The following is a 41,781-nucleotide window of genomic DNA, read 5'->3' on the forward strand; positions in this document are numbered from 1 at the left end:
ACCGGGATGCCAGGGCCGTTGTCGCGCACACGCAGCCAGATGCGTGGCGAGCGTCGGCGGTCGCCTGGCGTCATCGGCGCGAGGCCGGTGGACACGGTGAGGCGGCGGCCGTGGTCGCGCAGGCCCAGCGCCTGCTGCGCGTTGACGATGAGGTTGAGCACGATCTGGCCCACCTGGTCGGCGTCGGCCTTCACGGGGGGCAGGCCAGGCAGCAGGTCCAGCGTGACGTTGATGCCGTGGCTGCGCAGCACATAGGCCAGCATGTCGATGGCGGCGGTGGCCAGGTCGTTCAGCGCCACCTCGCTGCGGTTGGCCGGGCGGCTGCGCGCCATGTTCAGGAAGGTGCGCACGATGCGGCCGCAGCGCTCGGCAGCCTCGTGGATGCGCTGAGCGTCGGTGGCCAACGGGCTGCCGCTCATCTTCTCGGCCAGCAGCGCCGCGCGCCCCATGACGATGGACAGCGGGTTGTTCAGCTCATGGGCGACGCCAGCCAGCAGGCTGCCCATCGCGGTCAGCTTCTCGCTCTGGCGCAGCGCCTCGCGCTGGCGCTCGATCTCGTTGCGCGAGGTCTCGCGCTCCGACAGGTCGAACAGCGACGCGGTGTAGAAGGTCTGCGTGCCGACACCCGTGCGCCACAACACCATCTCGACCGGGAACTCGCTACCGTCGGCGCGCAGCGCGGGCATCTCCACGCGCCGGCCCATGACGCGCTGTTCGCCGCCGCGCGACACGCGCGCCATGCCGGCGTCGTGCGCGCCGCGCAGGCGTTCGGGGATCATGACCTCGGCCACCGAGCGACCCAGCGCCTGCTCGCGCGCAAGGCCAAACATCGTGGCAGCCGCCGGGTTGAACTCGACGATGTGGCCGGTCTCGTCGGTGGACACCAGCGCCGCCATCGCGTTGTCGAAGATGGACGACTTCAGCGCCTCGGTGGCTTCGAGCTCAGCGACCTTGGCTGAAAGCTCGGCCTCCCGCAGCTTCAGCTCGGTCAGGTCCAGGCTCATGACGATGGTCGCCTGCGGCACGCCGTCCTTCATCTCCACTGGCACCAGGTGCTCACGCATGTAGCGCCGGCCCATGCCGGCGAGGTCCGTCCATCCCTCCCAGGCCACGGTCTGCCCGCCGCGCATGCGCTCGCGCACGCCGGCGTAGGCCGCATAGGCGACGTCGCCCACGATGCGGCCTATGGGCTGCTGCAGCACCTGCCTGGGATGCAGGCCGGTGAACTTGAAGAACTCATGGTTGGCCCAGACCAGCTTCTCGCCCACGTCCAGCACCACCACGCGGGCGGGCACGGCGTCCAGCACGCGGGTCAGCAGCGGCAGCGTGGCCTGCAGCACGGCGCTGAGTTCCCCGACGCCGGCCTCCGGCGCGGGATGGATCTGGAATGCTTCTGTCATCGGGCCCTCTCCCTGCAAGCGCGGCCGATGATAAGGAGACTCAGGCGGCCATCGCGGGCTGCGCGGCGCCTTGCTGCATCGTGCGGACCACGTGGCCGTACATCGTGGTCCAGGCCTCGCGCACCACGGGCGTGAAGCTGGCGCCCAGGCCGGCGGCCAGCGTGTCCAGCAGCGCGGCGCCCACGGCGTCGTAGTGGGTGTCGACGACGCCATAGCCCACATGGCGCTGGCCCAGGCGTAGCAGTACCGGGTTCAGCGCGGCCGGGCGATCGAGCAGGTCGATGGCGGCGGCCAGCATCTGCATCAGGCGGCCGCCCTGTTCGGCCATGTCGCCGCCACGGAAGAGCGCGCGCAGCGCCGGGTCGCGGGCGAACAGCTGGGCGTAGAAGGCCTCAGCCACGGCGGCGGCGAGGGGCTTGAGCGGCTCGAAGCTGTCGCGGATGAGGGCGATCTGGTGCGGGGTCATGGCAGGCTCCTTAGAAGCGCAGGTAGGCGTCGGCCACGGGGGCGAAGATGCACAGCAGCGGCACGATCGCGACCAGGCGTTCGAGCGGATGCCAGCCGACGTTCGGCGTGGTGGGGAAGTCATCGTCGAGGTCTTCGGCGAAGGCCTCGCTGCGGTAGGTGACGGCCATGGTTTCCGGCCAGTCGGTGAAGGGGTTGTCGCTGCGGTAGTTCATGGCGGCTCCTTGTCGGTGTCGCCACTGTCGGCGCCGCGTGTTTCAGCCGGGCTTCATCTGGGCCGGGCTTGTGTTGCGTTTGTTTCAGCTCCGCGCCGGACCGACCGGCCCTGCCTATCATTCGTCGCCATGCCAGACACCACCCCGCCCACCGTGCTGCTCGTCGATGACGAGCCCGAACTGCGCGCCCTGTTGGCCGAGTATTTCGGCCGCAATGGCTTCGAGGTCATGCAGGCCCAGGATGCGGCAGCGGCCCGCGAGCTGGTGGCGCAGCGCGTGCCGGATGTGGCCGTGCTTGACATCAACATGCCGGGAGAGAACGGCCTGTCGCTGGCCCGGGCGCTCCGCGAGGCCCATCCGCGGCTGGGTGTGCTGATGCTGACGACGGCCGGCGAAGCCATCGACCGCATCGTCGGCCTTGAGGTGGGGGCGGACGACTATGTCGCCAAGCCCTTCGAGCTGCGCGAGCTGCTGGCCCGTGTGCGCGCGGTGTTGCGCCGCCTGCAGGTGACCGCCTCTGTGCCCGCTGCCGAGGAGGAGGCCGCGGGGCATGTGCCGTTCGGCCCTTGCCGGCTGGACCTGTCGCAACGCAAGCTGTTCGGCGCCGGTGGCGACGAGATCGACATCACCGCCGCCGAGTTCGACCTGCTGGCCCTGTTCGCCCGCCACCCCAACCGGCCGCTGAACCGCGACCAGATCATGGAACAGGCCCATAACCGCGGCTGGGACGTGTTCGACCGCAGCATCGACCTGCGCGTGATGCGCTTGCGCCGCAAAGTGGAGCGCAACCCCGACAAGCCGGAGGTCATCAAGACCGTGCGCAACGTCGGCTACGTCTACGTGCCAGCGCCGAATTGATGTTGTTTCGTCGCGGCCGTAGTGCCTGACTGCGGGCCGAGCGCTGGGCCGCTCCCAAGCCGGCCCGTCTGGCGATGTGCGAGCGGGGCACGCCCCGCGAGCATCGCCGTCCCCTCGGGGGAACGGCCAGACCGCCCGCGTTCAGCGCGGCGTTCTGGACGAGGGGTTCAGTGTTCCGGCAACTTCAGCCAGCGCTGCAGCCGCGTGCGCAGCGCTACGAAGTCCAGCGGCTTGGTCAGGTGCTCGTCCATGCCGGCCTCCATGCTGGCGGCCACGTCGGCGTCCAGCGCGTGTGCGGTCAGCGCGAGGATGGGGAAGTCGGGCAGCTGGCCGTCGCGCTGCTGCGCGCGGATGCGTCGGGCGCATTCCAGGCCGTCCATGCCGGGCATCTGGATGTCCATCAACACCAGGTCGGGCGCGGCGTCGGCGCAGGCGGCCAGCGCTTCGATGCCGTTCTTGGCCAGGCGTGCCTGCACGCCCATCAGGCTCAGGAACTCCATCGCGACGACCTGGTTGATGTGGTTGTCCTCGACCAGCAGCACCTGCGGTTGGCTGGGCGCCGCGATCACGTCGTCGACCCCCGGCTGCGGCGCATCCTCGCCCACACCGCCAGCGGCGGCACCGAGCCAGATCGGATACGTGGGCACTTCAAACAACAGCCTGGTCTTGTCCATCCCATTCCTCGTCGATTTGTTTTTATGCCCCCGGTAAGGGGTGAGGCCATTGTTGCCTCAGCCGGCGTTGTAGCGCAACCGCTCCCCCCAGTTCCAGGCTTTTCCGGCTTTGCAAGGCTCGATTCCTGCTTTCGGCTGGCAGCAGGTGCTGACAGTTTTGGTCACTTGGCCTCCCTACACTGCTTGCCTTCGTTGTTTTAGCCCCTGCCATGTCGTCCGATTCCGAAGGTCTGATCCGTATCCGAGGTGCCCGCCAGCACAACCTGAAGAACCTCGATATCGACCTGCGCACGGCCGAGTTGACCGTTGTGACGGGCCCCAGCGGCTCGGGCAAGTCCAGCCTGGTGTTCGACACGCTGTACGCCGAAGGCCAGCGACGCTACGTCGAGACCTTCTCCGCCTACGCGCGCCAGTTCCTGGACCGCATGGACCGCCCCGCGGTGGACAAGGTGGACGGCGTGCCGCCGGCCATCGCCATCGACCAGACCAACCCGGTGCGCACCAGCCGCTCCACGGTGGGCACCATGACGGAGCTGAACGACCACCTGAAGCTGCTTTATGCGCGCGCCGCGGAGTTGTTCGACCGCAAGACCGCGCTGCCGGTCAGGCATGACACGGCGCAGAGCATCTATGCGGAGCTGATGGCCCGCACGGCCTCAGATGACCCGCGGCTGGTGCTGAGCTTCCCGGTCGAACTGCCGGGAGGCACCACGACGGAGCAGGCCGAGCAGTGGCTGTCGGCCAGCGGCTTCACGCGCATCCAGTCGCAGCGCGAGGTGGACGGCCCGAGTGGCGACGGGCCGTCCCGAGCCGCGAGCGCCCCCTCGGGGGGCAGCGCCGCCGCGCCAGCGGCAAGCGTGGGGGTGCGTCGAACGGTGCTGGACGTGGTGGCTGACCGCTTCCGCATCCAGGGCGCCGACAAGCAGCGCGCAATGGAGGCCATCGAGCTGGGTTTGAAGCGCGGCGGCGGCCGGGTGAATGTTCACGTCGGTGACGACGGCGCAACACTCTGGCGTTTTTCGACCGGCCTTCACTGTCCCGAGAGCGACATCCGCTACGCCGACCCGCAGCCGGCGCTGTTCTCGTTCAACTCGGCCTTCGGCGCCTGCGAGGCCTGCCGCGGCTTTGGCCGTGTCATCGGTGTGGACCTGGGTCTGGTCATCCCCGACGAGCGCAAGACGCTGCGCAACGGCGCGATCAAGACCTTGGCCACGCCGGCCTGGAAGGACAGCCAGGACGACCTGCTGAAGTACGCCGGCGAGGCCGGCATCCCGCGCGACACGCCGTGGAAGGACTTGTCGCCGGCGCACCGCGAATGGGTCATCAATGGCACGCCCAACTGGAACGGCAACTGGAACAAGCAGTGGTACGGGGTCAAGCGCTTCTTCGACTACCTGGAGAGCAAGGCCTACAAGATGCACATCCGCGTGCTCTTGTCCAAGTACCGCAGCTACACCGAATGCCCCAGCTGCCGCGGCGCGCGGCTGAAGACCGAGGCGCTGCTGTGGCGTGTGGGGGCCAAGGCGCTGGCCGATGCGGCGCTGCCGGCCGAGCAGCGTTTCCTGCCAGTCGGTGTCGACTGGAGCCGTGAGCAACTCGAAGCGCTGCCGGGCCTGAGCCTGCACGACCTGATGCAGCTGCCGATCAGCAAGCTGCGCGACTTCGTCGACGGCCTGCAACTGCCCAGCTCCATGCTGGACGAGGCGCTGAAGCTGCTGCTGGACGAGATCCGCCACCGCAGCCGCTACCTGTGCGACGTGGGCCTGGGCTATCTGACGCTGGACCGGCAGAGCCGCACGCTCTCCGGCGGCGAGGTGCAGCGCATCAACCTGACCACGGCGCTGGGCACTTCGCTGGTCAACACGCTGTTCGTGCTGGACGAGCCCAGCATCGGCCTGCACCCGCGCGACATGGGCCGCATCAACCAGGCCATGCTGCGGCTGCGCGATGCGGGCAACACGCTGGTCGTCGTCGAGCACGACCCGGCCGTCATGCTGGCGGCGGACCGATTGATCGACATGGGTCCCGGCCCCGGTGAGCGCGGCGGGCAGATCGTGTTCGACGGCACGCCCGACGAGATCCGCGCGGCCGACACGCTGACCGGCGCGTACCTGGGTGCTCGCAAGCATGTGGGCATGGGGCTGAAGCGCGCGGTCGATGGGTCGACCCCGAAGCTGCTGCTGGAAGGCGTGCGCGAGCACAACCTGAAGGGCGTGTCCGTCGAGTTCCCGCTGCAGCGGCTGGTGGTCGTCACGGGCGTGTCGGGATCCGGCAAGAGCACGCTGATGCAGGACGTGCTCTACCCGGCGCTGGCCCGCCAGTTCGGCAAGGCCACCGAGGCGCCCGGCGCGCATGAGCAGTTGCTGGGCGCGGACCATCTGGCCGATGCGGTGTTCGTCGACCAGAGCCCCATCGGCAAGACCGCGCGCTCCAACCCGGCGTCCTACGTCGGGGCCTTCGACGAGATCCGCAAGCTGTTCGCCGACGCGCCGCTGGCCGTCGAGCGCAGCTACAGCGCCGGCATGTTCAGCTTCAACGCCGGCGACGGCCGCTGCCCCACCTGCGGTGGGTCGGGCTTCGAGCATGTCGAGATGCAGTTCCTCAGCGACGTCTACCTGCGCTGCCCGGACTGCGACGGCAAGCGCTTCCGCGCCGAGATGCTGGACGTGAAGCTGGCGCTGAAGGACAGGGACTTGAGCGTGTCCGACGTGCTGGAGCTGACGGTCGCCGAGGCGGTGCATCTGTTCGGCGAACACCGCGCGGTGGTGCAGAAGCTGCAGCCCATCGTCGACGTGGGCCTGGAGTACGTGCGGCTGGGCCAGCCGGTGCCCACTCTGTCCGGCGGCGAGGCGCAGCGGCTGAAGCTCGCCGGTTTCCTCGCCGAGGCCGCCAGCAGTCCTCGCTTCGGCGTCGCGAAGAAGGGCACGCTGTTCCTGTTCGACGAACCCACCACCGGCCTGCACTTCGACGACATCGCCAAGCTGATGCGGGCGCTGCGCAAGCTGCTTTCCGCCGGCCATTCGCTGATCCTCATCGAGCACAACCTCGATGTGATCCGCGCGGCGGATTGGCTGATCGACCTGGGCCCCGAGGGCGGCGCGGAGGGCGGTGAGCTGGTCTGCGTCGGCACGCCGGAGGCGGTGGCCGATCACCCGACCTCGCACACCGCCGCCGCGCTGCGCGACTACGCGCTGCACATGGACCGTCCCGCCACCGTCGTGGAGGAAGGCCGGCCGCTGCAGCAGCTCATCAAGGCGCGCCGCCAGGCCGACGAGGCGATCAAGATCGTCAACGCGCGCGAGCACAACCTGAAGGGCGTCAACGTCGAGATCCCACGCGGCAAGTTCAATGTCGTGACCGGCGTGTCGGGTTCAGGCAAGTCCACGCTGGCGTTCGACATCCTGTTCAACGAAGGCCAGCGCCGCTATCTCGAATCGCTGAACGCCTATGCGCGCTCCATCGTGCAGCCGGCCGGTCGGCCCGAGGTGGATGCGGTGTGGGGCATCCCGCCCACGGTCGCCATCGAGCAGCGCCTGTCGCGTGGTGGCCGCAAGAGCACGGTCGCGACGACCACCGAGGTCTGGCATTTCCTGCGCCTGCTGTATGTGAAGCTGGGCGTGCAGCACTGCGTCAACGACGGCGCGCCGGTCAGGCCGCAGAGCGTCGAATCCATCGCGGCGCAGTTGATGCGTGACTACAAGGGCCAGCACATCGGCCTGCTGGCACCGCTGGTGGTCAATCGCAAAGGCGTCTACACCGACCTCGCCAAATGGGCCAAGGGCCGCGGCCACACGCATCTGCGCGTGGACGGCGAGTTCCTGCCCACGTCGCCGTGGCCGCGCATCGACCGCTTCAAGGAGCACACGCTGGAGCTGCCGGTGGGCGACCTGGTCGTGTCGGTCGACCGGGAGGCCGAACTGCGGGAGATGCTGGCCAAGGCGCTGGACCTCGGCAAGGGCGTGCTGCATGTGCTGAGCCCGCTGGACGGGCTGAGCCTGGAGGATGGCGGCACCGGCGCGGGCGTGGGCGCGGTCAAGGTGTTCTCCACCAAGCGCGCCTGCCCGGTTTGCGGCACCAGCTATCCCGAGCTGGATCCGCGGCTGTTCTCGTACAACTCCAAGCACGGCTGGTGCGGCAGCTGCGTGGGCACCGGCTTGCAGCTGACGCGCGAGCAGCGCAAGGCGCTGGACGACAGCGCGCCGGCCGATGACAACCGCGGCCGCGAGCAGAGCTTCCCGTCGGAGGAGGCCGAGGTCGAAGGCCTGACCGATGCGCCATGCCCCGACTGCCACGGCACGCGCCTGAACCCGACCGCGCGCTCGGTCGAGTTCGAGGACAAGAGCATCGGCGACGTGGCCTCTTGGAGCGTGGGCCAGGCGCGTGAGTGGGTGCAGGGCCTGCACCTGGAAGGCCGCGACGCCGACATCGCGCGCGACGTGGTCAGCGAGATCCTGGGCCGGTTGCAGTTCCTCGAGGAAGTGGGCCTGGGCTATCTGACGCTGGACCGCGCCGCGCCCACGCTGTCGGGTGGCGAAGCGCAGCGCATCCGGCTGGCGGCGCAGCTGGGCAGCAACCTGCAGGGCGTCTGCTATGTGCTGGACGAGCCCACCATCGGCCTGCATCCGCGCGACAACCAGATCCTGCTGAAGGCGCTGGGCACGCTGGGCGACAAGGGCAACACGTTGGTGGTGGTGGAGCACGACGAGGACACCATCCGCCGCGCCGATCACATCATCGACATCGGCCCCGGCGCCGGCAAGCGCGGTGGCCGCGTCGTCGCGCAGGGCACGGCGGCGGAGCTGGCCGCGGTGGCGGATTCGACGACCGGCCGCATGCTGGCCAAGCCGCTGATCCACCCGCTGCAGGACCGCCGCGCGATCGACCCCGAAGCGCCCAAGCTGAAGGTGCTGAACGCGTCGCTGCACAACCTGCAGCGCGTCACGGTGGACGTGCCGCTGCACCGGCTGGTGGCCGTGACCGGCGTGTCCGGCTCCGGCAAGTCCACGCTGGCGCGCGACGTGCTGCTGGCCAACATGGCGGTCGCGGTGCCGCTGCGCAAGGCGCCGGCGCGCTGGACCGGCTGTGACGGCATCGAAGGCCATGCGCAGGTGGACCGCGTGCTGGAGGTCGACCAGACCCCAATCGGCAAGACGCCGCGCTCCTGCCCGGCCACCTACATCGGCTTCTGGGACGCCATCCGCAAGCTGTTCGCCGAGACGCTGGAGTCCAAGGCGCGTGGCTACACGCCGGCGCGCTTCAGCTTCAACACCGGCGCGGGCCGCTGCCCGGGCTGCGAAGGGCAGGGCATGAAGACCATAGAGATGAGCTTCCTGCCCGACGTGAAGGTGCCCTGCGACCAGTGCCACGGCCAGCGCTTCAACCCCGAGACGCTGGGTGTCAGCTGGCGCGGCAAGAGCATTGGCGACGTGCTGGCCATGGAGGTGGACGAGGCGGTCGAGTTCTTCGCTTCCATGCCGTCCATCGCGCATCCACTGCAACTGCTGAAGGACGTGGGCCTGGGCTATCTGACGCTGGGCCAGCCGTCGCCGACGCTGTCGGGCGGCGAGGCACAACGCATCAAGCTGGTCAGCGAGCTGGTCAAGGTGCGCGACGACGTGACCCGCCGCGGCCAGAAGGCGCCGCACACGCTGTATGTGCTGGACGAGCCCACCGTGGGCCTGCACATGGCCGACGTCGAGAAGCTGATCCGCGTGCTGCACCGGCTGGTGGCGGGCGGGCATTCGGTCGTCGTCATCGAGCACGACCTGGATGTCATCGCCGAGGCCGACTGGGTGCTGGACCTGGGGCCCGAGGGCGGCACGGCCGGCGGCCGTGTCGTCATCGAAGGCACGCCGGAGGCGGTGGTGGCCAGCGGCAGCCACACCGGTGTGGCGCTGGCGCCGGTGCTCAACCGGTCCTGATCACCAGTGCCCCAGCACGCCCAGCCGGCGTGCGCGGCGCTCCAGCGTGCGGAACAGCAGCACGCCGGCCGCCAGCCAGGCGGCCGAGTTGGCGGCGATCAACGCGTAGGTGAAGCCGTCGATCACCGCGCCGCCGGCCGCCGCCTTGGCCGCGGCGGCACCCAGCGCATAGGGCAGCAGCGCGAAGCCGTTGGCGGGGAAGGCCGGCAGCGCCACCAGACTGACCAGCGCGAAGTACATCAGCCCATGCGTCAGCTCGGCGCGCTTGGCCAGCAGCAGCACGCCGGCGACCGCATAGCCCACGCCCGCCAGCGACGGCGCGGCCAGCAGCGCTGCCGCGAGCAGCGGGCCCAGGTCGGACTGCAGCCGGCCGTCCAGCAGCCATTGCAGCGCGGCCACCGCCACGCACAGCGTCATCGCGCTCGCCAGCAGGTGCAGCAGCGCGCGCAGGCCCAGCAGGCGGGCCAGGCTCAGGGGCACGATGTAGAGCTGCTCGACGGTGCGCTGGCGCGTCTCCTCGGCGATGTCGTTGGAGGCGCTGGCATAGCTGGCCGCGGCGAAGTGCCACAGCACCGCGCCGACGATCAGCGTGTCCAGCGCGCCGCTGTCCAGCGGCTTGCCGCCCACGGTCACCACCGCGTACACCAGCGCCGCGCCCAGGCCCAGCAGGAACACGAGGCCCAGCACGGTCTCGTACCAGTAGCGCCGCTTCAGGTAGAGCATCAGCCGCAGCTCGTTGAACAGGTGGGGCAGGGCGCGCTTCATGCTGTCTCTTGTGCGTTACCGACCAGCGCCTGGTATTTCTCGCGCAGCGTGACCCGCTCCACCTGCAGGCCCTCGGCCGCGGGCAGTGCGGGCATCAGCACGGCCAGCACCCGGCACAATTCCGCGTGATCGCGCAGCGCCAGCCGCAGCGGGCCGTCGGCGGGCGCCTGCCACTGCAGGCCGGCGGGCAGCGGCGGCGGCGGGCCATCGCGCACGGCCAGGCTCAGCGCATAGGCGTGCTCCACGCGCAGGAAGTCCTGCTTGGCGCCGTCGAACACCTTGCGGCCCTGGCGGATGCAGGCGATGCGCTGCGCCAGCCGCTCGACGAAATGCAGGTCGTGCGAGCTGATCATCACCGCGCAGCCCTCGGCCGCGATGTAGCGCACCAGGGCGTCGAGCTTGCGCACGCCGAACAGGTCCAGGCCGATGGTGGGCTCGTCCAGCAGCGCCACGTCGGGGCGGTGGATCAGGCTCAGCAGCAGGCCGCTCTTGAGCTTGTTGCCGGTGGACAGCAGCCGCACCGGTGCGCGCGGGTCGGGCAGCTCCAGCAGCTCGGCCATCGCGTTGAAGTGGGCGCGGTCGAAAGCCGCCTCGCGCAACCCGCAGAAGTAGCGCGCGTTCTCCCAGGTCGACAGCCGCTCGTTCAGCGCGCCGCGCCCCTCCAGCAGCACGCCCAGCCGGCCCAGGTAGCGCTTGTCGCGCACCGGCGCGCCGCGCCACAGCAGCAGGCCCGCGTCGGGCTCGCACAGCTGCGTGATGACCTTGATCGCGGTGGTCTTGCCGGCGCCGTTGGGGCCCAGCAGCCCCAGCACCTCGCCGCCGTGCAGCGCCAGCGAGTAATCGCTCAAGGCCTGCACCTGGTTGCTGCCGCGCCGGTATTGCTTGTCCACGCGCTGCAGTTCCAGCAGCGGCTCCGCCATCGTCATGACGCCTCCCCGTCGTTGTGGTTGCGGCGCGGTATCTCGGGCGGTTCGGGCGGGTCTCAAGCCCCATGTTTGCAGTGACGCCCTCGCGGCGTTGGCGTGACGGATCGCACGCACATCGCGGTTAATGCGGGTTAACCCTTGATTGGCGCCAATGGTCGGTAACAATCTGCGCCATTCCTGGCACACCCGCTTGAAAGACGGGGTCGCAAAGCCTCCGGTCTACCGCCCGACACCTGCCGTCGGGCCACGATAGCGGGGTTGCCAACCCTCCCGGGTTGTTCGTCCCGGCGCTTTTCACGCCGGGCGAGGCGATGTCTTTCGCGAACGGTGCCGCCAAAGCCCCGATTCGAATCCCCGAAAGACCCACCCCATGTTGAACACCATCAAGAGCCGGCTGATCGCGATCTGCATGCTGATCGTCGTCGCCGCCGTCGGCGTCGCCACGCTGGCCAGCTACCTGGCCGTCAGCCGCCATGCCCGCAGCCAGGTCCATGCCGAACTCGTCGCGCTGGGCGACGCCCAGGCCGGCGCGATGGGCGCCTGGGTGCGCAAGCAGCAGGACATCGTGTCGGCGCTGGCGCCGGCCGCGGCGCTGGACGATCCCAGCGCGCCGCTGGAGCAGGCCTTGAAGTCGGGCCGGCTGGACCTGGCCTACATCGGCAGCGCCGACAAGCGCATGGTGTCCTTCCCCGACCGCCAGCGCGCCGCCGACTACGACCCCACGGCTCGCCCCTGGTACAAGCTGGCCGCCGCGACGCCCGAGGCCGCCGTCATCACGGCGCCCTACATCGCGGCGTCCACGCAGAAGCTGGTCGTCACCTTCGCGCGCGCCGTGGTCGCCGGCGGCGATCTGAAGGCCGTGGCCGGCAGCGACGTGGCGCTGGACGATGTCATCGCGACGCTGAACCGCATCAAACCCACGTCGTCGGGCCTGGCCTTCCTCGTGGACAAGGGCGGCCGCGTCATTGCCCACCCCAACGCGGCGCTGAGCCTGAAGCCGGTGGCCGACTGGGCGCCGGCCCTTGACGCTGCGCTGCTGGCCCTTGCGGCGCAGCCCGAGGCGGCATTGGCCGAGGCCCGCGTCGGCGAACAAGACCTCTTCCTGCGCTCCAGCGCCGTGCCCGGCACGGACTGGACGCTGGTGCTGGCCGCCGACCGCGGCGAGGCGCTGGCCGCCTTGTCGGCCGTGCTGGGCAATGCGGGCGTGGCGCTGGTGCTGATCGCCGGCGTGGCGGCGCTGCTGTCGGCGCTGGCCGTTGGCGTGCTGCTGAAGGGCCTGGCCCGCGTGCGCGATGCGATGGACCAGATCGGCTCCGGCACCGGCGACCTGACGCAGCGCCTGCCCGACCAGGGCCGGGACGAGATCGCCGACATCGCGCGCTCGTTCAACCAGTTCGTCGCCAAGATCGAGACGGTGCTGATCGACGTGCGCGCCACCAGCCAGTCCATCGCCGTGGCCTCGCGCGAGATCGCCGCGGGCAGCCAGGACCTGAGCCAGCGCACCGAGGAAAGCGCCAGCAGCCTGCAGCAGACGGCCAGTTCCATGGAGCAGCTGACCAGCACCGTGGGCCACAGCGCCGACGCGGCTGCCGGAGCCAACCAGCTGGCCGGCGGTGCCGCCGACGCGGCGCGCCAGGGCGGCGACATCATCGGCCAGGTGGTCACGACGATGGAGCGCATCAACGAGGCCAGCCGGCGCATCGCCGACATCATCGGCACCATCGACGGCATCGCGTTCCAGACCAACATCCTGGCGTTGAATGCCGCCGTCGAGGCGGCGCGCGCCGGCGAGCAGGGCCGTGGCTTCGCGGTCGTCGCCAGCGAGGTGCGGGCCTTGGCGCAGCGGAGCGCGCAGGCGGCCAAGGAGATCAAGAGCCTGATCAACGCCAGCGTCGAGCGCGTCGACGCGGGCAGCTCGCTGGTGGGCACCGCCGGCACCAGCATGGGCGAGATCGTCGCCAGCGTGCAGCGCGTGACGGACATCATGGCCGAGCTGAGCGCCAGCGCGCGCGAGCAGAGCCAGGGCATCCAGGAGGTCAACCAGGCGGTGGGCCAACTGGACCAGGTGACGCAGCAGAACGCCGCGCTGGTGGAGGAATCGGCCGCCGCGGCCGAGAGCCTGAAGGAGCAGGCCCAGCGCCTGGCCGACATCGTGGGCGTGTTCCGCTTGAGCGGCCCCGCGGTCGTCTGAGCGCGCCAGCTTCGGATTTTTCGAAGCCTGGCTGCCACCCAAGCAGGTATTTCCTGCCATCGCCAGCGACCACACTGCAGGGCATCAAGCCTTGCTGGAGATCGTGACGTGATGTTTGTTGCCGTGTGGGCCATTGCCCTGGCCTTGCTGGCCTGCTGGTCCGGCTTCGTGTGGGCCGCGCATGCGCTGCTGGAGGCGGTGCTGGCGCACGCGGGCAAGCTCGGCACCGGCGACTGGACCCTGCCCGAGCCGCTGGCCGGATGGCTGCCGACCTTCGTGGCCGAATGGCTGGCCGGCACGCTGGAGACCTGGGCGCCGCAGCTGCAGTCGCTGATTGGCTGGCTGCCATCGCTGTCGGGGGGCGTCACGGTGCTGGCCTGGGTGACGTGGACGCTGGGCGCGTTGCCGCTGCTGCTGGTGGGCGTGGCCTGTCATGTGGCTGCAGCGGCCTACCTCAGATCGCGCCGGCCGGCCGGCGCGTTGACAGCGGGCTGAACCGATGGATGGCCTGACCGCGTTCCTTCAGGCCGACTTCCTCGGCACGGCCGTCTGGCTGTGGGTGGCGTTCCTGACCATCGTCGCGGCGCTGCTGGCCTTCGACCTGGGCGTGCTGCACAAGGACGACCACGAGATCGGCGTGCGTGAGAGCCTGCTGCTGTCGGCCGGCTACATCAGCGCGGCGCTGCTGTTCGGCGCCTGGGTGTGGTGGCGGCTGGGCAGCGACAGCGGCATGGACTTCTACACCGGCTTCCTGATCGAGCAGTCGCTGTCCATCGACAACGTGTTCGTCATCGCGCTGATCCTGGGCATGTTCAACATCCCCAGGCAGTACCAGCACCGCGTGCTGTTCTGGGGCGTGCTGGGCGTCATCGTGCTGCGCGCGATCATGATCGGGCTGGGCGTCACGCTGGTCACGAAGTTCAGCTGGGTGCTGTACCTGTTCGGCATTTTCCTCGTCATCACCGGCATCAAGATGTGGTTCGCGGCGGAGAGCACGCCGGACATCGCCAACAGCAGGATGCTGAAGTGGGTGAAGCGCCATGTGCGCGTGACCGAGGGCCTGCGTGGCCATGCCTTCCTGGTGCGCGAGCCCGAGGCCGGCACGGGCCGCGTGGTGTGGCACGCGACGCCGCTGCTGCTGGCGCTGATGGTCATCGAGTTCGTCGACCTGATCTTCGCGGTGGACTCGGTGCCGGCCATCTTCGCGATCACGACCGACCCCTTCATCGTCTACACCAGCAACATCTTCGCCATCCTGGGCCTGCGCGCGCTGTACTTCGCGCTGGCCGCCATGATCCACCGCTTCAAGTACCTGAAGTACGCGCTGGCGCTGGTGCTGGTGTTCATCGGCAGCAAGATCTTCCTCGTGGGCATCATCGGCAAGGTGCCGGCGGTGGTGTCGCTCAGCGTGACCTTCACGCTGCTGGCCGGCGGCGTGGGGCTGTCGTTGTGGAAAACCCGTGGCGACCGGCCGTGACGAATGGTGGGCACAAGCCGATTTCCTAGAATTCGCCGCCCCTAACCCTAGGGGGCGTGTTCAGGAGACCCCTTGAAGCCCGTGCTTTTTGCTGCCGCCGGCAGCCTCGTCCTGGCCTTGATGGCCGCACCGCCGCTGCAGGCGCAGACCACCACTGCCGCCAGCCTCGAACAGATCTTCCGCGCCGAGCCCTACCGCGGCGAGAACGCCAAGGACGCCGCCTTCAGCCGCAGCGGCCGCTACCTGGCCTATCTGTGGAGCCCGTTCGGCGAACCCGGCTCCGATCTGTGGGTGCACGACACCAAGACCGGCAGGACGCAGCGCCTGACGTCGCCGCAGCTGATGGCCGCGTTCGAGTCGCCGGAAGACCTGGAGCGCTTCGACAAGAAGCTGAAGCAGCGCAACGACGAATGGGCCGAGCGCCAGGCCAAGGAAGTCGCGCAGCAGGCTTATCTGCGTGGCGACAAGGTGGACCTGTCGCAATGGGAGACCGCGCAGCTGGCGGTCCTGAAGAAGGAACTGGCCGACAAGAAGGCCAAGGACGATGCGCAGAAGGCGGCCGACAAGGTCGACGCCGATGCCGAGAAGTACGCGATGGCGGTGCTGGCCGCCAAGCGCGCCGGCAAGCCCGCGCCGGCCGCGCCCGCCGCCGCCTCGGCGCCCGAGAAGAAGGCCGAGGACAAGGACAAGGAACTCTGGGAACTGCGCGACGAGCTGAAGAAGAAGCTGGCCCGCGACAAGCTCAAGCCCGCCGACCTCTACCCCGGCGCGGCCCAGTTCGCGTGGGCGCGCAAGGCCGACGAGCTGGTGTTCCAGTACCGCGGCGGCTTGTACCGCTGGAAGGCCCACGACAAGGCGCCCACGCAGCTGATCGCCACCCAGCGCGAGCTGCGCCTGGTGGGCTACACGGCCGACGACGGCGGCGTGCTCTACACCGACGAGACCCGCGTGCTGCGCACCGGCTTCAAGCAGGCCGGCGTGCAGGTCGTCAACCGTGAGCTGGTGCACCCGGACGACGAGCAGAAGAAGTACAAGATCGCAGACACCGCCGTCAGCGAGGACGGCCGCTGGATGTCGCTGCTGGCCAAGGCGCCGCTGCGCACGGCCGACGACAAGCCCGCGCCGCCGCCCAAGCAGGTCGAGATCATGAACTACGGCGAGCGCTGGGCCACGGCCAAGAAGGTCAACCGCGAGGTGTCCGACGACAAGCGCAACATCCAGGCCATGGCGCTGTACATCCGCCAGCTGCCGGTGGCCGGCGAGGCCCCGCGCAAGCAGCCCGCGCCGGTGTTCACGAACAACGGCGGCGACGTCTGGTTCGAGATGAGCGACGTGGCCTGGGCCAAGGACGGCAGCCGCTATGCGTTCTCGACCTGGGAACGCGAGAAGGAGTTGCTGCGCGTCTACATCGGCGCGGCCGACGAGACGGCAAAACCGGAGGTCGTGCTGGAGCGCCGCGGCGACGTGGGCCACGAGGTCGTCAACGTCATCAAGCCGCGCTTCACGCCGGACGGCAAGACGCTGGTGCTCGCGCTGGACGAGGCCGGCTGGCGCCAGCCCTATGCCATCGACGTGGCCACCAAGGCGCTGCGCTCGCTGGTGGGCGGCGATTTCGAGGCACACCAGGTCGTCGGCTTCACGGCCGACAGCAAGGCCATGTTCGTGCTGGCCAACAAGGGCGACACGGCGGCGATGAACGTCTTCCGCGTTGACATGGCCACCGGCGCGCTGCAGGCGCTGGGTGCGGCGGGCGAGTACCACCGCGCGGCCGCCGCGTCGGAGGACGGCCGCTGGGTGGCCGCCAACGCCGGCAACTGGGCCCAACGCCCGGAGCTGAAGCTGCTGGCCACCGACGGCAAGACCGCCACACGCACGCTGACCGAAAGCACCGACAAGGCCTGGGCCGACCTGAAGCTGCTGCAGCCCGAGCGCTTCGCCTACCCCAACCGCCACGGCGACCGCATCGAGGCCTATGTGTTCAAGCCCGCCGGCTGGAAGGCGACGGACAAGCGCCCGGCCATCGTCTACGTGTACGGCGGCCCGCTGAACGACCGCCACATCGTCGAGGTCGACAGCTTCCAGAACACCGCCTACCTGTTCGGCCAGTACATGGCCGCCAAGCACGGCTACGTCACCATCGCCGTCGACCCGCGCGGCCACAGCAACTATGGCCGCAAGTTCTCCAACGCGAACTGGGAGCGCGTCGGCGAGCCGCAGTCCGAGGACCTGGAAGACCTGGTCAAGCTGTTGCCGGCGCAGTTCGGCGTGGACGCGGCGCGCGTGGGCCTGAACGGCTGGAGCTTCGGCGGCTTCCAGACGCAGTACACGATGTTCACCAAGCCCGACCTGTTCGCCGCTGGCATTGCCGGCGCGGGCCCGACGGAATGGGAGAACTACAACAGCTGGTACAGCGGCCGCACCATCGGCAAGGTGGACCGGACCAAGCCCGTGCTGCGCAAGTACTCGCTGCTGCCGCTGGCGCGCGGCCTGAAGAAGCCGCTGCTGCTGGTGCACGGCATGCAGGATCCCAACGTGCTGTACCAGGACACGGTCAACGTCTACCGTGCGCTGCTGGAGTCGGGCAAGGAGTCGCTGGTCGAGCTGTTCCTGGACCCGGACGGCGAGCACGCGATGGGCGGCGCGGTGAAGCCCGCCGGCTGGCATCGCAAATATGAAGCCTTCTGGGTACGCAATCTGGGGCGTGCAACGCCTTGAAATGAAAAAGGGCGCCGGTGACGGCGCCCTTTTTGCTGGTGGCGCGGCTCAGGCTTTCCTGCGACGCGCCATCCAGCCGACCAGGCCAAGGCCGCCCAGCAGCATCGCGTAGGTGCTGGGTTCCGGCACCGGAGCCAGCGCGAACAGCGCGGTGCCCGCGCCCACGCCGTCGGCGCCCTCGGCCGACACGGCCAGGTAGTGCACGCCGTCCATCGTGAAGCCCTTCAGGCCTTCGGGCGCGATCTGGCCGCCCATGGTCAGCATGCGCACGAAGCTGGTCTTGCTGGGGTCCAGCACGTCGATCTCGAACACCGCCACGGCGCCGGTGGTCGTGCGTTCCAGGCCGATGAAGGCGAAGGTCTTGCCGCCAATCTCCATCAGCTCCACGCCTTCGGGCTCCACGCCCTTGTCGCGGCTGCGGCCGTCGTTGTAGATGCCTGCTGCTGCGGCCTGCACGTCCAGGATGTTGCCGCTGTCGTAGACCAGGTTGCCATCCGCATCGCGGATGGAGAACGAGCGTGCGCCGGCCGCGTACAGGTTGCCGGCGGACGAGTCGGTGTTGGAGATGCGCAGATTGGCCAGCAGCGGGTCCGAGCCGCCGGCGGCCGAGCGGTCGGCGTCGTCCTCGCGGAAGTCGCCCTCGTTGGCCATCACGACATAGGTCTTGGCGCCGCCGGTGAAGCTGGCCATGCCGTCGGGCATGTAGAGGCCCTTGACCGCGACGGACTGGAAGCTGACCGTGCCGTTGTTCAGCGTGTCGATGGCGTTGCCCGCCTGCGAGAAGTCCTTGGCGCCCAGGCCCACGACCTTGGTGAACTTGCCGCTCTGCAGGTCCAGCACGCCCATCGCATTGGCTTCCTGCAGGCTCACATAGGCCTGCGTGCCGGCCTTGTTGACGGCGATGTACTCGGGCTCGAAGTCCATGCCCGTGTTGGTGCGGATGTGGCTGCCGGTCTGCGCCACGCCGGCCAGCGTGGCGGTGGACACGACCGAGCGGCTGGCCACGTCGATGATGCTGACGCTGCCCACCGGGTCGTTGGCGCCCACGCCGTAGTTGCGCGGTGTCGTCGTGCCGATGCGGGTGCCGTAGTCGCCGGCATTGGGCGTGCCTTCGTTGGCCACCAGCAGGCGGCTGCCGTCCGGCGTGAAGGTCAGCATGTCGGGCAGCGAGCCCACCGCGATGGTGCTGGTGCCGGCCAGCAGGCTGCGGCTGGTGGTGTCGTACAGCTGCACGACGCCTGGCAGCTTGCGGTCATTGGCCTCGATGGCGAAGGCCGCCACGCCGTTGTGGATGGCCACGCTATTGATTGAGCCCCAGGCGCTGGTGTCGATGAATCCCAGCGACGCGCCGGTCTTGGCGTCCAGCACGTTGACCCCCTTAACGCCCGACACCCAAAGCGTCTTGGTGGCCGCATCGAAGCTGACGATCTCGGACAGGAAGCCGCTTGGCGTGCCCGTGTGCGTGCTGCTCCAGGCCTGGCTGGCGCCGTCCAGCAGGCCGGCATGGGCGCTGCTGGCGAGGGCGAGGGATGCGGTGAGGGCCTGGATCAGACGGGTGGTTTTCATGGCGGGGGGCGGGGTGGACCAAAACCGCGCATGCTCCGCAAGCGGTGTGACAGACCCGTGACGGGCGTGCTCGCCTGACCCCCCTGATCCCGGGGCTAAGCTTGCGACCATGGTGATTCCCGCCTTGCCACCCGATGAAGACCAGCGCCTGGCCCGCCTGAGCGCGCTTCAGGTCATGGACACCGAGCCCGAGCCGCTGTTCGACCACCTGGCCGCGCTGGCCGCGCAGATCTGCGGCACGCCCGTGGCGCTGCTGGGCCTCATCGACGAGAAGCGCCAGTGGTTCAAGGCCGCCGTGGGCTTTGGCCGCAGCGAGACGCCGCGCGCCCAGACCTTCTGCGCGCACACGCTGCTGGCCGATGGGCTGTTCGAGGTCTGCGACGCGCAGCTGGACGAGCGTTTCGCGACCCACCCCGACGTGCTGGCCAACCCGCCGCTGCGCTTCTACGCCGGCGTGCCGATACGCCTGGACGATGGCAGCCACCCCGGCACGTTGTGCGTGGTGGACTTCCAGCCGCGCGAGCTGACCGAGGCGCAGCGCGAGGCCTTGACGCGGCTGGCCGGCAGCGCGGCCGAGGCGCTGATGATGCGAGAGCGCGTGCAGGCCCGGCAGGCCGCGGTGGACGAACCGTTCCGGCTGCTGGCCGAGATCGCGCCGCTGGGCGTGTTCAGCGCCGACGCCGCCGGCCGGTTCAGCTACACGAACGCCCACTGGCAGCGCATCTCCGGCCTGAGTGCGCAGGCGGCGCTGGGTGCGGGCTGGGCGGCCACGCTGGCGGCCGAGGACGCCGCCTCCGTGGTGGGCCATTGGCAGCGCTGCGTCGTGCGCCGACAGCCCTTCGAGATGCGCTACCGGCTGCGGCACCCCGGCCACGAGCTGCCGCGGCAGGTCTGGGTGCGGGCGCGGCCGCTGTTGACGCCAGACGGCCAGCTGGCCGGCTATGTGGGTATTGCCGAGGACGTGACCGACCGCATCAGCGCCGAACGCGAGCTGAGGGACAGCAAGGCCTTGCTGGACCGCACCGGCCGTGTCGCCGGCATCGGCGGCTGGAGCCTGGACCTGCAGACCGAGGAGATCGTGTGGAGCGACCAGACCTGCCGCATCCACGACTTGGCGCCCGGTCACCGGCCCACGCTGGACGAGGCCATCCGCTATTACAAGCCGGAGGCACGGCCGGTCATCGAGGCGGCGGTGCAGCGTGGCATCAGCTACGGCGAGCCCTGGAGCCTGGAGCTGCCGTTGGTCACGGCCACCGGCCGCGACATCTGGGTGCTGGCCCAGGGCCAGGTGGACTGGCAGGACGGCGTGCCGGTGCGGCTGGTGGGCGCCTTCCAGGACGTCACCGAGCACCATCGCGCCGCGGTGGAGCTGGAGCGCAGCCGACAGCGGTTGCGCGCGTTGTACGAGTCCACGCCCGCGCTGATGCATTCGGTGGATGCCGAGGGGCGTGTGCTCAGCGTGTCGGACCGCTGGTTGGAGCGGCTGGGCTACCGCCGCGAGGAGGTGCTGGGCCGCAGCATCGACGACTTCCTGGAGCCGCAGTCCTGCTTGCAGGTGCGCGATGTCTTTCGCCCCGCGCTGTGGCGCGATGGCCATGTGGACGATTGCCCTGTGCAGCTGATCCGCGCCGACGGCCAGTTGCGCGACGCGCTGGTGTCGGCCGTTGCCGAATACGACGCCGAGGGCCGGCCGCTGCGCGCGCTGGCGCTGGTGGACGACATCACCGAGGAGCTGGAGCGCCGCGCCGAGCTGGCGCGCGAGCAGCAGATGCGCCGCCAGACCGAGCACCATGTGCATGAGCTGGACCGGCTGCTGCATGAGCGCTCCGAGATGCTGGACGTGCTGGCCCACGAGGTGCGCCAGCCGCTGAACAATGCCAGCGCCGCGCTGCAGAGCGCCGCCGCCAGCCTGGCCGGCCGCGGCGAGCAGCAGGCGCAGCAGCGTCTCACGCGCGCGCAGGCCGTGCTGGGCCAGGTGCTGGCCGGCGTGGACAACACGCTGGCCGCCGCCAGCCTGCTGGCCGGCGCCGCCAGCATCGCGCGGGTGGACACCGACATCGACACGCTGGTCGCCGTCACCGTCGCCGACCTGCCGCGCGATCAGCGCGACCGCATCGTCGTGCACCGCCACACGGCCACCCGCACCGCGCTGATGGACATGAGCCTGCTGCGGCTGGCGCTGCGCAACCTGCTGTCCAACGCGCTGAAGTACGCGCCGGGCATCAGCCCGGTCACGCTGCATGTGATGGACTTCGACGAACCCGCCGCGCTGCAGTTCGAGGTGGCCGACGCCGGCCCTGGCATTCCCCGCGAGCTGCTGCCGCGGCTGTTCACCCGTGGCGCCCGTGGCCATGGCGGCACCGAATCGACTCACGGCCTGGGCCTCTACATCGTGCGCCGCGTGATGGATTTGCACGGCGGCAGCGCCGAATTGCTGCGGACTGGGCCCTTGGGCACCGTCATGAGGCTTACGCTGCCGCAGGCCGGTTGACGGCCTAGACTCGTTTTTGCCCGCTCCCCCCGACTCCGATGATCGACACCCAAGACGCTTCCCCCACGTCTCCGTCGCCTTCACCCGCATCTGCGCCTGGGCGCCGGCTGCCCACCTTGCGCAGCCAGCTCAGCCTGTGGGTGGGTGGCCTGTCGCTGGCCGTGCTGACGCTGGTGGGCGGCTATCTGGGCAAGCTCGCAACCGACGAACTGTTCACCGCCCAGCAGGCCGCCGTGCGCGCGACCGCGCAGGCCGCCGCGGAACTGCTGGCCACTCAGCTGCGTGACCGCGAGCGTCAGATCGAGCTGCTCAGCGTGGCGCCTCATCTGGTCAACGGGCGGTTGGACTCGCAGGAGGTGCGCGACTCGCTCGACCGGCGCCAGGCGCTGCACGACGAGTTCGCCTGGCTGGGCGTCGTCGCGCCCGACGGCACCGTGCTGCAGGCCACCGGCGGCATGCTGACGGGTCGCTCGGTCGCGCAGCGCGACTGGTTCATCGCCGCGCGCGAGCGCGTCTTCGTGGGCGATGTGCACGAGGCCAAGCTGCTCGCCACGATGTTGCCGGCGCTTCCCAATGGCGAACCCACCCGCTTCATCGACTTCGCCGCGCCGATCCGGGACTCCGACGGTCGGTTGCTGGGCGTTGTCGGCGCGCATGCGCACTGGCGCTGGGTGACCGGCCTGGTCGATGGCGTCGTGCGCCGTCAATTGCCCGGCAGCGGCATCGACGCGCTGATCCTGGACCGCCAGGGCCGCCTGCTCTATCCCGAGGCGCTGAAAGCCGCCCAGGCCTCCGGTGCCGCCGTGCTGCCCAAGCCCGAGAACGGCCGCTTCGACGGCGAGCTGGTGTTCGACGGCAAGCCCTACCTGGCCAGCGAGGCGACGCTGCAGTTGCGCACCAACGCCGAGCTGGGCTGGCGCATCGTGGCCCGCCAGCCCATGGAGCAGGCCATGCGCCCGGTCTCCGCGCTGCGCCGCGAGCTGGTGCTGCTGGGCGTGCTGGCCGCCACGGCGCTGGCGCTGACCGCCTTGCTGCTGGCCCGGCGCTTCAGCCGCCCGGTCGAGCAGTTGGCCCGCATCGCCGCGCGCGTGGAGACCGAGCGCCGCGTGCCCGACTTCCCCGAGCAGCCCGGTGTGCGCGAACTGGACGGCCTCAGCCGGGCCATGCAGTCCATGGCCCGCTCGCTGCTGCAGACCGAGAAGGACCTGCAGGCGGCCAATGCGACGCTAGAGACGCAGGTGCAGCAGCGCACGGCGGAGCTGCAGGCGGCCAACGCCAAGCTGGAGCACCTGGCCACGCGCGACCCGCTGACCGGCTTGCACAACCGCCGCAGCCTGGATGCCCGGCTGGCCGAGGCGCAGGCGCTGGATCGCCGCTACGGCCGCCAGAACGGCCGCGTGCACGGCCTGCTGTTGGTGGATGTGGACCACTTCAAGCGTATCAACGACAGCTTCGGCCACCCGACCGGCGACGCCGTGCTGCGCCAGCTGGCCGAATTGCTGCAGTCCTGCGTGCGCGTCACCGACGTGGCCGCGCGCTTTGGCGGCGAGGAATTCGCCGTGCTGCTGCCCGAGCTGGCCGGCCCGCTGGAGGCCGTCATGGCGGCCGAGAAGATACGCACGGCCGTGGAGGCTGCGACCTTCCCGCAGGTGGGCAAGATCACCGTCAGCGTCGGCGTCAGCCTGGCGTCGCCGGATGACCTGGAACTGGCGCCGCTGATCGCCCGCAGCGATGCGGCGCTCTACGTGGCCAAGCGCGGTGGCCGGAATGCTGTGGTCTTGAAGGAGGCAGGGGCCGCCTAGAGCAGCTGCAGCGGCGCGCGGAACACGTAACCCACGCGCGACTTGCTCTGCAGCGGCACCAGCGTGGGCGTGGCGCGCTCGATGCGGCGGCGCAGCCGGTAGATGGTGGCGGACAGGCCGTCGTCGCTCTCGCCCTCGGCCACCTCGCGGCCCAGCTTGTTCAGCAGCGCCTCACGCGTGACGGGCTCGCCACCGGCCTGGGCGAAGCATTCCAGCAACTGGCGGTCGGCCTCGCTGAGCTGGATGCGGGTGCCGTCCGGCACGATGAGCTCGCCGCTGGCACGATCCAGCTTCCAGACGGCATCGGCCGACGAGGGCTTGGCCACGCGCCGCTGCACGGCGGCAATGGCCAGTGCGACCTGTTCGAACTGCACCGGCTTGACCAGGTACATGTCGGCTCCGGCCGTGATGACCTCGCGGAACACCTCGGGGCCTAGCCGGCCCGACACGACCACCACGCCGGCGTCGGTGCGGCGGCGCAGGATCTTGATCAGCTCCACGCCGTTGACGCCGGGCAGCATCAGGTCCACCAGGTAGAAGTCGAAGGAGAACGCGTCGGGCGACGCCAGCAGTGCATTGCTGTCGTCGAAGCGGCTGACCGCGATGCCCTGCTGCTCCTGCAGGAACTGGGTCAGGAACTCCGAGTACTCGGCGTCGTCGTCGATCAGGGCGAGAGTCTTGGGCTGCATGGCGGCAGTGGGCGTCAGAGCAACCGCGGAGTTTGCCGCATGACTGAGGCGTCAGGTCGCGGAAATGGGGGCTCAAAGCGTGCGGTATTGCGCAAGCCAGCCGACAGCAAGGCTTGACACTGGAGATGCACAGTGCCAAATCACAACTATCACGGCCCGAGGAGACAGACGATGGCCGATGCCACCGACGACGAAGGCGGCGACGACACGCTGGATTGGCTGCTGCCCGGTCACCGCGCCGCACCCGCGGAGGCGCTGGTGCGCATCCAGCGCCTGTGCGCGGCCTGGCCCGATCTCCATGCCGCGATGTTCATCGTACTGGCCACCCACCAGGATCTGCCGCGCGACATGCTGGCTGCGGCGATCAAGCAGTTCCGTCCCGATCTCGACCCCTTCACGCGCGAGGACGTCGTCAGCCTGCTGACATCGATCTGGAACGGCGGCAAGAGCGGGTTCGACGCGGTGCTGCGCACGCGGGCGAACTCACCGAAAAAGGGGGGCGGTGGTTTCTCCTGGGTTAAGGAGTAGCAGGGCTACTTTTTCAGCCCCAGGGCCGCCCAGCCCTCGTGCCCCAGCTTGTCCAGCGTCTCGAGGTTGTTCTCGTAGATGGACGCCGTGTCCGGCATGGACTCCACGGCGCGCTCGATGCTGTCCTCGCGCAGGATGTGCAGCGTGGGGTAGGGCGAGCGGTTGCTGTAGTTGGCGATGTCGTCCGGCTCGCTGTCGGCGAACTGGTAGGCGGGGTGGAAGTCGGCAATCTGCAGGATGCCGTCCAGCTTCAGGTCTTCGATGAGCGCGTCGGCGGCGTCCAGGAAGTCGTTGAAGTCCAGGAAGTCGGTCAACACGTGGGGGTGGATCACCAGCGTCGTGTCCACTTCGTCCGGGTCGGCACGGTTCAGCGCCAGCAGCTCGCGGGCCAGATCCTTCAGCAGCGCCTCGGGGTCGGTCGCGTCGCTGACGACGTAGCGGATGCGCTCGTTGACGTGCACGGCCTTCGCGAACGGGCACAGGTTCAGGCCGATGACGGCCTTGACGACCCAGTCGCGGGTGTCGGCGATGACTTGGTTCTCGTTCATTTCTTCGGCGTGTTCAGCCACTGTTCGGCCATCTGCACCCACATCGATCCGCCCAGCGGAATCAGCTCATCGTTGAAGTCGTAGCTGGGGTTGTGCAGTGTGCACGGGCCCATGCCGTGGCCGCCGGTGCGGTGCTCGCCGTCGCCGTTGCCGATCAGGAAGTAGCAGCCGGGCTTGTCCAGCAGGTAGTAGCTGAAGTCCTCGGCGCCCATCGTCGGCTCGAACTCCTGCACGTTGTCGGCGCCCACCATGTCGGTCAGCACGCGGCGCACGAAGTCGGTCTCGGCGGGGTGGTTGATGGTGGGCGGGTAGTTGCGGCGGAACTCGAACTCGGCCGTCAGCTCGAAGGCGCCGGCCAGCTGCTCGGTCATGTCCTTCATGCGGCGCTCCAGCAGGTCCAGCAGCTCCAGCGTGAAGGTGCGCACCGTGCCTTCCATGACGACCGAGTCGGGCACGACGTTGGTGGCCTCGCCGGCATGGATCATCGTCACGGAGATCACGCCGGGGTCGATGGGCCGCTTGTTGCGGCTGATGATGGTCTGGAAGGCCGACACCAGCTGGCAGGCCGCCGGCACCGGGTCGACGCCCAGGTGCGGCATGGCCGCGTGCGAGCCCTTGCCGCGCAGCGTGATCTTGAACTCGTTGCTGCTGGCGAACACCGGGCCGGTCTTCACGGCGAACTGGCCGGCCTTCATGCCGGGCCAGTTGTGCGCGCCGAACATGGCCTCCATCGGGAATTTCTCGAACAGGCCGTCCTTGATCATCTCGCGCGCGCCACCGCCGCCTTCCTCGGCGGGCTGGAACACCAGATAGACCGTGCCGTCGAAGTTGCGGTTCGTCGCCAGGTGCTTGGCTGCGGCCAGCAGCATGGCGGTGTGGCCGTCGTGGCCGCAGGCGTGCATGCGGCCGAGATACGAGCTGGCGTGCGGGAACTGGTTGCGCTCCGTCATGGGCAGCGCGTCGATGTCGGCGCGCAGGCCCACAGCGCGGTCCGACGTGCCGTTCTTGACGATGCCCACCACGCCGGTGGTGCCGAGGCCGCGATGGATCGGGATGCCCCAGTCGGTCAGCGCCTTGGCGATGACGTCGGCGGTGCGCTGCTCGTGGAAGCAGAGTTCGGGGTGCTTGTGCAGATCGCGGCGGATGGCCGTGATCTCGGCCGCGTCGGCCAGGATGGTGTCGATGAGCTTCATGAGCGGGTGACTTCAGGCTCTGTAAGCCCCGGAGTTTAGGATTACGCTCGTGAACTTCCGTCGCGTCGCTCGCGGCTGGCTTTTCTGGCTGGCCCTGATCCTGCCCATCGCTCAGGCGATGGCGGGCGTGCACGCGTTGTCGCACGTGGGAGATGGGTCCGACGAGGCCATCGTCCACCTGGTCGATTGCGACCTCTGCCTGACCGCCGCCCACCTGGCCGGCGTTGCACCGGCCGCCGCGCCCAAGCCGTTGCTGGCCAGCCCGGCCGTCCATGCGGCGCCCGAGGCGGCGCCAGCCGCAACGCCCGGCGTCACCCGCCTGGGCCTGCCCCCGGCGCGCGCGCCGCCCGTTTCCGTCTGAACCCCAAGCCTCTTCGCGACCGCCATCCCGGCGGTGCGCGCGCTTTGCGTTTTCAGATTCGGAAGTCTTCACCATGCGTTCCCTCGTCCTGGCGCCCATCGCGGCTGGTTGTTTCACCCTGGCCGCCCAGGCCAACCCCGCCCCCACCGAGTCGCTGGACAAGGTCGTCGTCACCGGCAACCCGCTGAAAAGCCAGGTGCTGGCCCAGCCCAGCGATTCGCTGTCCGGCGACCAGCTCGTGCTGACCCGCGCCGCCAACCTTGGCGACACGCTGCAAGGCCTGCCGGGCGTGGCGGCCACCAACTTCGGCCCCAACGCCAGCCGGCCGGTCATCCGCGGCCTGGACGGCGACCGCGTGCGCATCCTGAACAACTCCGGCGCGTCGGTGGATGCGTCCAACCTCAGCTTCGACCACGGCGTGGCGATCGACCCGCTGGTCATCGACAAGGTCGAGGTGTTGCGCGGCGCCGCGGCGCTGCTGTACGGCGGCAACGCGGTGGGCGGCGTCGTCAACACGCTGGACAACCGCATCCCGCGCAGTTTCATCAAGGGCCTGAGCGGCGCGGCGGAAGTGCGCCTGGGTGGCGCCACGCGCGACCGCAGCGGCGCCGTCGTGCTGGACGGTGGCAGCGGCCAGGCCAACTCGGGCTTCGGCTGGCATGTGGACCTGGCCGGCCGGCGCGCCGACGACCAGCGCGCGCCCCGCTTCGACAGCGAGGGCGAGACGCGCGACAGCGTGCGCAACTCGGCGGCGAAGAGCCACGGCGGCGCGGTGGGCGGCTCGGTGTTCTTCCCGGGCGGCTATGCCGGCGTGTCGCTGGACGACTACGACACCGACTACGGCGTCACGTCCGAGGAGGACGTGACCATCCGCATGCAGCGCCAGCGCGTCGCGACGGCGGGCGAGTGGGCCACGGCCATGGGGCCGGTGCGCCGCGTCAGCTGGCTGTTGAGCCGCAACCGCTACGAACACGTGGAGATGGAGGGCGCGGATGTCGGCACCACCTTCAGGAGCCGCGGCACCGACGGCCGGCTGGAGCTGGAGCACGCACCCATCGGCGCGCTGAAGGGTGTCTTCGGCGTGCAGACCGAGTCCATGGACTTCTCGGCGCTGGGCGAGGAGGCCTTCGTGCCCGGCACGCGCACGCGCAACACCGGCGTTTTCCTGCTGGAGCAGGCCAGGCTGGGCGGCGTGGATTGGTCGGCCGGCGTGCGCACCGAACGCGTGACGGTGGACTCCGACGGCGGCGAGCGCTTCGGCGCGGCGCAATCGCGCAAGTTCAGCCCGGTCAGCGTCGCGTTGTCCGCCGTGCTGCCGCTGGACCGGGCCTGGAGCCTGAGCGCCAACCTGAACCGCACGCAGCGTGCACCGGCCTATTACGAGCTGTTTGCCGACGGCCTGCACGTCGCCACCGCGGCCTATGAGCTCGGCAATGCCAACCTGGGCCTGGAGCGTTCGCGCGGCGTGGACCTGGGCCTGAAGTGGGAAGGCGGTGACAGCCATGTGCACGTCAACGCCTACGAGACGCGCTTCTCCAACTACATCGCGCTGAACGCCACTGGCGACACGGTGGAGGACGAGGGCGAGGAGCTGCCGGTCTACGCCTTCCAGGCGGTGCCGGCGCGGCTGCGCGGCGTGGAGCTGGAGGCGCGCTGGCAGGCGCACCGTGCGTTCGCGCTGCTGGGCCAGCTCGACGCCGTACGCGGCGAGAACACCCAGACCGGCGAGCCGCTGCCGCGGCTGGCGCCGCTGCGCGCGATGCTGGGCGTGGAGGCCCGCCAGGGCGAATGGTCGGGCCGGCTGGAATGGCGCGGCGCGGCCCGCCAGGACCGGGTCGCCCAGTTCGATACGCCCACGGCCGGCTACGGCACGGTCAGGCTCAGCCTGGCGCGCCAGTTCAACTGGGGCCAGGGTGATGCGCTGTGGTACCTGAAGCTGGACAACCTGGGCAACAAGCTCGCCTACAGCGCCACGACGGTGGCCACGCTGCGCGGTCTGGCGCCTCAGCCGGGACGTTCCGTCAGCACCGGATTGCAACTGCGTTTTTGAATATGCGATGAATGGTCACCGGGGCCCGGTATAAATCCGGTGCCTCGGCGCCTTTGTGGCGGGCGCGCCGCACTGCAACGGTGCTGGCGCGCACCAGGATTCGCCGCCCATGTGGGCGCGGAACTTGCGTCGCGGCTCGAGGAGAGGAGCAAGCGATGCAGACCGCCTTTGACGAGATGAATACCGCGGCCGGGGCAGAGGCCCCCCGCGCCCATTACGCGGCCTACGCGCGATGGCTGGCAGACCAGCCCGAATCGCTGATGCGCGAGCGGCGCGAACAGGCGGAGCTGATCTTTCGCCGCGTCGGCATCACCTTTGCCGTCTATGGCGACAAGGACAGCGGCGAGGGCACCGAGCGGCTGATCCCGTTCGATCTGATCCCGCGCGTGATCCCGGCGGCCGAGTGGACTTCCATGCAGGCCGGCCTGGCCCAGCGCGTGACGGCGCTGAACCGCTTCATCCACGACGTCTATCACGACCAGGAGATCCTGAAGGCCGGCATCGTGCCCGCCGACGAGATCCTGAACAACGCGCAGTTCCGCAAGGAGATGATGGGCGTGGACGTGCCGGGCGGCGTCTACAGCCACATCGCCGGCGTCGACATCGTGCGCGCCGGCCACCCCGACGGCAGCGGCCACTACTACGTGCTGGAAGACAACCTGCGCGTGCCCAGCGGCGTCAGCTACATGCTGGAGAACCGCAAGATGATGATGCGGCTCTTCCCCGAGCTGTTCGTCAACCACCGCATCGCGCCGGTGGCCCACTACCCCGATCTGCTGCTGGACACGCTGCGCAGCGTGGCGCCGCCGGGAGTGTCAGACCCCACCGTCGTTGTCATGACGCCGGGTATGTACAACTCGGCCTACTTCGAGCACGCCTTCCTCGCGCAGCAGATGGGCGTGGAGCTGGTCGAGGGTCAGGACCTGTTCGTCGACGGCGGCTTCGTCTACATGCGCACGACGCGCGGCCCCAAGCGCGTGGACGTCATCTACCGCCGCATCGACGACGACTTCCTGGACCCGCAGGTGTTCCGCGCCGACTCGCAGCTGGGCTGCGCCGGCCTGGTGGACGCCTACAAGGCCGGCCGTGTGACGCTGTCCAACGCTATCGGCACGGGCATTGCGGACGACAAGTCCATCTACCCCTATGTGCCGAAGATGATCGAGTTCTACCTCGGCGAGAAACCCATTCTGCAGAACGTGCCCACCTACGTCTGCCGCGAGAAGGACGACCTGGCCTACACGCTGGCCCATCTGCCGGAGCTGGTGGTCAAGGAGGTGCATGGCGCCGGCGGCTACGGCATGCTGGTCGGCCCGGCCGCCACCAAGGACGAGATTGCGTCCTTCCGCGAGCGGCTGCTGGCCAACCCGGGCAACTACATCGCGCAGCCCACGCTGTCGCTGTCCACCTGCCCGACGTTCGTCGAGAGCGGCATCGCGCCGCGTCACATCGATCTGCGACCCTTCGTGCTGTCGGGCTCGTCGGTGCGCATGGTGCCCGGCGGGCTGACGCGCGTGGCCTTGAAGGAGGGCTCCCTGGTGGTGAACAGCAGCCAGGGCGGGGGCACCAAGGACACCTGGGTTCTGGAGGACTGAACATGTTGTCAAGAACCGCAGATCACCTGTACTGGATGGCGCGCTACATCGAGCGCGCAGAGAACACGGCCCGGCTGCTGGACATCGCGTACCAGACCACGCTGCAGCCTCAGTCCGCCGTCGAGGCCGAGCAGACATGGCGCAGCCTGCTGTCCATCTCCGAGCTGAACGCGCTGCATGCCAGCGGCTACACGGACGTGGACGCGCGCAGCGTCATGAAGTTCTTCGTCGCCGACGAGAACAACCTGTCCTCCGTCTTCAACTGCCTGCGCGCGTCGCGCGAGAACGCCCGCGCGGTGCGCGGCTCGCTGACCACCGAGGTCTGGGAGACCACCAACCAGACCTGGCTTGAGTTCCGCAAGCTGCTGAAGGCCGACTGGCTGCGCGACCCCGGCGCGCTGTTCGAGTGGATCAAGTACCGCAGCCACCTGTCGCGCGGCGTGACCGTGGGCACCATGCTGCAGGACGAGGCCTTCCACTTCATCCGCATCGGCTCCTTCCTGGAGCGCGCCGACAACACCGCGCGGCTGCTGGACGTGAAGTTCTACGACGAGGGCCACGCCCCCGCCGAGCGCGAGGCGGCGCGCGACTTCTACTACTGGTCGGCCGTGCTGCGCTCGGTGTCGGGCTTCGAGATCTACCGCAAGGTCTACAGCAACGTCATCCAGCCCGACAAGGTGGCCGAGCTGCTGATCCTGCGCCAGGACATGCCGCGCTCGCTGGCGCACTGCATGTCGCGCCTGGTTGGCAACCTGAAGCGCGTGGCCAACCCGCAGTCCACCGAGACGCTGCGCCGCGCCGGCCGACTGGAGGCGGCGCTGAACTTCGGGCGCATCGACGAGATCCTCGCGACGGGACTGCACACCTATCTCGACGACTTCCTGGCCAAGGTCGCCGACCTCGGCAACGACATCAGCAACGACTTCCTGGTCTGACGCATGAGCATTCACGTCGCCCTCAAGCACGTCACGCGCTACAAGTACGACCGCCCGGTCAACCTGGGTCCGCAGGTCGTGCGCCTGCGCCCGGCGCCGCATTGCCGCACGCCGGTGCTGAGCTACTCGCTGCGCATCGAGCCGGAAAACCACTTCATCAACTGGCAGCAGGACCCGTTCGCGAATTACCTGGCGCGGCTGGTGTTCCCCGAGAAGACGACCGAGTTCACCGTCACGGTGGACCTGGTCGCCGAGATGGCGGTCTACAACCCGTTCGACTTCTTCCTGGAGCCGCACGCGCAGACCATTCCCTTCAAGTACGACGAGGCGCAGCAGGTCGAGCTGGCACCCTATCTGCAGGCCGGCCCGGCCACGCCGCTGCTGGCGGCCTACCTGAAGGACATCCCGCGCGCCGAGCGGCCGACGATCGACTTCCTCGTCGACCTGAACCAGCGCGTGCAGAACAGCGTGTCCTACCTTATCCGCATGGAGCCCGGCGTGCAGACGCCGGAGGAGACGCTGCAGAAGGCCTCGGGCTCCTGCCGCGACTCGGGCTGGCTGCTGGTGGAGCTGATGCGCCATCTGGGCCTGGCTGCCCGCTTCGTGTCGGGCTACCTGATCCAGCTGAGCCCGGACGAGAAGGCGCTGGACGGTCCCAGCGGCACCGAGGTCGATTTCACCGACCTGCACGCGTGGTGCGAGGTCTACCTGCCGGGCGCCGGCTGGATAGGCCTGGATCCCACGTCCGGCCTGCTGGCCGGCGAGGGCCACATCCCGCTGGCCGCCACGCCCACGCCGGGCAGCGCGGCGCCCATCAGCGGTGGCGTGGACAAGAGCGAGGTCGAGTTCGACCACGAGATGAGCGTCACGCGCATCTACGAGTCGCCGCGCGTGACCAAGCCCTACACCGAGGCCCAGTGGGCCGACGTGCTGAAGCTGGGCGAACAGGTCGACGCTGAGCTGCAAGCCGGCGACGTGCGCCTGACCATGGGCGGCGAGCCCACCTTCGTGTCCATCGACGACCGCGATGCGCCCGAATGGAACACCGAGGCGTTGGGCCCCACCAAGCGCCTGTACGCGCAGCAGCTGACGCACCGGCTGCGCGACGAGTACGGCCAGGGCGGTTTCCTGCATTTCGGCCAGGGCAAGTGGTACCCGGGCGAGCAGCTGCCGCGCTGGGCGCTGAACATCTACTGGCGTACCGACGGCCAGCCCTGCTGGCGCAACCCCGACTGGTTCGCCGACGAGCGCGAGGGCCACACCTACACCAGCGCCGACGCCAAGACCTTCATGGGCGCGCTGACAGCCCGCCTGGGCCTGCCGGACACGCATGTGCGGCCCGGCTATGAAGACACCTTCTACTACCTGTGGCGCGAGCGTCGCCTGCCGGTCAACGTCGACCCGTTCGACTCGCGCGTGGACGACGAGATGGAGCGCGTGCGCCTGCGCCGCGTGTTCGACCAGGGGCTGTCCCACGTCGTCGGCTATGTGCTGCCGCTGCGGCACGCGGGGGACGAGCCCGCGCTGGCCGGCGCGCGCTGGCAGACGGGGCCCTGGTTCCTGCGCGACGAGCGGCTGTACCTGCACCCCGGCGACTCGCCCATGGGCTGGCGGCTGCCGCTGGATTCGCTGCCCTGGGTCAGCAAGGGCGACTACCCCTACCTGATAGCCCAAGACCCGTTCGCGCCACGCGGCATGCTGCCGGCGGCGGCCACGCTCAAGGCGCAGGTGCAGGGCGTCACGTCGTCCGGGCCCACGCCCGGGCTGCGGCGTGGCGACAGCTTTGCCGTGGGCAACGGCTTTGCGCCGGGCGACTCGCCGTGGAGCGCGTCGGCCGACCCCGCCGCGCCGGTGCGCTTCGAGAGCGCCCACTGGATCACGCGCACGGCGTTGTGCGTGGAGGCCCGTGACCCGCGCCGCGCCAATGGCCCGGCGGCCGAGGCCAAGGGCCGGGCCAGCGGCGTGCTGTACGTCTTCATGCCGCCGCTGGAAAAGCTGGAGCATTACCTGGAACTGCTGACGGCCGTCGAGGCCGCCTGCGAGGACACTGGCTTCAAGATCGTGCTGGAGGGCTACCCGCCGCCGCGCGACCCGCGCCTGAAGCTGCTGGCCGTGACGCCCGACCCCGGTGTCATCGAGGTCAACATCCACCCGGCGCACAACTGGGGCGAGCTGGTCCAGCACACCGAGTTCCTGTACGAGGCCGCGCGCCTCACGCGGCTGTCCAGCGAGAAGTTCATGATCGACGGCCGCCACAGCGGCACCGGCGGCGGCAACCACTTCGTGCTGGGCGGCGCCACGCCGGCCGACTCGCCCTTCCTGCGCCGCCCTTCGCTGTTGGCCTCGCTGCTGGCCTTCTGGCACAACCATCCGTCGCTCAGCTACCTGTTCAGCGGCCTGTTCATCGGCCCCACCAGCCAGGCCCCGCGCGTGGACGAGGCGCGCAACGACCAGCTGCGCGAGCTGGAGATCGCGCTTGACGAGATCCACAAGCTGGGTGACAACACGCAACCCTGGCTCATCGACCGCACGCTGCGCAACGTGCTTGTGGACGTGACCGGCAACACGCATCGCAGCGAGTTCTGCATCGACAAGCTGTACTCGCCCGACTCGGCCACCGGCCGGCTGGGCCTGCTGGAGCTGCGCGCGTTCGAGATGCCGCCGCATGCGCGCATGAGCGTCGTGCAGCAGCTGCTGCTGCGCGCGCTGATCGCCCGCTTCTGGAAGACGCCCTACCGCGTGCCGCTGGTGCGCTGGGGCACCGAGCTGCACGATCGCTGGCTGCTGCCGCACTTCATCCGCGACGATTTCGCCGACGTCATGCAGGACATGGGCGAGGCCGGCTACGCGCTGGACGCCGCCTGGTTCGCGCCGCACTTCGAGTTCCGCTTCCCCAAGGTCGGCGAGTTCGCCGCGCGCGGCGTGCACGTGACGCTGCGCGGCGCGCTGGAGCCCTGGCATGTGATGGGCGAGGAGGGCTCGTCCGGCGGCACGGTGCGCTATGTGGACGCGTCGCTGGAGCGGCTGGAGGTGCATGTCTCGGGCCTCGTGGACCCACGCCACCGCATCACCGTCAACGGCCAGCCACTGCCGCTGCAGCCCACCGGCCGCGTCGGCGAATTCGTCTGCGGCGTGCGCTACCGTGCCTGGCTGCCCGCCTCGGCGCTGCACCCGACCATAGGCATCCATGCGCCGCTGACGCTGGACCTGGTGGACACCTGGCAGCAGAAATCGCTGGGCGGCTGCCGCTACTTCGTCGCCCACCCGGGCGGCCGCAACTACGCGACGCTGCCGGTCAACGCCTACGAGGCCGAGAGCCGCCGGCTGGCGCGCTTCGAGACACAAGGGCACACGCCGGGCACCGTCGAGGTGGGTGAGCCCAAGCGCAGCCTGGAGTTCCCATTCACGCTGGATCTGCGCAAGGCGAGTTGAGGCAAACTTGCCGCATGAGTATCGACCTCGCTGAACTCCGCAAGCTCTCGGTCGCCGAGCGCATCCAGCTCGCCGAGGACTTGTGGGACAGCATTGCGCTGGAGCCCACTGATGTGCCCGGCTTGACGGATGCGCAGCGCCAGGAGCTGCAGCGGCGCTTGCGCGAGCATGAGAGCGATCCGTCGACCGCGGTGCCTTGGGAGCAGGTGCGTGCCGAGCTGATGTCGAGGATGGGGCCGCGCTGACGCCATGCGCGTCTTGTTCAGGCCGCAAGCTCGCGTCGAGTTGTTCGATGCCCAGGATTGGTATGAGGCGCGTGCGCCCGGCCTGGGCCTGGAGTTCGCGCGAGCCTTCGAAGCGGCGTTGCAATCGGCTTGCCGGCATCCGGCAGGCTTTGCGGAGGTCGAGGAAGGCTGCAGGCGCGTCGTGCTGCGTCGCTTTCCTTACTCCCTCTACTACCGCGTTGACGGCGATCAGTTGCTCGTCGTCGCGGTCTTCCACCACCGGCGCCCGCCGTCCGCGCGGCAAGGGCGATCGGACTAGTTCATGCACATCGAAATCCAACCCGGCGTCCGCCTCTTTGTCGACATCGAAGGCCTCGGCCATGTGCCCGAGGGCCGCGCGCTGAAGGCCAAGCCCACGCTGATCCTCATCCACGGCGGCCCGGGCTTCGACCACACGGGCTTTCGGCCCTTCTTCAGCCGCTTCGCGGACCAGTTCCAGATCGTCTACTACGACCAGCGCGGCCATGGCCGCAGCAGCCCGAGGCCGCTGGACGAGATGCGGCTGGACGTCTTCGCCGACGACGTCGTGCGGCTGTGTGACGCGCTGGGCGTGGAGAAGCCCGTCGTGCTGGGCCAGAGCTTCGGCGGCTTCGTCGCGCAGCGCTACCTGGCGCGGCACCCGGCGCATCCAGCCAAGGTGGTGCTGTCCAGCACGTCTCACCACTTCGGGCTGCCGCGCAAGCTGGAGCGCTTCGGCCGCCTGGGCGGGCCGGCTGCCGAGCAGGCCACGCGCGACTTCTGGGAGCGGCCGGGCCCCGACACCTGGGCGGCCTACGAGCAGCACTGCCGCCACCTCTACAACACCCGGCCCAAGAATCCCGACGCAGGCGGCTGGATGCAGTTCAAGCCCGAGATCCTGTTCGAGCACACGCGCACAGAACTGCCGGGCATGGACCTGCGGCCGGGCCTGGCGAACGTGCAGTGCCCCGTGCTGGTGATGGTGGGCGAGCAAGACCCGGTCACGCCGCCCGAGGATGCCGAGGAGATTGCCGCGGCCATCCCGCCGCAATGGCTGGCCGGTTTCGAGCGCTTCCCCGACGTGGGCCATGGCGCCTGGCGCGACAACCCCGAAGCGGCCGAACGCGCACTGCGTCGTTTCTTCACAGCCTGACCCGGCGCCCACCCTGGGCGCGGGGCACTGCGGCGCGGACATTGCTTGACAATGCCTTTTGTCGTCGCCGCGACCCATGCCCCGACCACCCCGCCGCGCCTTCTTTCCCTTCATGTCTTCCGAGCTGACCCCCAGCCAATGGAGCCTGCTCCCCGACGAGCCGGAGGAGGCGCCGACGCCCGATCCGGTGGCGCTGGCGGCGTCGGTCGCGCTGCGCAGCCGTGACGGGCACTTCTACGAGCTGACGGGCCAGGTCAACGAGGCGGGCGAGCCGCAAGGCGGGCTGACCGATCGCTGGCAGCGCTTTTTCGCCGCCGGCGGCGCGGCCGGCTGGCAGGAGCTGTCGGCCAAGGCGCTGCGCGTGCAGCGCCGCGTGCTCGAGGACGGCGCCAGCTACAACGTGCACAGCGACGGCCCGCCGCTGCCGGGCCAGGAAGGCCAGGACAGCGCACCGCTGGCCCGCCACTGGCCGCTGGAGCTGCTGCCCATGCTCATCGAGCCCGACGAGTGGCGGCACATCGAGAGCGGCATCCTGCAGCGCGCCCGACTGCTGGACGCCGTCATGGCCGACACCTACGGCGAGCGCAAGCTGCTGCAGCAGGGGCTGTTGCCGGCCTCGCTGGTCATGGCGCATCCGCAATACCTGCGCGAGATGCATGGCAGCCAGCCACCCGGCGGCGTGCATTTGCACGTGCTGGCCTTCGACCTGACCCGCTGCAACGACGGCCACTGGTGGGTGGTAGGCCAGCGCACGCAGGCGCCGTCTGGGCTGGGCTATGTGCTGGAGAACCGCCTCATCATTGCCCAGCAGTTCCCCGAGGCCTTCCGCCAGATGGCCGTGCAGCGGCTGGCCGCGACGTACCGCGACTTCATGCGGGCGCTGCTGAAGCTATCGCCCGCCGGCGAGCGCAGCCGCGTCGCGCTGCTGACGCCGGGGCCGCGCAACGAGACCTACTTCGAGCAGGCCTTCCTCGCGCGTTATCTCGGCATCACGCTGGTGGAGGGCGCCGACCTGACCGTGCGCGCCGACAAGGTCTACCTGAAGACGCTGGCGGGGCTGGAGCGCGTGCACGTGCTGCTGCGCCGCGTGGACGACACCTGGCTGGACCCGCTGGAGCTGCGCCCCGAATCCATCCTGGGCGTGCCGGGCCTGCTGCAGGCCGCGCGGGCCGGCGAGGTGGTGGTCGCCAACGTGCCCGGCGCCGGCTGGCTGGAAAGCCCCGGCCTGACGGCCTTCTGGCCTGCGGTGGCCGAGAGCCTGCTGGGCGAGCAACTGCAGCTGCCGGCCATCCAGAGCTGGTGGTGCGGCGAGGAAAGTGCCTGGCGCGCGCTGCGGCCGCGGCTGGCGGAGTTCATCGTCGTGCCCACGTTCTCGTCCAGCGGCACCACGCGCAGCTTCGCGCCGGTCGTCGCGGCCGAGTTGAGCGACGAGGCGCTGCGTGAGCTGGCCGCGCGCATCGACGCCGAGCCCACCGCCTACACGCTGCAGGCGCGCGTGAAGCCCACCAAGCAACCGGTCTGGACCCGCGGCGCGCTGGAGCCGCGCGTGGCGGTGCTGCGCGTGTTCGCGCTGACCGACGGGCAGGGCGGCTGGACCGTCGTGCCCGGTGGCCTGACGCGCGTGGCGCCGCGCCGCGACCCGCTGGCCGATGCCTGGCTGTCGATCCAGCGCGGGTCCTTGAGCGCCGACACCTGGGTCATGACCGACGGCGAGGTGGACCCCACCACGCTCTTGGCCCAGCCGCTGCTGCCGGCCGACCTGCGCGACGTGCACTGGACCGTGACCAGCCGCGCCGCCGAGAACCTGTTCTGGCTGGGCCGCTACACGGAGCGCGCCGAGAACAGCGCGCGGCTGGCGCGCTACATCATCGAGGCCAGCGTCATGGTGCAGCGCGGCGCCATGCCCACGCCCATGCTGCCGCTGCTGGACACGTTGGCACGTCGCCATGGCCTGGTGCCTGCCGATGCGCCGGCTGCCGACGACGACCCGCGCGGCTTCGAGCGCGCGTTGCTGGCTGCGCTGCTGCCCGCGTCCGGCGTCGGCAGCACCGGCTGGAACCTGCGCGCGCTGCAGAACTGCGCGCAGGCGCTGCGCGAGCGGCTGTCGCCCGAGACCTGGCGCCTCATCCACGAGACCGCCGCGCAGTTCGAGCAGCACCTGCGTGCCGTGCTGGACCGGCCCGGCACCACGACGCCCGTCACCGACGTGCTGAACGTGCTGGCCCGCGCCGACACGCACCTGGCCGCCATCACCGGCGCGCAGACCGACCGCATGACGCGCGACGACGGCTGGCGGCTTCTGTCCATCGGCCGGCAGCTGGAGCGGCTGTCCTTCCACGCCGAGGTGCTGGCGGAGGTGTTCGAGCAAGACCTGGCGCTCACGGAGGACGGCTTCGCGCTGCTGCTGGGCGTGTTCGACTCCACCATCACCTACCGCGCGCAGTTCCAGGCGCGCCGCGAGGCGCCGCCGCTGCTGCACCTGCTGGTGCACGACACCGAGAACCCGCGCTCGCTGGGCTGGGTGGCGCGCACGATGCGCGAGCGCTTCGCCAAGCTGGCCCGGCACGACCCGGGCTGGGCGGCCGACATCGCGGCCGAACTGCCCACGCCCGAGGCCTGGCCGCTGGATGAACTGGCCGCGCCCGGCCCCGCGCTGGTGGAGCGGCTGCGCCGTGCGGCCGCGCAGGCGGGCGAACTGTCCAGCCTGATCAGCCAGCGTTATTTCACGCACGTCATCGGCGCAGAACAGCGGGTGTGGCAGTGAGCGTGAAGCTGTCGGTCCACCATGTCACCGAGTACACCTACGAGGACTCGGTGGAGTGGGCCCATCACGCCGCCTGCCTGGCGCCGCAGAGCACGCCCTGGCAACACGTCAGCGGCTGGCGGCTCAACATCGACCCGCTGCCCGATGGCTGGGGTGTGGACGGCCTGGAGTTGGACGCTACCGAGCTGGCGCGCCACCTGCGCCGCGACCCCTGGGGCAACCGCCACCTGACCTTCGGCCACGCGCGCGTGCACGAGAAGCTGGTGGTGGACAGCCGCTTCACGGCCCAGCTGCAGCCGCGGCCCGCCCCCGATCCCAACCGGGGGCCATCCTGGGAGGCCGTCGCGGCCAGCCTGCGCTACCGCGCCGGCCGCGCGATGCACGAGGCCGACGAGTTCTCGCTGGCATCGACCTACGCCGCGCCCGATGCCACGCTGGCCGCCTACGCCCGCCGCGCGTTCTCGCCCGGCCGCACGCTGGCGGCCTGCGGGCTGTCGCTGATGCACCAGATCCAGACGGATCTGCGCTACCTGCCGCAAAGCACCACGGTGGCTACGCGCGCCGCCGACGCGCTGGCGCAGCGCAGCGGCGTGTGCCAGGACTTCGCCCATGTCTTCATCGCCGCCTGCCGCTCGCTGGGGCTGGCGGCACGCTATGTGTCGGGCTATCTGCTGACGCGGCCGCCCGAAGGCGCGCCCAAGCTGGTCGGCGCGGACGCGTCGCATGCCTGGGCCGAGCTGTGGTGTCCCGAGCAGGGTTGGCTGGCGCTGGACCCGACCAACGCGGTGCCGGCCGACCTGGACCATGTGACGCTGGCCTGGGGCCGCGACTACGCCGACGTGGCGCCGCTGCGCGGTGTGCTGCGTGGCGGCGGCGTGGCCACGCTGCGGGTGAGCGTCACGGTGGAGCCTGCCTGACCGCTGGCGTCGGGGCCGCGTGCGCGGGCATGGCGGCCAGCAAGGCCAGCAGCGCGATCAGCGCAATCAGCGCCAGCAGGACGGGGAAGTTCGGGCCGCGCATGCAGGGCCCCGGTCGTGATGCCGGCATGCTGGCCCGGTGCCATATCTGCCGTGCGGCTGGTTGATGTCGGCCCCGGCACAGGCCCGCGATCAGCGTTGCAGCGCGCGCGAGCGCCCGGCGCGCTTGTTGGCGTACATCGCTTCGTCGGCATGGCGCATCAGCGCGTCGGCGGTGCGGCCGTCCACCGGATAGTTGGCCAGCCCCAGGCTGCTGCCCACGGCCACCTGCGGCCCGGTGGTCAGCGTGATGGGCTGGGACAGCGCGTCCAGCAAACGGCCCAGCACCAGCTCCGCCTCGGAGCGCCCCTGCGTGGGCGACAGCAGCACGACGAACTCGTCGCCGCCAAGCCGGGCCACGGTGTCGCTGGCGCGCAGGCCGGCGTGCAGCCGCGACGCGACGGCCCGCAAGACCTCGTCCCCCGCATCGTGGCCGTGGGTGTCGTTGATCTGCTTGAAGCCGTTCAGGTCCAGATAGGCCAGCGCGAACACGTGGCCGTTGCGCTCCGACGCGTTGATGGCCTGCCTGAGCCGGTCGCCCAGCAGCAGGCGGTTGGGCAGGCCGGTGAGCGCGTCATGCAGCGCGGCATGCTCCATGCGGGCCTCATGGGCCTTGCTCTGCGTGATGTCCACCATCATCCACAGCGACTCGTCGCCGCTGCCGGGCAGCTGCACACCGGAAAGGTCCACCCAGATCAGCGAGCCGTCCTTGCGCTTCATCTGCAGCTGTGTGCGGAAGCGCCTGCCGGCCTTCAGCTGCGGGTAGGCCAGCGCGCCCAGCGTCTCGTAGGCGGCGTCGTCGACGTACAGCTGGCGCGACAGCGTGCCCAGCAGTTCGCCGTCTGCGTAGCCGAACATGCGCTCCAGCGCCTGGTTGCGCCAGACGTTGCGGCGGTCGCGTACCTTGGCAATGCCCACCAGGTCGCTCTCCAGCATGGCTTCCTGGTCCAGTGTCAGCTGCTGCAGGCGCTGGCGGATCTGGTGGGTCTCGGTGATGTCGAACATCACCGAGCGGCTGCGCAGGTAGACGCCGCTGGCGTCATAGATGGCGGTGGCCGACAGGCTGACGCGGCGCACCTCGCCCTGCCGTCCCTTCATGTCGAACTCCAGCCCCGACACGCGGCCCTCGCGCATGAAGCGCGGGAAGGCAGCGTCGAACAGTTCGCGGCTCTCGGGCGAGAAGAAGTCGCGCGGGCTGAGCTTGCCGATGACCTGCTTGGCCGTGCAGTCCAGCCAGCGCAGGCCCAGCGCGTTGATCTGCAGGAACAGGCCGTGCTGGTCCAGCGCGTAGTAGGCGCAGGGCGCGTTGTCGTAGAGGTCTTGCAAGCTGCCGCGCGCCTCGTCGGCCTGTGCCTGCAGCTGCTTGCGCGCGGTGATGTCGGACTCGATCTCCATGAAGCCGCTCAGCTCGCCGGCGTCGTCGAACAACGGCTGGATCTCGATGTCCGCCCAGTAGTGCCGGCCGTCCTTGCCGCGACGCTGCAGCTCGGCCTTGCCGCCCAGGCCCACGCTCATGGCCTCGTTCAGGCCGTGCAAGGTGTCGGGGTCGGTCAGCTCGAAATGCAGCAGCTCCTGCGGTTGCCGGCCCAGCGCCTCGTCCAGCGTGTAGCCGGTCAGCCGCGTGAAGCCGTCATTGGCCCAGACGATGCGGTGCATGGTGTCGGTGATGAGCACCGCGTTCGTCGTGGGGGGGGGCCCCCAGGCCCCCCCCCCCCCCTCGGCCGGCAATCCGCCCCCGCGGAGCGCCGCGCCCGCGCCGCCCCCCGCCCCCCGAAAAACCCGCACCGCCCCCAGCCCGCACCGCCCCCT

At 69.9% G+C, this 41,781-nt stretch carries 31 protein-coding genes and 1 riboswitch (1 of these 32 cut by a window edge); of the genes, 19 read left to right on the top strand and 12 right to left on the bottom strand.

What is annotated here, in order from left to right; genetic code table 11:
- The 3 genes in view from J2X21_RS10715 to J2X21_RS10725 are tightly spaced (at most 40 nt apart) and all read right to left on the bottom strand, a layout consistent with a single transcriptional unit that may run on beyond the window.
- Nucleotides 1-1,400: the 5' portion of a PAS domain-containing hybrid sensor histidine kinase/response regulator gene (locus tag J2X21_RS10715; protein WP_310328258.1), read on the bottom strand. 598 nt of this gene lie to the left of the window's left edge; the window shows 1,400 of its 1,998 coding nt (coding positions 1-1,400); it begins with the start codon at nt 1,398-1,400; its stop codon lies off the left edge, out of view.
- A 40-nt stretch (nt 1,401-1,440) separates the two neighbouring features.
- Nucleotides 1,441-1,866 (bottom strand): globin domain-containing protein, encoded by a 426-nt coding sequence (locus J2X21_RS10720; RefSeq protein ID WP_310328260.1) that lies wholly within the window; start codon nt 1,864-1,866, stop codon nt 1,441-1,443.
- 10 nt (nt 1,867-1,876) lie between these two features.
- A complete protein-coding gene (locus J2X21_RS10725; protein WP_310328262.1) occupies nt 1,877-2,080 on the bottom strand; it encodes a hypothetical protein in 204 nt (67 codons plus the stop codon).
- A gap of 129 nt (nt 2,081-2,209) precedes the next feature.
- Here J2X21_RS10725 and J2X21_RS10730 point away from each other — a divergent pair, with 129 nt between their 5' ends.
- Nucleotides 2,210-2,938, top strand: coding sequence for a response regulator (locus J2X21_RS10730; protein WP_310328264.1), 729 nt, complete (start codon nt 2,210-2,212; stop codon nt 2,936-2,938).
- Between the two features lie 167 nt (nt 2,939-3,105).
- Here J2X21_RS10730 and J2X21_RS10735 read toward each other — a convergent pair whose 3' ends face one another.
- A complete protein-coding gene (locus J2X21_RS10735) occupies nt 3,106-3,612 on the bottom strand; it encodes a response regulator (protein ID WP_310328266.1) in 507 nt (168 codons plus the stop codon).
- A 209-nt stretch (nt 3,613-3,821) separates the two neighbouring features.
- Here J2X21_RS10735 and uvrA point away from each other — a divergent pair, with 209 nt between their 5' ends.
- A complete protein-coding gene (uvrA, locus tag J2X21_RS10740) occupies nt 3,822-9,533 on the top strand; it encodes an excinuclease ABC subunit UvrA (protein WP_310328269.1) in 5,712 nt (1,903 codons plus the stop codon).
- On the opposite strand, the gene J2X21_RS10745 is transcribed toward uvrA, so the two are convergent.
- Both J2X21_RS10745 and J2X21_RS10750 read right to left on the bottom strand, forming a co-directional pair.
- The gene (locus J2X21_RS10745; protein WP_310328271.1) at nt 9,534-10,298 is read right to left on the bottom strand and encodes a hypothetical protein; all 765 of its coding nucleotides are present in this window, start codon (nt 10,296-10,298) and stop codon (nt 9,534-9,536) included.
- Nucleotides 10,295-11,224, bottom strand: coding sequence for an ATP-binding cassette domain-containing protein (locus tag J2X21_RS10750; RefSeq protein ID WP_310328272.1), 930 nt, complete (start codon nt 11,222-11,224; stop codon nt 10,295-10,297). The genes J2X21_RS10745 and J2X21_RS10750 overlap by 4 nt, the downstream gene beginning before the upstream one ends.
- Nucleotides 11,225-11,393: 169 nt before the next feature.
- Nucleotides 11,394-11,490, top strand: a riboswitch (cyclic di-GMP riboswitch).
- Nucleotides 11,491-11,594: 104 nt separating this feature from the next.
- Here J2X21_RS10750 and J2X21_RS10755 point away from each other — a divergent pair.
- The 4 genes from J2X21_RS10755 to J2X21_RS10770 all read left to right on the top strand — a co-directional run bounded on the left by J2X21_RS10755 (nt 11,595) and on the right by J2X21_RS10770 (nt 17,607).
- Nucleotides 11,595-13,415 carry a methyl-accepting chemotaxis protein gene (locus J2X21_RS10755; RefSeq protein WP_310328274.1) on the top strand — a complete coding sequence of 607 codons (1,821 nt, stop codon included), beginning with the start codon at nt 11,595-11,597 and terminating at the stop codon, nt 13,413-13,415.
- A gap of 111 nt (nt 13,416-13,526) precedes the next feature.
- Entirely contained in the window at nt 13,527-13,910 is a 384-nt protein-coding gene (locus J2X21_RS10760; protein WP_310328277.1) for a hypothetical protein, read from the top strand.
- A gap of 4 nt (nt 13,911-13,914) precedes the next feature.
- Nucleotides 13,915-14,892, top strand: coding sequence for a TerC family protein (locus J2X21_RS10765; protein WP_310328280.1), 978 nt, complete (start codon nt 13,915-13,917; stop codon nt 14,890-14,892).
- 81 nt (nt 14,893-14,973) lie between these two features.
- Nucleotides 14,974-17,607 (top strand): S9 family peptidase, encoded by a 2,634-nt coding sequence (locus tag J2X21_RS10770; protein WP_310328354.1) that lies wholly within the window; start codon nt 14,974-14,976, stop codon nt 17,605-17,607.
- Between the two features lie 48 nt (nt 17,608-17,655).
- Here J2X21_RS10770 and J2X21_RS10775 read toward each other — a convergent pair whose 3' ends face one another.
- A complete protein-coding gene (locus tag J2X21_RS10775; protein ID WP_404666535.1) occupies nt 17,656-19,284 on the bottom strand; it encodes a choice-of-anchor I family protein in 1,629 nt (542 codons plus the stop codon).
- Between J2X21_RS10775 and J2X21_RS10780 the strand changes: the two genes are divergently transcribed.
- Nucleotides 19,283-21,664, top strand: a complete 2,382-nt coding sequence (locus J2X21_RS10780; RefSeq protein ID WP_310328285.1) for a PAS domain S-box protein — start codon at nt 19,283-19,285, stop codon at nt 21,662-21,664. The genes J2X21_RS10775 and J2X21_RS10780 overlap by 2 nt on opposite strands.
- Before the next feature lie 116 nt (nt 21,665-21,780).
- Nucleotides 21,781-23,466 (top strand): sensor domain-containing diguanylate cyclase, encoded by a 1,686-nt coding sequence (locus tag J2X21_RS10785; protein WP_310328287.1) that lies wholly within the window; start codon nt 21,781-21,783, stop codon nt 23,464-23,466.
- On the opposite strand, the gene J2X21_RS10790 is transcribed toward J2X21_RS10785, so the two are convergent.
- A complete protein-coding gene (locus J2X21_RS10790) occupies nt 23,463-24,155 on the bottom strand; it encodes a response regulator transcription factor (protein WP_310328291.1) in 693 nt (230 codons plus the stop codon). The two genes, J2X21_RS10785 and J2X21_RS10790, sit on opposite strands and share 4 nt — an antisense overlap.
- A gap of 171 nt (nt 24,156-24,326) precedes the next feature.
- Between J2X21_RS10790 and J2X21_RS10795 the strand changes: the two genes are divergently transcribed.
- Nucleotides 24,327-24,683 carry a hypothetical protein gene (locus J2X21_RS10795; protein ID WP_310328293.1) on the top strand — a complete coding sequence of 119 codons (357 nt, stop codon included), beginning with the start codon at nt 24,327-24,329 and terminating at the stop codon, nt 24,681-24,683.
- Between the two features lie 5 nt (nt 24,684-24,688).
- Here the strand turns inward: J2X21_RS10795 and J2X21_RS10800 are convergent, their stop codons facing one another.
- A complete protein-coding gene (locus tag J2X21_RS10800; protein ID WP_310328295.1) occupies nt 24,689-25,231 on the bottom strand; it encodes a DUF1415 domain-containing protein in 543 nt (180 codons plus the stop codon).
- Nucleotides 25,228-26,424, bottom strand: coding sequence for a M20 aminoacylase family protein (locus J2X21_RS10805; protein WP_310328298.1), 1,197 nt, complete (start codon nt 26,422-26,424; stop codon nt 25,228-25,230). Before J2X21_RS10805 ends, J2X21_RS10800 begins: the two co-directional genes overlap by 4 nt.
- Before the next feature lie 49 nt (nt 26,425-26,473).
- Between J2X21_RS10805 and J2X21_RS10810 the strand changes: the two genes are divergently transcribed.
- The 10 genes from J2X21_RS10810 (at nt 26,474) to J2X21_RS10855 (ending at nt 39,873) form a co-directional block, all read left to right on the top strand.
- Nucleotides 26,474-26,785, top strand: a complete 312-nt coding sequence (locus tag J2X21_RS10810) for a hypothetical protein (RefSeq protein ID WP_310328301.1) — start codon at nt 26,474-26,476, stop codon at nt 26,783-26,785.
- A gap of 73 nt (nt 26,786-26,858) precedes the next feature.
- The gene (locus J2X21_RS10815) at nt 26,859-28,835 is read left to right on the top strand and encodes a TonB-dependent receptor (protein ID WP_310328304.1); all 1,977 of its coding nucleotides are present in this window, start codon (nt 26,859-26,861) and stop codon (nt 28,833-28,835) included.
- Nucleotides 28,836-28,990: 155 nt separating this feature from the next.
- Nucleotides 28,991-30,430 (top strand): circularly permuted type 2 ATP-grasp protein, encoded by a 1,440-nt coding sequence (locus tag J2X21_RS10820; protein WP_310328307.1) that lies wholly within the window; start codon nt 28,991-28,993, stop codon nt 30,428-30,430.
- Nucleotides 30,431-30,432: 2 nt separating this feature from the next.
- Nucleotides 30,433-31,365 (top strand): alpha-E domain-containing protein, encoded by a 933-nt coding sequence (locus J2X21_RS10825; protein WP_310328310.1) that lies wholly within the window; start codon nt 30,433-30,435, stop codon nt 31,363-31,365.
- 3 nt (nt 31,366-31,368) lie between these two features.
- A complete protein-coding gene (locus J2X21_RS10830; protein WP_310328312.1) occupies nt 31,369-34,797 on the top strand; it encodes a transglutaminase family protein in 3,429 nt (1,142 codons plus the stop codon).
- A 14-nt stretch (nt 34,798-34,811) separates the two neighbouring features.
- On the top strand, nt 34,812-35,042 hold the full coding sequence (locus J2X21_RS10835) for an addiction module protein (RefSeq protein ID WP_310328314.1): 231 nt from the start codon (nt 34,812-34,814) through the stop codon (nt 35,040-35,042).
- Nucleotides 35,043-35,046: 4 nt separating this feature from the next.
- Complete coding sequence (locus J2X21_RS10840) at nt 35,047-35,340, top strand: type II toxin-antitoxin system RelE/ParE family toxin (protein WP_310328316.1); 294 nt, start codon at nt 35,047-35,049, stop codon at nt 35,338-35,340.
- A gap of 3 nt (nt 35,341-35,343) precedes the next feature.
- The gene (locus J2X21_RS10845; protein WP_310328319.1) at nt 35,344-36,192 is read left to right on the top strand and encodes an alpha/beta fold hydrolase; all 849 of its coding nucleotides are present in this window, start codon (nt 35,344-35,346) and stop codon (nt 36,190-36,192) included.
- 76 nt (nt 36,193-36,268) lie between these two features.
- Nucleotides 36,269-38,956 carry a circularly permuted type 2 ATP-grasp protein gene (locus J2X21_RS10850; RefSeq protein ID WP_310328322.1) on the top strand — a complete coding sequence of 896 codons (2,688 nt, stop codon included), beginning with the start codon at nt 36,269-36,271 and terminating at the stop codon, nt 38,954-38,956.
- A gap of 2 nt (nt 38,957-38,958) precedes the next feature.
- The gene (locus J2X21_RS10855) at nt 38,959-39,873 is read left to right on the top strand and encodes a transglutaminase family protein (RefSeq protein WP_310328324.1); all 915 of its coding nucleotides are present in this window, start codon (nt 38,959-38,961) and stop codon (nt 39,871-39,873) included.
- Here J2X21_RS10855 and J2X21_RS10860 read toward each other — a convergent pair.
- Both J2X21_RS10860 and J2X21_RS10865 read right to left on the bottom strand, forming a co-directional pair.
- On the bottom strand, nt 39,854-39,976 hold the full coding sequence (locus J2X21_RS10860) for a hypothetical protein (RefSeq protein WP_310328327.1): 123 nt from the start codon (nt 39,974-39,976) through the stop codon (nt 39,854-39,856). The two genes, J2X21_RS10855 and J2X21_RS10860, sit on opposite strands and share 20 nt — an antisense overlap.
- A gap of 89 nt (nt 39,977-40,065) precedes the next feature.
- Complete coding sequence (locus J2X21_RS10865; protein WP_310328330.1) at nt 40,066-41,646, bottom strand: sensor domain-containing protein; 1,581 nt, start codon at nt 41,644-41,646, stop codon at nt 40,066-40,068.
- Nucleotides 41,647-41,781 lie beyond the last annotated feature (135 nt).

The organism is Roseateles asaccharophilus, from assembly GCF_031458115.1.
Taxonomy (GTDB): Bacteria; Pseudomonadota; Gammaproteobacteria; order Burkholderiales; family Burkholderiaceae_C; genus Pelomonas; species Pelomonas asaccharophilus_A.

Coding starts and splice junctions, on each gene's coding strand:
- J2X21_RS10820 (WP_310328307.1), top strand. CDS start 28,991: ATGCAGACCGCCTTTGACGAGATGAATACCGCGGCCGGGGCAGAGGCC.
- J2X21_RS10795 (WP_310328293.1), top strand. CDS start 24,327: ATGGCCGATGCCACCGACGACGAAGGCGGCGACGACACGCTGGATTGG.
- J2X21_RS10780 (WP_310328285.1), top strand. CDS start 19,283: ATGGTGATTCCCGCCTTGCCACCCGATGAAGACCAGCGCCTGGCCCGC.
- J2X21_RS10800 (WP_310328295.1), bottom strand. CDS start 25,231: ATGAACGAGAACCAAGTCATCGCCGACACCCGCGACTGGGTCGTCAAG.
- J2X21_RS10850 (WP_310328322.1), top strand. CDS start 36,269: ATGCCCCGACCACCCCGCCGCGCCTTCTTTCCCTTCATGTCTTCCGAG.
- J2X21_RS10790 (WP_310328291.1), bottom strand. CDS start 24,155: ATGCAGCCCAAGACTCTCGCCCTGATCGACGACGACGCCGAGTACTCG.
- J2X21_RS10825 (WP_310328310.1), top strand. CDS start 30,433: ATGTTGTCAAGAACCGCAGATCACCTGTACTGGATGGCGCGCTACATC.
- J2X21_RS10750 (WP_310328272.1), bottom strand. CDS start 11,224: ATGACGATGGCGGAGCCGCTGCTGGAACTGCAGCGCGTGGACAAGCAA.
- J2X21_RS10765 (WP_310328280.1), top strand. CDS start 13,915: ATGGATGGCCTGACCGCGTTCCTTCAGGCCGACTTCCTCGGCACGGCC.
- J2X21_RS10860 (WP_310328327.1), bottom strand. CDS start 39,976: ATGCGCGGCCCGAACTTCCCCGTCCTGCTGGCGCTGATTGCGCTGATC.
- J2X21_RS10835 (WP_310328314.1), top strand. CDS start 34,812: ATGAGTATCGACCTCGCTGAACTCCGCAAGCTCTCGGTCGCCGAGCGC.
- J2X21_RS10775 (WP_404666535.1), bottom strand. CDS start 19,284: ATGGTCGCAAGCTTAGCCCCGGGATCAGGGGGGTCAGGCGAGCACGCC.
- J2X21_RS10735 (WP_310328266.1), bottom strand. CDS start 3,612: ATGGACAAGACCAGGCTGTTGTTTGAAGTGCCCACGTATCCGATCTGG.
- uvrA (WP_310328269.1), top strand. CDS start 3,822: ATGTCGTCCGATTCCGAAGGTCTGATCCGTATCCGAGGTGCCCGCCAG.
- J2X21_RS10730 (WP_310328264.1), top strand. CDS start 2,210: ATGCCAGACACCACCCCGCCCACCGTGCTGCTCGTCGATGACGAGCCC.
- J2X21_RS10745 (WP_310328271.1), bottom strand. CDS start 10,298: ATGAAGCGCGCCCTGCCCCACCTGTTCAACGAGCTGCGGCTGATGCTC.
- J2X21_RS10760 (WP_310328277.1), top strand. CDS start 13,527: ATGTTTGTTGCCGTGTGGGCCATTGCCCTGGCCTTGCTGGCCTGCTGG.
- J2X21_RS10840 (WP_310328316.1), top strand. CDS start 35,047: ATGCGCGTCTTGTTCAGGCCGCAAGCTCGCGTCGAGTTGTTCGATGCC.
- J2X21_RS10725 (WP_310328262.1), bottom strand. CDS start 2,080: ATGAACTACCGCAGCGACAACCCCTTCACCGACTGGCCGGAAACCATG.
- J2X21_RS10720 (WP_310328260.1), bottom strand. CDS start 1,866: ATGACCCCGCACCAGATCGCCCTCATCCGCGACAGCTTCGAGCCGCTC.
- J2X21_RS10805 (WP_310328298.1), bottom strand. CDS start 26,424: ATGAAGCTCATCGACACCATCCTGGCCGACGCGGCCGAGATCACGGCC.
- J2X21_RS10815 (WP_310328304.1), top strand. CDS start 26,859: ATGCGTTCCCTCGTCCTGGCGCCCATCGCGGCTGGTTGTTTCACCCTG.
- J2X21_RS10845 (WP_310328319.1), top strand. CDS start 35,344: ATGCACATCGAAATCCAACCCGGCGTCCGCCTCTTTGTCGACATCGAA.
- J2X21_RS10830 (WP_310328312.1), top strand. CDS start 31,369: ATGAGCATTCACGTCGCCCTCAAGCACGTCACGCGCTACAAGTACGAC.
- J2X21_RS10755 (WP_310328274.1), top strand. CDS start 11,595: ATGTTGAACACCATCAAGAGCCGGCTGATCGCGATCTGCATGCTGATC.